This is a genomic window from Roseburia sp. OM04-10BH (assembly GCF_003462605.1).
Lineage (GTDB): Bacteria > Bacillota > Clostridia > Lachnospirales > Lachnospiraceae > Roseburia_C > Roseburia_C amylophila.
On record NZ_QTZI01000013.1, the window covers coordinates 1 to 57,671 of the forward strand.

The following is a 57,671-nucleotide window of genomic DNA, read 5'->3' on the forward strand; positions in this document are numbered from 1 at the left end:
AGAAATCTAGCTTGGCTAAATATCCTAAAGTTTACTGTTTTAGGTCGCATTCTTCTATTGAATAGAGATGCTGTCCTGAATGATTTTGTAATCTTTTGATTACGTTTTCTCAAAATCTTTCAAGGTTATTTCACTGTTCAGTTATCAAGGTTCTTGACCAGTTTTGTGAGCTCTTTTGCTTTGCTCTCACCGGTCAGCTTGTTTATATTATCACAGGACTCTTTCTTTGTCAACAACTTTTTTTACTTTTTTTGACTTATTTTTTACAGTCGTAAAATCCATTGTCGAACGTCCGCATAATCATCTCACAAGCGAGCGGAGAAGGAGGGATTTGAACCCTCGCGCCGCTGTTAACGACCTGCACCCTTTCCAGGGGTGTCCCTTCGGCCAGCTTGGGTACTTCTCCGAATCAGTTTCCAATTATTAAGTTGGAAGCGGAGAGAGTGGGATTCGAACCCACGCGCCCTTGCGGACAAACGGTTTTCAAGACCGCCTCGTTATGACCACTTCGATATCTCTCCATATTGATACGCTTCAAATCAGCGCAAAAATGATTCTATCATCAAATAGATAGCATGTCAACAATTATTTTCATTTTTTCAAAATCATTTTTCAAAATTTCAAAACATATTCATTTGATTTTCCATTGGTGCCGGATGGTTCATTTTCTATGAACATACACCCTTACCAGGATTTCCTGCATTCAGCATAAACTCCGCCATTTCCAAATCTTCCGGTGTTGTAATCTTAAAATTGCGATAGCTCCCATCTATTACATATACCGGAACTTTTCCATACGCCTCCACTACCATTGCATCATCTGTAACATCTTCTCTTCCATCCGCTATCATCTTCTGATAAGAATCATAAATCAGGGAATAGGAAAATGCCTGCGGTGTCTGTACCGTATAAAGGTTTTTTCTTGGTGGGGTATCCTCTACTTTTCCATTTTCATCTACCTTTTTTATGGTATCCTTCACCGGCACAGCTGCAATACATGCATGTTTTTTCTGCACTTCATCCATTGTATGTCGGATGACTTCCTGCCCTATAAACGGGCGTGCCCCATCATGAATCAGTACATAATCCGTATGTTCACACGCACTTAAGCCCTGAAAAACAGAGTGGTAACGTTCCTTACCACCCTTTACTATCTTCGTTACTTTATGCAATTTATATTTTTCTACAATTTCTTTCCGGCAGTATTCCTCTTCTCCTTCACCGGTTACCAGTACGATTTCATCTACCGGGCTTTCTTCAAATGCCTTAAGGGTATAATAAATCACCGGCCTCCCACAAAGAAGCAGATACTGCTTATGGACAGAGCTTCCCATGCGGCTTCCTTTTCCCGCAGAAAGCACGATTGCTGTATACTTTGCCATTAACGTTCTCCTAATTTTAAGTTTGGTACTGCATTCAAATCAAGTCCGGAACGGATTCCCGCCCGGTAATCATAATATGCTGCTGCACCTATCATTGCTGCATTATCGGTACAGAGAATCGGCGACGGATGATAAAATGCCACATTTCTCTTCCGGCACTCTTCTTCCATTGCTCCTCTTAAGGTTCCATTAGAAGCCACTCCTCCCGCAATAGCAAATTTATCAATCTGATATTTTTCAATGGCATGCATGGCATTTCCCACCAGCACATCAATAACCGCTTTCTGGAAAGATGCTGCAATATCCGCCTGCACAATCTCAATACCTTTCATTTTACAGCTGTTCAGATGGTTTAAAACAGCAGACTTTAAACCACTGAAGCTGAAGTCATACTCCCCATCTGCAATCTTCGGTCTTGGGAATTCCACAGCATGAGGATTTCCTTCATGTGCTACTTTTTCAATCTTTGGTCCACCCGGATAGCCTAATCCGATTGCTCTCGCCACTTTATCAAAGGCTTCACCTGCTGCATCATCCCTGGTTCTTCCAAGTATCTCATATTTTCCATAATCCAGTACTTTTACCAGATGTGTATGACCGCCGGATACTACAAGACATAAAAATGGTGGCTCTAACTCTTTATTTTCAATATAATTTGCGCTGATGTGTCCCTCAATATGATGCACACCTACCAGTGGAATATTTCTTGCATAACTGATTGCTTTCGCTTCTGCCACACCAACCAAGAGGGCACCCACTAATCCCGGTCCATAAGTTACACCGATTGCGTCTATATCTGCCCAGTCTGCCTGCGCTTCCTGCATTGCTTCTGTTATTACCTGATTAATTTTCTCAATATGTTTACGGGATGCAATTTCCGGAACCACACCTCCATATAAGGTATGTAATGCAATCTGGGATGAAATGATATTCGATCTCACATCCCTTCCATTTACTACAACTGCCGCCGCAGTCTCATCGCAGGAACTTTCTATTGCAAGAATTGCAATATCTCCTTTATTTTTCTGCATCACCATTGTCTCCTTCCAGTGCCACAAATCCTAATATTTTCCAGTCCCCATTCTCATCCTTACGCAGCACATATTCCTGGTTAGCCCGGTTATATGCCTTGGTAGAGCGCAGGAAATAAGATGCCGTCACATAGGCACAATCACTTCCATCTACTTTCTTATAAGCCACTTCATCTGTATCGCAGACAGATGCTGTTGCTATAATCTTACTTTCTGCTTTATAAGCCGCAATGTCATTCTGCATCTGGGTTGAAAATGTATCCTGCGGATTGTTTTCCAATAACTCTTCATCCATCAGTGCACGCATCTTCTCCAACAGCTTCTGGTACTGCTCATCATCATAAGTTTCATTATAAAGGCAGAGCAGAATCCTATTATAATATTTGATTACAGCACGAGGTGACGCCGGATAATCCTTCTCTAAATTTTTACTTAAAACAGAGGTTATCTCATCTGTTTCTCCTGTTGTTTCCACACTTCTTGGTGAGCGGTTTGTCAGATAATAATAAAATCCGACCACAATTCCAATGCAAATCACACCTATAATAACTGTCTTAATTATGCCTGCTGTACGTTTCTTCATGTTTACGCCTCCTCAAAATCCAGTGTAACACTCTTTCCATCTTTGCCTAAATATGCATTCGGATATATCTTCCTTACAGCATCCATATAGTCTTCGCCCCTTACAAGGGACGGGCTGAAGTGGGTAAGCCACATTTCTTTCACCCCGGCATCCTTGGCAAGATGTGCTGCTTCATAAAAAGTCATATGTTTATATTGTTTCGCTTTTGCAAGTTTCTCTTTTTCTGCATACATACCTTCACAGATAAATAAATCGGAATCTTTGGCATTTTTTGCAATGCTCTCCGTCGGGCGGGTATCAGTACAATATGTCAGCTTGATGCCTTTTCTTGGCGGGCCTAATACCATTTCCGGCAGATAGGTCTTGTCCTCTTCTTCAATAATTTCACCTTTTTGCAGGCGGCTCCAGTATTTCTGCGGTATCTGCCGTTCTAACGCATGCTCCACTGAAAATCTTCCAGCCCTTGGAATCTCCAAGGTATAGCCGTAGCAGGTAACATTATGGTTCACCCGGAAAGCATGGATCGTATATCCCTTTAATTCTATAGTCTCTTCCGGTTCCGTCAGTTCTATAAATTTAATCTCAAAAGGCAGTTCCGGTGCAATCACACGCAGTGCATTTACCACACGTTCCAGTCCCTTTGGTCCAATCATCGTCAGCGGCTCAGTTCGTTCTGCATTTCCCATGGTAAGAAGAATTCCAGGCAGTCCGCTGATATGGTCCGCATGGTAATGTGTAAAGCACATAATATCCACCGGCTTAAAGCTCCAGCCTTTTTCTTTTACTGCAATCTGGGTTCCTTCGCCACAGTCAACCATCAGACTGCTGCCATTATATCTTGTCATCAGTGAAGTCAGCCAGCGATATGGCAATGGCATCATTCCACCGGTTCCTAATAAACAGACATCTAACATTCTATTTCCTCAGCTCTCTATACAATTTCTGTTACTTCTTCCATTAAAGGCGGTATCACAAACTGTTTTGTCCATTCATCAAAGCAGGACTCGCATACACGCAGTTTGCTTTTCACACCATCCTTAGTAGAAAAATAATTCCATTCTTTTTCTATATAAATATAATCCTGTTTTCGTTCTTCGATTTCTTTTCCACAACAATTGCAAACCATTTCGCATCCTCCGTCTCTTATCTTGTGGTTCTCTTTCATTATAGAACCATTCCAATAAATTTGCAGTGGAAATTACTGGACCCTGCTCATGATATATGCATCCTCTGAGGGCTTTTCATAAAAATTCTTTCGAGTTCCAAGTACAGAGAATCCAAGTTTCTGATACAGGCGAATAGCAGGCTCATTGGATACCCTTACCTCTAAAACATACCGGCTAATACCATGTTTTCTACCCTGCTGCATTAGTTCTGTTACTAGTTGTTCCCCATAACCTCTGTTTCTGCAGGCTTCACTTATTGCCACATTGGTAATCTCACCTTCATCTAATGCCATATACATTCCACAATATCCTAAGATGGAACCCGCTTCTTCTGCCACCAGAAAAATCACATGGTTCATGGCAAGAGCATCGCGAAATCCCTGCTCGCTCCATGGCTGTGAAAAGACTTTTGCCTCTATGGCTGCTACATCAAAAACATCTGCCTCTGACATTCTACGAATTTCCATGCTGTTCCATCCTCTCGCGTTCTGCCTGGGAAAGGCGCAGATATTCCGGTTTGTGTTCTTCTGCAGATTCTAATTTACCTGCTTTGTAATATTCTTCTCCTAAAGCTGCAACAGCTGCTGCACGCTGCTTATTCACATGTGCCGGTGCAAAGGAATATGGCACTTTACAGTTTTCTTCTATATAAGTGGTAAATACAGGGACACCATCTCCCAAAAATACAACCGGAGCATTGTTTTCATTTATCTTTGCTACAATCTCATCAATTCCCACAACGCACTGTGGGCACAATACCTGCATTTTTTCGTCTTCAAACTGATATAAACCAGTATAGGTCTGGTTTCTTCTTGCATCCATTAATGGACAGATAATATCTCTATGCCCATAGAGGTTGTATGCCAGTGCATCCACGGTCGGTACGGATATCAACGGCTTATCCAGTGCAAGTCCCAATCCTTTTGCTGTTGCAGAGCCAATCCGAAGTCCGGTAAATGAGCCCGGGCCCGCTGCAATTGCAATGGCATCTAATGTATCCAAATCCAGTTCTATCATTTTCGCAAGTTCATCTAACATTGGCAGCAAGGTCTGTGAATGTGTTTTCTTATAATTTACAGTAAATTCTCCCAACAGCACATCATCTTCTACTACTGCTACGCTGGCTACCAGTCCGGAGCTGTCCAATCCCAATATTTTCATCGTTCCACCTCTTCTATTGTTATCCTGCGATAATCAAATCCTTTTTCCAAATCTTTCTCTATTGTTATCTGCCGGTAATGATCCGGTAAAATTTCTTCAATCAGATTTGCCCATTCTATCATGGTCAGACCATTTCCATAAAAATAGTCCTCATAGCCGATTTCATCCATTTCCTCAATATCCGCAATCCGGTATACATCAAAATGATAAAATGGCATTCTTCCTTCTTCATACTCCTGTACAATAGTAAAAGTCGGACTGCAGATAGGTTCTGTTATCTCCAAACCCTTGGCTATTCCCTGGGTAAAAACGGTTTTTCCTACTCCCAAATCTCCGATTAATGTATACACTTCTCCCGGCTTTGCTTCCCGTCCAATCTGTTCGCCTAACTTTTCTGTTTCTTCTGCCGAAAACGTTTCATATACCATATACTTTTCTTCCTATCTCTTCTTCATACAATTCTGGTGCTTCTTCAAATTCTTATCTGCCAGTTCCTTCAACGCTGCATACTGTCCGCCTACAATTTCCATCGGCAGGATATATGCATTCACGCGGCTGCTGTAAATCAGAACATTATGCTTTGTTGACACCATTTTATAAATCTGTTTCCACTCCAGCAGGGCATTTTCTTCTCCCAGAGATACATGGACACCTTCATCATCCAACATATAATGCAGTGTACTTTTCAGTGCCTCTGACATGGAAATCTGTCTTGCCGCCCGCATTTTCAAGGTTAATGGAAAATAAAAAAGAAAGACAATGCCAAATATGATGTAAAGCACCGTATACATGGTATCTACCTTTCCATAGGTTCCCACTGCGGCTACAAATCCAAGCACCGCTGCCAAGATGGAAAAGATTCCGGTAAAACTGGTATATATATGATACATATTAAACCGGTACATATCGTTCGCTGTTATTTTTACATCAAATTCAATTGGCATTGTCTTTCCTCCTGCTTACTTTTCTGATTGAAGTATAGCATTATTTTCGGGAATAGACAAACTCTTTATCAATTTTGTGTCGGGCAAAAAAGGGACGTCTAATTTTTACGGCTGTTGGTTCCTTTGATGATTGGTGAAATATGTTTATAAATCAAAAATGTAATTCCAACACTAATCATACCTTTTAAGAAGGTGAATGGCATATTAAATACTACCAGACATTCCAATAAATTATCCATATGTCCGCCTACTGCAGAAGCGATTGCATTGTAAGCACCAATAATGGCATCTTCCGGCATAAATGCTGTATAGAACGGATATACCAGGAAATAGTTTGATACCACACTGAATACTGCCATGAAAAGTGCTCCTGCTAAAGAACCGATTAATGCACCTTTGCGGTTCTTCTTAAATTTGTAAATCAGTCCTGCCGGAAGCACGAACGCTACTCCAAGAATGAAATTGGACAGTTCTCCAACACCACTTGTGGTTGTAATAGTCAGATGAATCAGATTTTTAATCAGGCAGATTACAATTCCGCTGACCGGTCCCATGGAAAATGCTCCAATCAATGCCGGAAGTTCTGAAATATCCAGTTTGATGAAGTTTGGCATAAACGGAACTGCAAAATCAAGGAACATCAGGATGAACGCAATGGCTGAAAGCATTGCTGTCATCGTCAGATATCTTGCATTTACACCTGTTTTTACGTTGCTGTTTGTTGTTACACTGTTTGTACTCATTTCTTTTACTCCTTTTTTCTTTACTTTTAGCTCTTGCAAGGGATGTCCGGAGTATTGGTGTACCATAAAAGCCCCGGATAAAACTATCCGGGGCACGCAAAATAATCACCTTAATGGTCACTTATCTTCTCCCATCCAGACTATACTGTCGGTTTTGGATTTTCACCAAATCAACTGCAATACTGCAGTTCACGGACTAATGTGTCATGCACAATCACCGTCGGTCGGGAATCTATGCTTCGCATATCACCCTGCCCCGAAGACTTCCTATTCAATTACTATGGGTTTATTGTAGAACTTCGCTTTTTCCTTGTCAATACCCAATTTTATCTGTTACCTTTTATTTACAGTTTCATGGTAAGCTGGATTCTCTGTTTCTTAAGGTCTACGCTCATTACTTTTACTTCTACAATATCTCCCACGCTGACCACTTCCAGCGGATGTTTGATATAGCGTTCGCTCATCTGGGAAATGTGTACCAGTCCATCCTGATGTACTCCGATGTCCACAAAGGCACCGAAGTCAATGACATTACGGACGGTTCCTTTTAATACCATTCCCGGGGTCAAATCCTTCATTTCCAGTACGTCACTCCGCAGAATCGGCTTTGGCATATCTTCCCTCGGATCTCTTGCCGGCTTCTCCAGTTCCTTTACAATATCCCGTAAAGTAAGTTCTCCTACTTCCAATTCTGCTGCCAGTTTCTTATAATCTGAAATCTTCTTTGAAATCCCGGTTAATCCGCCACCGGTTATCTCTTCTTCTGAATATCCTAATTTTTCCAAAAGCTTTCTGGTTGCTTCATAACTTTCCGGATGCACGCCGGTTGCATCCAACGGATTCTTTCCACCGGTAATACGAAGAAAACCGGCACACTGTTCATATGCCTTCGGTCCTAATTTTGCCACTTTCAAAAGCTGGCTTCTGGATGCAAATTTTCCATTTTCTTCCCGGTATGCCACGATATTTTTCGCAATCACTTTGCTGATACCGGAAATGTATTCCAGCAGGGATACGGATGCGGTGTTTAAATCTACACCAACTTTATTTACGCAGTCTTCTACCACGCCGCCTAAGGCTTCACTTAATTTTTTCTGGTTCATGTCATGCTGATACTGACCGACTCCGATGGATTTCGGATCAATTTTAACCAGCTCTGCCAGCGGATCCTGCAACCGTCTTGCCATGGAAGTGGCACTTCTTTGTCCCACATCAAAGTTTGGGAATTCCTCTGTTGCAAGTTTACTTGCAGAATATACGGAAGCACCTGCTTCATTTACAATAATATACTGTACTTTTACCGGAATCTCTTTTAATAAATCTACAATAATCTGCTCCGACTCACGGGATGCTGTTCCATTTCCAAGAGAAATCAGTGTAATATGATACTTGGAAATCAGTTTCTTTAATACTACTTTTGCTTCCTCTACCTTATTCTGTGGTGCTGTCGGGTAAATAACTGTCGTATCCAATACTTTTCCGGTCGGATCTACCACTGCAAGCTTACATCCGGTACGGAATGCCGGATCCCAGCCAAGCACAACCTGTCCTGCAATTGGCGGTTGCATCAGAAGCTGCTCTAAGTTTTTTCCGAAAACTTTGATTGCTCCGTCTTCTGCCTTTTCCGTAAGGTCACTTCGAATCTCACGCTCGATTGCCGGTGCAATCAGACGCTTATAGCTGTCTTCGATTACTTCTTCCAAAACAGGTCTGGTTATGGCATTATCTTTGGTTATTACCTTTTTCTGTAAATACGGAATAATCTGTTCTTCCGGCACTTCTACTTTTACTGTCAGTATTTTCTCTGCCTCTCCACGGTTCAATGCCAGCGTACGATGTCCTGCCATTTTTGCAATCGGCTCATCAAAATCATAATACATTTCATAAACAGATTCTATTTCCGGATCTTTGGCAGCAGATACAATCCGACCATGTTTTACGGTAAGGTCACGGATGCGGATACGATAATCTGCTTCATCGGAAATATGCTCTGCAATAATATCCCTGGCACCTTCTAAGGCTTCCTCTGCAGTATGAACTTCTTTTTCTTCGTTGATATATTTTGCTGCTTCTTCTAAGATTGGAGTCTTAAGCATCTGAAGACTGATTACATTTGCCAGCGGCTCTAAGCCCTTCTCTTTGGCGATGGTTGCTCTGGTTCTGCGTTTCGGTCGGTATGGACGGTACAAATCATCTACGACTACCAGTGTCTGTGCTTCTTCTATCTGTTTCCACAGTTCGTCCGTCAGCTTGCCCTGTTCTTCAATGCTGGCAATGACCTGTTCTTTCTTCTCTTCCAAGTTTCTAAGATAAGTCAGCCGGTCAAATAAGTTACGTAATATTTCATCATTTAATGCGCCGGTTGCTTCTTTTCGATACCGGGCAATAAAAGGAATGGTATTTCCTTCATCAATTAACTGAATTGCTGCCTGTGCCTGATTTTTTCTGATTCCAAGTTCTTCGGCAATTTTTGCTGTTATGTCCATCTTGTATTTCCTTTCCTGTTGATGCGTTTGCGCTCATTATAGCACATCAGGCATTTCTACAAAAGGGAAGATTTTGGGTTTTATTGTTTTTTCCGGCAGAAAATGGTATACTAGATTTATTCACGATTTGAGGAGGTTTTTTATGGATTTTCAACAGCAGCCAAACGGCTATCAACCAAATCCCAATTATTCATATAATATGAACCAGGCACCACAACGTAATTACATGGACAAACGTTCCACCGGACTTGCCACCGCATCCATTGCTCTTGGCATTGTCTCCATTGTAACTTTCTGCTGCCTGTATGCAGCACTGCCTTGTGGGGCACTTGCCATTATTTTAGGACTTCTTTCCCGTGGCGGCGAGATGACTTTTTCCACCACCGGCAAAATCGGTATCGTCCTTGGAATTATCGGTCTTGTACTTACTATTGCACTTTATACTTTCGTCATTGTCATGATGTTTACCAACGCCGATTTCATCAACCAGATGTCCAATGGAAATACCGCTGATTATAACGAACTGATGCGGCAGTTTAATGAAATGAATCAGATGTACCAGTAAATATATGCAAAAGAAAAATGCCAGGAAACCAATTCTGATTTCCCGGCATTTTTCTTTTCTTATTTTTATACCGAAGCACTCCACGTACTGTACTGAGGATTCTGCTGTTTTGTTCCGTATGGGTCTGTCTGGTTTTCTGTCCGGTCTAATTCTCCTGTAATGTCACGATAGAATGTCACCTGTGTCTGCGTATAGTATGGTCCAATCCACAGGAAGCCGATTCCAAATGAAAGGAGGCCAAGGAAAGACCAGCCAAGGAAGCTTAACATGATATAGAAGTATCTTCCCTTGTTGCCCTGCATCAGTGCTTTACTTTCCCTCATTGCCTGCCGGATTCCTTTGGTATTATCCTCAAGCAATATCAAAAACAGCATGGAATATTTTAAGGAAAGAATAAATGCGATCACTTCTCCTCCAATTCCAAGTACACACATAGCTACTACATAGCCAATAAAAATCCCCTCTGTGATTTTCATGCTGCCGGAAATGGCAGTTACATACATTCCAACAGAGACTGCGATTGCCGGAAGCATCGGAATTAATACCACAACCATAAATAAAAGGTATGCCAGAATGTATTTATCCGGATGATGATTGAATCCATAGAACATATCGGTAAACTTATATGGCTGCTTTCTTCCCATTCGCAGGGCAATCTGGAGAATTCCTATATTTAAAACAACCCCCAGCAATGCCAGTACAAATGCTGCCACATAATAAATTGCCCACTCCATTTTTCCGGAATACGGAGTCAAATTCCAGGAAAAGAACATGGTCGGCAAAGTTACAATTAACTGCGATACTACCATGGCTCCCATTGGCAATCCATAATGTCCGGTAAGATTTTCTCTTGCAATACGTTTTATTTCTGCTGATTTTCTTTTCATCTATCTCATGCTCCTGTTTTATTTTCTTGTGTCGATTCTGGCTCCGGTCAGATCTGCCGCATCCTGGCTCTTCCGCTCCTGCTGATATGGGTTCGCTTCGTTCGGATACTTAATGGTGGTATTGGTCTCTCCGCCTGCCACATATACTCTTCCGCACTCCGGGCATACGCCGGTACGAAGTGTTACGCTTGCAGATACCACCTGACCATTTCCTTCTGCTGCTTTGGTATAAGCATTGGAAACATGTTCTGCCTCATGGGCTGCCACACGGATTCCCGCCGCCTCCGGAGAGATGTGGGAAGCTGATTTAAAAGAAACATTCTCGTTGGAACCATCCTGATATTTCCGGTTCTTACAGGTCTGGCATTCGCCTTTGCTGCCCTCTGCCACCCCGGTACTCTTCGCATCTGTGTCAGTTCCGACCCCATATGTATGATTGTACCCGGTATCATATCCTATATCTTTCGGATTCCATCCATCAATCTGCATAAATCACTCCTCCTTCCAAAGTCTGAAAAAAGTGCCTTTTTTTATTATACACATATCTTGGGTGAAACACAATAACTTTGACTTTCCCTTATGACAATTGTATACTACCAACAGATTCTATATTTTGTTTGAATACTGATTTGCGAGGGTTTATATGGAAAAGAAAAAAACGTCCACTGCTATGGACAACGGATTATATATCACCGGCTGGTGCATCATAGGCACACTTCTTCTGCTGGTGCTTTTTATAAAAGCAACGAATATCCAGCTTTCAAAATATCTTTTCCCCTGTGTGCTTCACAGCCTGACCGGACTTTACTGTCCCGGCTGCGGTGGCACCAGAGCGATAGCTTTTTTACTGCATGGGGATTTCCTGCACTCACTGGTTTATCATCCCTTTGTGCCATATGCCTTTGTGCTCTGCACCTGGTTTATGATTTCCCAGACTATTGAGCGGCTCTCTATGGGAAGGCTTCGTATTGGCATGCATTTCCGGGAAGTATTTCTTTGGATTGCACTGGCTATTATTATTATAAATTTCATTGTGAAAAATGCGGCTCTTCTATTCTTTCAGATTGATTTTATGCCGCTGACGCATATATCATAAGGTATTATATATCAAAACCTATAAGGAGCTGCCACCGGCAGCTTTTTCGAACGCTTAACGAGAAAAAAGAATGTGCCTTGGCACATTCTTACGCCTCTTCCTCTTCTTCTGTATCTTTTGCCCATCCAAAGGCATATTTTACTGCCTTCTTCCAGCCTTTTAATTTTTTCTGTCTCTCTTCCTCTTCCATCTGTGGATGGAATACCCTCTCTATCTGTTGGTTCTTTATCACATCTTCTTTGGTCTTCCAGTAGTCTACTGCAAGTCCTGCCAGATATGCTGCACCCTTTGCTGTTGTCTCTACACATGCCGGACGATTGACCGGTGCCTGTATCATGTCTGACTGGAACTGCATCAGGAAATTATTAGCACTGGCTCCTCCATCTACATTTAAGGAACGGATTTCGATTCCAGCATCCGCTTCCATGGCAGAGATAACTCCTTCCACCTGATAAGCAATAGATTCCAGAGTTGCCCGGATGATATGATTCTTATTGGTTCCTCTGGTAATTCCTACAATTGTTCCTCTTGCATACTGATCCCAATATGGTGCACCCAGTCCGGTAAATGCCGGAACCACATAACAGCCATGAGTTCCTTTTACTTTGGTCGCCATATACTCTGAATCCGATGCGGAGTCAATGAGACGCATACCATCACGCAGCCACTGGATTGCCGCACCTGCCACAAAGATAGAGCCTTCCAGTGCATAATTTACTTTGCCATCCAGCCCCCAGGCAATGGTGGTGACCAGTCCGTTTTCTGAAAATACCGGACGTTCTCCTGTATTCATCAAAAGGAAACAGCCTGTACCATATGTATTCTTCGCTTCTCCTTCGGAAAAGCAGGTCTGTCCGAACAAAGCTGCCTGCTGGTCTCCTGCTGCACCGGCAATCGGTATCGCACTTCCAAAATATGCCGGGTCTGTATAACCATAAACACAGCTTGATGGCATCGGCTTTGGCAGCATGCTCTCCGGAATATCAAGCTCTGCCAGAATATCTTTATCCCAGGTTAATGTGTTTATATTAAAAAGCATGGTTCTTGATGCATTGGAATAATCGGTTACATGTGCTTCCCCTTTCGTCAGTTTCCAGATCAGCCAGGTCTCTACCGTTCCAAAGAGCAGCTTTCCTTCTTCCGCTAATTTCCTTGCACCCTTCACATTATCTAAAATCCACTTAATTTTCGTTGCCGAAAAATAGGCATCAATAATCAATCCTGTTTTCTTACGATAGGAATCTTCCAACCCCTTTTTCTTTAACGCATCTGCAATATCAGCGGTCCGGCGGCACTGCCAGACTATCGCATTATAAATCGGTTCTCCGGTCTCTTTGTTCCATACAATTGCCGTCTCTCTCTGGTTGGTGATTCCAATGGCTGCAATATCTGCTGCCGTAGCACCAATCTTAGACATTGCCTCTACTGCTACCCCAAGCTGCGTCGACCATATCTCATTGGCATCATGTTCTACCCATCCTGGATTCGGAAACATCTGACGGAATTCTTTTTGTGCCATACTGCAGATTTCACCGGCTTCATTAAAGAGAATACACCGGTTGCTGGTGGTTCCGGCGTCTAACGCCATAATAAATTTTGACATAAAAATACCCTCCTGAAATTATATTTATACCCTTAGTACAATTATAATTTCCAGAAGGGTTTTTCGCAACTATTTTACACGAATCATCTGAAGAATATCAGCAAGTTTTGCTGCTTTCTCTTCATATGCTGCTTCTGTCATTTCTTCTGTTACAAATCCAAGTTCGCCGTTTACACCTTCTGCTGCAACAAACTCAACTGCTCCGAATGCATTCTTTACTGCTGTTTCGTCTGCTTTGGTACGGACAAAGAAACGGTTGGTTACCATCTTATAATCTGCAAGCTCTAATTTCTCCGGTCTCCATTCCATTGGAAGGTTGGTGTCTTTGAATTTTGCAATTTCAACCATATCAGCCACAACAGCACTGGCGGTTGGAAGTTTTCCTGCTCCACTTCCGTAGAACATTGCATCTCCTAATACATTACCATGTACAAAAATTGCATTAAATACATCATTCACCGGATACAGTGGATGCTCCTGTGGAAGCATACATGGAGATACCATTGCACAATAGCTTTCTCCTACTTTACGGCTGGTTGCCAGTAATTTAATGGCTTTACTCATTGCTTTTGCATATTTGATATCTGTTGCACTGATTTTGGTAATTCCTTCCGTATGAATGTCATTGAAGTCTACCTGTTGTCCGCATACTAAAGAAGTTAAGATTGCAATCTTACGGCATGCATCAAAGCCTTCTACATCGGCAGTCGGATCTTTCTCTGCATATCCTTTATCCTGTGCATCCTTTAATACATCTGCAAATTCAGAACCCTCTACGCTCATCTTGGTAAGCATATAGTTGGTCGTTCCATTTAAAATACCGGTAATCTCTTCAATTACATCTGCAGTCAGGCAGGAATTTAACGGGCGGATAATCGGGATTCCGCCTCCTACGCTGGCTTCAAACAGGAAATTCACATTTTTCTCTTTGGCAAGTGCAATCAGTTCTGCACCTTTCTCTGCTACTAATGCCTTATTTGAAGTTGTTACATGCTTTCCTGCCTCTAACATGGCACGGACAAAAGTATATGCCGGCTCTACACCGCCCATTGTCTCAACTACCATGCCAATTTCAGGGTCTTCTGCAATTACTTTGTAATCATGCACAATTTTATCCTGAATCGGGTCTCCCGGGAAATCCCGTAAATCCAGAACATATTTTACTTCGATTGCTTCGCCTGCACGTTTTGCAATGCTGTCATGATTAATGTTTAATACTTCTACTACTCCGGAACCAATTGTTCCATATCCCATTACTGCTGCTTTCATTGTTGTTTCACTCCCTGGCTAATATTTTCAGATAATGTATTCCAGCCTGTCCTTCAATCTTATCTACCATCTGTGACAAATCTCCTGTCTCCGGCAGAATATCAATACTCAGTGTCAGGGATGCAATCCCGTTTACCGGTATAGACTGGTGGATAGTTAATATGTTGGCATGAAACTCTGCCACAATATTCAAAACGGTTGATAATAATCCCGGCGTATCATCCAGCTGGATTACCATCGTAATTGTTCTCCCCTTCGCATTGTCGTGAAATGGAAAAATATCATCTTTATACTTATAAAATGAACTCCGGCTGATATCTACCTGCTCGGCTGCTTCCTGTACAGATGTTACGCGTCCGGATTCTAAAAGACGTTTCGCTTCCACTACTTTCAGCAATACCTCCGGTACAGCCTTCTCTTTCAACACAAAATACTTCGTATTCTCTGCCATATTCCCCTCCGACTGTTTGTGGTACAAATACAACTGTTCTCACCAGAAAGATGATAGCACATATACACAGCCATTACAAGTAAATTTCTCTTTTTTATACAAAAGTACCCATATGGAACCTTTTTCGGATTCCATATGGGTAAATTGACGAATTTTTATATTTGCTTTCCTTATCCGAAAGCTCTTAGAATTTACGGCTTCCGCCTCCGGTGCTTCGTCCTCCTGCTCCGGTATGTACTGTTGTTCTGCCTGAACTGCTTCCGCCTCCACCAGAAGATTCCCTCTGGATATGACGATGGGTTACTACCTGATTTACAAAGCGGTCAGTACGGTTTGTAAGATTTACATGGCTGTTCTTGTGGTAATCATATTTGTACTTATCAAAATGCAGGCGGTATTTTCCAATGGTGATTCCACAGAATGCACCACCGATACCTAATGCCACCAGTAAGGTAATCAGAATTTCAAACCAGGTCAGCGTATTTTTCTCGTAGTAATCATACTCCCCGGTTTCTTCATCGTAATTATACTGACCGGTTGGCACGCCCTGTCCATAATAATATTCTGCCTCATCAATCATTGCCTCCATGGCATCTGCATACTCTGCATCTCCCATATAATTGAAGCCTTCATCCAGAATACTTTCTACTCTTTCATCCGTATAATAACGGTTTGCTTCTCCAAAATGAACCACTGCGATTTCACGGTTATCCATGTCAATGACAAAAGCAACGCCATCCATGCCGGTGGCATACTGGTCAAAGGTATTCTCTCCATACTCCTGGGAAGTATACCCCTGCGCATCCTCTGTGGTAAATGCATAGATTTCCCAGCCGGTCTCACTGGAAAAATCGCCGATTTTTTCACTGATGGAATCTGCTTCACTCTGGGTAAAAAGCTCTGCGTCATCATAGACGAAGTCTGCCTTTGGCTCTGATGCCATAACAGGAACAACAAATAACATACTGCATAAAAGCAGTAACGGTACAATTATCTTTTTCTTTACCATATCAGCAGCCCTCCTAACAATCCAAGTACCAGCACTGCTGCTGATATGATTCCACTAACCAGAGTCAGTTTCTTATAATCTACCGGAAGTTCTCCACATACTTTTCCAGTCTGACCATTCATGGAATAGTAATACATCTTGCCATTATTGGCGCGATAGGTGATGGTCCAGATTGGAAGAAGCACATAATTCCAGTTCTCACTGCCATTAGAAAATCCGCAGTTATGCACCTTCACACCATCGTAGCCGGATACACTTTCCCGCAAGAGCCTGGTTGCATAATCCTTTGTCTCTCGTCTAGCTTCCTCTGCTACGCCTTCTTTTTCAATATCACGCTTCTCTGCCTGGAAGCCGGAAAGATACCCCATGGAGAAATCCTTCATCTTGTCAAACTGATATGGCAGTACACCCTCTACCAGCTCTTTGTTGGCTTTCTGTAATGCATTCAATTCCAGATTGGAAAGAGATACATCTCCGCCACGTTCTACTTCATAGAATTTAGTCTCGGTATATTCTTCATCCCCGGAACGCCATACCCGGACACGGGTTGCCTCTGCCGAAAGATTACCATTCATCCTGGTATCATAAATCCAGAATGGGAAGTATACACCAGATAATTTATCAATTTGTTTCTTATTGAAAAATGCCTTTGGAACAAACTTTTTCCTGCCTACATATTCCATAAAACGTTTTTCTGCTTCCTTACGGTCAATTGCAAACGGAATGACCTTATTCGGCATATAATTTCCGGATAATCTTCCGGAAAGCACTACCGGATTGTGGCAATAATAGCAGAAGGTTGCCGCTGTGGTTGCATCTGTTACAATCTGTGCGCCACAGCTTGGGCAGGTATAAATGACTGCTTCTTCCTCTGTCTTCTTCTCTTCCTGTGTTCCGTCTGTATTCTCAGAAGCCTGACTTCCATCCATGCTGCCGGCAGGCTTTTCCTGTTCCTCCGCCGGCTTCATGGCATCCAGTTCTTCCTGTGTAAATTTTGAACCACAATATTCGCATTTATATGCTCCGGAAGCAGGGTCAAAAATCAGTTCGCCATCACAATTCGGGCACTTAAAACTAATTACTGACATGCAGTGCTCCTTCCCCCATTATGGTCTCTGTTTTCCACAATTGCTGCAGAATTTTCCGGTATTTACAGTTCCACATTCGCAGGTCCAGTCTGCTGCCGGAGCCGGTTTTCCGCAGTTAGTACAGAATTTTCCGGTATTTACTGTTCCACACTCACAGGTCCAGTCTGTCTTTACTGCCGGTGCAGGAGCCGGTTTTCCACAGTTACAGCAGAATTTTCCGGTATTTGTTGTTCCGCATTCACAGGTCCACTCATTGCCTGCCGGTGCTGCTGCCTGCTGTGCCGGAGCTGCCTGTTGAGCCGGTGCTGCCTGCTGCACGCCTGCTACTCCGCCTGCCATCTGTGCTCCATTATTCATCTGCTGGTTCTGCTGCATGCCTGCTGTCATCTGATTTAAGCTGTCCATGCTGCTGTTGAATGCATTCATTCCCATTCCAACACCCATAAATCCGGTCATTGCACCTGCTGCATTAGAACCTGCATCACGGATACCTTCCGTAATATTTCCAACAGCAATACCACGCATTACATTCGGGTCACTACCCATCATTGCACCTTTGTTGCGCAGATTGATAAGGTTAGTGGATTCCTCGTCGTAAGAGATGCTTGCAATACCTACTGCCTGAATCTCCATACCACGCATCTGGTTCCATTCCTCATCAAGAGTTTCTGACATGTATTTACTCAGCTCGCGTCCCTTGGATGATACATAGGAAATGCGGACGCCATCTGCAGATAACTGATTGATGGATGTCTGTAATGCTTCTAAGAATTCAGAGATATACTGTTCATTGATATCTGTGATTTCTACCCTGTCTTTGTTTCTTGGAATTGCTTCTGCATAGAAACGAATCGGGTCTACAATCTTAATGGAATAAGTTCCGTGTGCACGCAGGAACAATTCTGCATTGTAGAAATTATCAAAATAGTTAATCGGATTTCTTGTTCCGAATTTGATTCCCTTGATTTCCTGAAGATTTATAAAGAATACCTTCTGTTTATCCGGTGTCTGACCACCAAATTTGATACGTGCGAAGGAATCTTTTAAAGTATCCTTTAACTGTCCGTTAAACAGGGATGGCAAAGAAGAATTATCTACTTTGTAATATCCCGGTTCTGCAGTATAGTCTACGATTTTTCCACCATCTACTAACATCATAAACTGATTATCATATACATGGATGATGGAACCATTAGATACGGTATCATCCGTTCCCTTTGTATTCTGTCCACGGCGAATCAACACACCTCTGGTAAAGACGGTCTGATCTCCCATATCATCCGGCTCGATTACCTCTAACCACTGATCTGCAAAACTTCCTCCAACTGCCTGTGCTACTGCTTTAATTAAACCCATAACAAACCTCCTGTTTTCTTATGTTATATATTTTCATTACACCTTTTGGTATGTAACTTCGTAAAAATGCTGCAGAGACCAAACCTGCATATTGATTGGTATTACTTCACTGCCACAGAACTCACAGTATTTCGCTCCAAGGGATGTAACCGGAGCACCGCAGTGCGGGCAGGTAAGTCCTACCCCTTTATCAGCACTGACTTTGCTCTCATCCTGGATATACATCAGTTCCATGTTGTACTTGGTCTGTTCTAACAAATCTTTTTTACCGGAAATCAGTTTTCCGTCTTTTTCTTTATAGTGAATATGCTCCACTGCACTCTGTAGTGTAATAATGCATTTTCCCTTTTGTTTTTCATATCTGGCAATCTCAGTCTGATGAACACGGATACGTTCATATACCTCATTTACACCTGCTGTCTGATTCTGCTCAATTCTTGCTGCCACTTCTTCTTTAAGTGCTTCCGACAGGCTCTCTGCCCTTCCTATACTATGTGCGGAAATTGCCATCAATGACAATTTCAATGCATCTTCTGCCTTATTTTTAAACTGCACCCAGTTAAATTCCGGGAAATCCCGCTGTATCTGTGGTTCTAATAATCTTGTCATTCCGGATACGGAACATGGTGTGACAGACAGTTCCTCTTCCTGTTTCTTCCAGCCTTCCACTAAAGAATCTGTTCCAAAGAGATCCTGTGAGAATTTTCTTACTTTATTTTTCACATAGAAAACCACGCCTGCTATCACTCCCACAATGACAAGAATAATGACCAGTGGTATGATTACTTTTTCCATCTTACTCTCCCATCTTCTCCGGACAGCCCAGTGACAGCCACTTTAAATATCCATTAATGAAAATATCAATATCTCCATCTAATACTGCATCTGTATTTCCCGTCTCTACGCCGGTTCTGGTATCCTTTACCATAGTATACGGCTGCAATACGTAGGAGCGTATCTGATTTCCCCAGCCAATTTCTGTGACTTCGCCACGGATATCTGCTGCTTTATCTGCATTTTCCTGCTGTTTCAATAAATACAGCTTGGATTTTAACATCTGCATTGCCTTGTCTTTATTCATGTGCTGGGAACGCTCATTCTGGCAGGTTACTACAATTCCCGTCGGAAAATGGGTAATCCGGATTGCTGAAGATGTCTTATTGATATGCTGTCCACCGGCTCCGCTGGAACGGTAGGTATCAATCCTTATATCTTCATCCTTTACTTCAATATCAATGTCTTCTTCTATATCCGGCATCACATCACATGATACAAAGGAGGTCTGACGCTTTCCTGCCGCATTAAACGGTGAAATCCGCACCAGACGGTGTACGCCTTTTTCTGATTTCAGATAACCGTAAGCATTTTCTCCGTTTACCTGAAAGGTAATGGATTTGATTCCTGCTTCATCTCCATCTAAGGAATCCAATACTTCAATGGCAAATCCTTTATCGGATGCCCATCTTGTATACATACGGTATAGCATGGATGCCCAGTCACAGGATTCTGTTCCGCCTGCTCCTGCATGTAAGGATACAATTGCATTGTCTTTATCATATTCTCCGGATAACAGGGTTTTAATCCGAATCTTTTCAAACGCTTCTTCATATTCCTTTATCTCTTCTTCGATTTCCGGAATCAGGGAAACATCATTCTCTTCATCTCCCATCGCAATCAGTGTTTCAATGTCGGAAAGTTTCTCTTCCAGCTGTGCACAGACTGCCACGTCATCCTTATAGCTTTTTAACTCTTTCATCTTCTGCTGGGACACTTCTGCATCATTCCAGAAATCTGGTGCTTCCATTTCCCTTTCCAGTTCTTCGATTTTCTTTGACTTATCTGCTAAGTCAAAGTGAATCCCTCACTTCCTGTAGTGGAGCCTTATAGGTTCCCAATTTGTATCGGTATGCGTCCAATTCAACCACAGTATCACCAACTTTCTTATATTCTTATGATTTTCTGTATAACAAAGAATGTGCCTTGGCACATTCTCGCGCCTGCGCGGTCGCTTGCGACATCTACCTTATACGCCGCAGTGCGCATCCCCGCGGAGCGTTTTTTCTTTGCAGGAAAGCAATTTCCTGTAAAGTAAGAAAAACCACTATAAACATTATAGTGGTTTCCCGGCTTCGAATCAATTATATTTTCCTTAATATTGGTTGAAAAGTCTATTTTTCTGCTTTCCGTTTCATTTTTAAGAGCATTTCCTTATCCTCTTTGGTCACGCGATAGGATTCCCTGATTTTCTGTATCGTCTTATTGTAAGTCCAGTCATCCAGATGATTTGTCCTGAGATAGGAAAGTGTTTTATCCCGGAACTTCACAAAACACACGGACAAATTCCAGGCTACTGCCATTTTCACATAATAGGCATCCTGATGAATCTTATCCATCTCTTCTAAGACAAGGTCAATATAGTCTTCCATAATAAAATGATCTAATAACATCACAACGCCAAACCGGATGAAAAATTCTTCGTCACTGCGAAGATAAGGCAGTAAATATTCTAAAACTGCCTCCGGCTCTTTTCTGGCAATTTTTAAACTTACACAGGTGCTGTCACATACCGACCAGTTCTTAATCTTTGGAAGAAAGGCATCAAGATACGGACGGATTCCTGTGAAATCACTTTTCACATAGCCTAAGGTCATGCCCTGTAACATGGTCTCTTCCATGGAATCATCCAATGCCTGTGAAAGGTAAGTCTGCCAGTCTCCTTTTGCTAATTCTTTTGCATAAGAACGAAGTAATGGCAGCCTTACTCCAAGCACATGTTTTTCCCCCGGAATCAATCCGGCGGAAAAGGTGCCAAAATCCGGTTCTGCCCATTCCATTAACTGCTGGCGAATCTTTTCATTTAATTTACTCATGATTTATCTCTGTTGTAATTTCTGTATTCTGTGCATTGTCATGCTCTTCCGCATCCTGATACATCCCCTTAAGTACGAGGATGGTAACTACCAAAAGAATTACTGCCACCACATAGCGAATGATAAGTTTTTTCTTCTCTTCGTTATTCATCTTCATTATTCTTCTCCGTTCAATACTTCAATGGCTTTTAATATCTGATTATCCTGCATCTCATCATAAGTACCCTCGGTATCTCCGGTGTACTCATATTCAATTTCAACATCCGGTGTAATTCCGGTTCCATGGATGTTATCACCGTTTGGTGTATAATATTTTGCTACCGTAAGCTTAATGGCACTGCCGTCCTTTAACTGCATGATATTCTGCACAATGCCTTTTCCAAAAGTTGTGGTTCCAATCAGTGTTCCATAATCAAAATCCCGGATGGCTCCTGCAAATATCTCGGATGCACTGGCGGAATTGCCATTGACTAATACTGCAATCGGCATATCAAGATAATGCTCTGCATCAGAAGTATAATCCTGACGGTTGCCATATTTATCTTCCGTATAAACAACGGTTCCTTCCGGAAGAATCATATCCAACATCTGCTGACAGGATACTACCATTCCGCCACCATTATCACGTAAATCAATAACCAGCTTCTCCATACCCTGACCCTGTAAATCTGTAATTGCATCCGAAAACTGGGTTGGTGTATTCTCTGCAAATTCAGATACCTGTATATATCCGATATTGTTTTCTAACATTTTATAAGCTACTGTTGGAATATCTACTTTGGCACGAGACACATCAAATTCCAGATTTTCTGATTCCCCTTCTCTTTCAATTACCAGATGAACGGTGGTTCCCTCTTCGCCACGGATGTTGGTTACCAATTCCGACAATTCCATAGAAGTGGCTTCAATATCATCTACCTTGACTATCTTATCGCCTTCTTTTAATCCTGCTTCCTGTGCCGGAGAATTATCATAAATATGGGTAACGGATACTTCCATGGTATTCTTATCCTGGGTAAGTCCTGCTCCGATTCCATAATAATTTGCATGGGTAGATATCATGATATCTTCATATTCTTCCGGGGTATAATACTCACTATATGGGTCTCCGATCCCCTCAAACAAGCCTTTATACATTCCGTTAATCAAGTCTTCCTGATCCACATCTTCATAATAATCTGCATTAATCTGGTCTGCCAGATTATCAAGCTTATTGATGACATCCTTTGAAAGCAGATCACCATCTGATGCTGCTACCGTCTGGCTGCCTCCTGTTACGCCTTTTCCACCAATTACCACAGTACCACTGTAAATACCAATCAATAATACAATCAGCAATACCGCCATGACCGAAGCAGCACCGGTAATCGCACCACGCCAGTAAGTTCTTTTCTTTTCCTTTATTTCCTGCCTGATTGCTTCTGCTGAATTTGTCTCTTCCCTTATTTCGTCCATCTTTCTTCCTCTTTTACTATTTACTCAGATAATTCCATGGGCTTACATAGCTTCCATTTAAGGATACGCCAAAATGTAAATGATTTCCAGTAGATATACCGGTACTTCCTACCTGGGCTATCGTCTGTCCCGCCGTGACTTTATCACCGGTGGATACCAAAAGTGCCGAAGCATGCCCATATACTGTATATAGCCCGCTGCCGTGGCTGATCATTACATAGTTGCCCATTCCATTATTATAGCCTGCATAGGAAACCGTTCCATCTGCCGCCGCCACAATACTCGCACCATAGCTTGCCCCAATATCCAGTCCCTTATGATTAGAGGATGCTCCCTGGGTCGGAGATAATCGCGTTCCGTAATCACTGGTTACCCTGGTACTGCTCGGACACGGCCATACAAAAGCCCCGCCACTGTATACATCTCCAGGAGTCGTATCCGGAGTAGTTCCATTTTCCTCTGCTTCCTGTCTTCGTTTCTCTTCTTCCGCTTTTTTTCTGGCTTCCTCTGCCTGAATCTGCGCAATAATTTCATTCTGTGCATCAATCTCTGCCTGTACTGCATCTGCATCCGACTGTGCCACCGTAATGTCACTCTTTACCTTATCCAGTTCGTCTTCCTTGGCATCCATCAGAGCCTGCACGGTCTGCTGCTGGGATTCTACCTGTGCCTTTAATTCTTCCAGCTCTGTATATTCCTGTTCTAACTGTTCCTCGGCATCTGCCACGGTCTGTACACTGTCATTGTACTGCTGCAGCATATCTCTATCATATTCTGAAATCTGCCGGATATATTCTGCCTGATTCAAAAATTCTGCCATACTGCCGGATTGAAAAAATGCTTCCAGATATGACATTTTTCCACTATTTTCATACATGAACTGAATCCTTTTGCTCATAGCTTCTGCCTGGCTTGCCACATCCGCCTGGGCATCCTCTAATTCGCTCTGGGTGTCTGTAATCTCGGCACTCTTTTCCTCTAACTGTGCCTGTGTATTGGTAATTTCAAGAGAAATGCTTGTAAGCTGCTGATCTAATTCCTTTACCTTCGTCTGAATATCAGCCTTGGAATCTTTCAGCCCATCAATGACACTTTGGGCCTCCTCTAACTGCTTCTCTAAATTTTCTTTTTCCTTCTGTGCATCAGACAGGCTGCTGGCAGATATCTCCATCACCGGAGAAAGTAACATCACAGCTGTCAGTATTGCGGTTGTTACTTTTCTTCGTATCTTCATCTTATTCTCATCACCTTTTATATATTCAAAACAGGGTATCCCCGTGACTGCCCCAGTACACAGGCGATACCCTTTGTCCTTATACTTTCAAATGCTTCTTAATAGTCAGCCGGCTGCCAACAAATCCAATTCCCACTCCCAACAGCAGTGAAATTGGAACCAGACTGTGAAACAGTTCTGCAACCGGAATAAAATTCATAATATTATCTAAAAAGCTGAATTTGTCCGCTACATATACTATAATCTTGCCATACATGAAGTAAAGCAGAATCAGTGGCAATGCAGAACCCAGAAGTCCAATCAGCACACCCTCTACTACAAATGGTGCCCGCACAAAAGAATCCGTAGCTCCAATCAGCTTCATAATCGCAATCTCTTCTCTTCGTACCGAGATGCCAACTGTAACGGTATTACTGATTAAGAAGATAGCAACCGCAAGCAGGATTAAGATAATGCCTCCGGAAACATACGCAATCAGTTTATTAAAATCAGACAATGTATTTGCCACCACTGCAGAATGATGCACTTCCCTTACGCCATCTAAGGACTCTAAATATGTAACCAGTGCATCCTGCATGGAAACATCTTTCATATAAATTTCATAACTGGCAGAATTAGCAAGTGGATTCTCCGCAAATCCCTCTGCAGCTTCTTCTGAGCCACCAAAATATGTCTCTTTACACCTTTCCCACGCTTCATCTGCGGAAATAAATTCATAGCTGGCAACTTCCACACGCTTACTAATTTTATTACCAATCTCATCTATCTGTTCCTGCGAGATTCCCTCATTAAAGAAAACAGATACTGCAACGCCTTCCTCTGCCTCTTTTACCATTGACTGGAAGTTTTCTACAATCGAATAGAAAAGTCCAAACAAAAAGATACAGGCACACATGGTCGCAATAGATGCTACTGAAAACATTTTGTTACGCCAGATATTCTTGATACCCTGTTTTATTGAATAAAAAAACGAACTAATCCTCATCGCTGCAATCACCTTTCTCGTCACTGATAATGACGCCTTTCTTCATTGTGATTACACGTTTCTTCATTGCCTTGACAATCTCAAGATTATGTGTAACAACGACTACTGTCGTTCCCTTCTGGTTAATCTCCTCTAAGAGCTTCATGATTTCCCATGCATTATGGTTATCAAGATTACCGGTCGGCTCATCTGCCAGAAGAATCTTCGGCTGATTTACCAGTGCTCTTGCAATGGCAACCCTCTGCTGTTCTCCACCGGACAACTGTTTTGGATAAGATTTATATTTGGCAGCCAGCCCTACCATAGATAACATGGTCGGTACACTGCTTCTTATGAGCCTTGCCGGAGTACCTATTACCTTCTGGGCAAATGCTACATTCTCATATACATTTCTGTCTTTTAAAAGGCGGAAATCCTGGAACACAACACCTACATTACGACGATATTTCGGTATCTGTTTTCTCCGGATTGCATTTAAATTACGGTTGTTAATCGTAATAACCCCTTTGGTCGGCTCTAATTCTTTTAACAATAATTTAATCAGTGTTGACTTTCCGGAGCCACTGTTTCCAACGATAAAAACAAATTCCCCTTCTTCTATATTAAGACTGATATCATTTAATGCCGGTATTCCTGCCGAATATGACTTGCTTACATGTTCAAGCTTAATCATGTGTTCCTCCTAAAACTACTGCTTAGTAATCCAATGTCTCCATATATTTCATGTATTTTACTACCATTAACGCAATTTTAAATGTAATGGCATCTTCAAATACCCGAAGGTCTAAGCCTGTGCTTTTCTGCAGTTTATCCAGACGGTATACCAGTGTATTTCTGTGTATGTATAACTGTCTGGATGTTTCTGAAACGTTCAGGCTGTTTTCAAAGAATTTATTGATGGTAGTAAGTGTTTCTTCATCAAAATCATCCGGAGATTTTCCATCGAAAATCTCTTTGATAAACATTTTGCAAAGTGGAATCGGGAGCTGATAAATCAGACGTCCAATTCCCAGTGCAGAATACGCAATAATATTCTTCTCTTCAAAGAATATCTTTCCTACATCCAATGCCATTCGGGCTTCTTTATAAGAACGGGATACTTCCTTAATCTCATTTACTACGGTACCATATGCGATATAAGCCTCGCAGTCTTCATCTGCCTTGAACAGATTTAAGATAACTTCTGCCGTTTTCTCCAAATCCTCATAGGTCTCATTTTCTGCAAGTTCTTTTACCACAATGATATTTTTCTCATCTACCGCTGTCACAAAATCCTTGGACTTGCCACCAAAGATACTGCGTACTTTTTCCAGTTCATTTCCGTCCTTTTCCCGGTTGGTTTCTACAACATATACCACACGGCGTACTTCCGTCTCAATATGAAGCTTCTTCGCACGGTTATAAATATCTACTAAAAGAAGATTATCCAATAAAAGATTCTTAATAAAGTTGTCCTTATCAAACCGTTCCTTATATGCTACCAGAAGATTCTGAATCTGGAAACCGGCAATTTTTCCCACCATATACACATCATCACTGTCACCATTTGCCAGTAAAACATATTCTATCTGATGATCATCAAAAACTTTAAAGAACTGGCATCCCTGAATCACCTGACTGTCTGCCGGAGATTCTACAAATGCCAATGCAGGATTGATATAATTATCTGCATCCGGAAATGTGGTTGCCAATACTTTCCCCTCAGTATCGATAATGCACATATCCACTCGTGTAATCCCTTTCAAACCGTCAATTGTGTTTTGAAGTATCTGATTTGAAATCATACTTTTTTCTCCTTCTCTTATCAATATCGCCCCAGTTACTGGACAACTTTCACAAAAAATCCGCATCCTTTTGTGAAAGATAAAACTCTTTGAATCTTATTTTAATGCAAAACGTCAAAAAAATAAAGAGGAAATGTGAATATTTTTATGCTAATATTCCAAAAAACCTTCTCCCAGCACTTCCCGGGCATCCGTCACAATTACAAAAGCATTCGGGTCAAGTTCCATTACTATCTCTTTTAACTCTACAATTTCCTTTTTCGACACTGCACAAAAGAGTATGTCCTTCTCATTTCCGGAATACATTCCCTTTGCATGAATCGCCGTAACACCGCGGTTCATCCGGTGCATCAGTGCATCTGCCACTTCAGTGGCATCTTCCGTAATGATATACGCCGCCTTGGAATATTTGATACCTTCCATAATTGCATCCGATACTTCCGTTGTTATAAAAATTGCCACCACAGCATATAACGCCGGCTTTACTCCAAAGAAAAACATTCCGCTTAACACAATGATACCATCTAACACCAGCATAATCTGTGCAATGGTATATTGTTTAAGAAAACGCTGTAATAAAGTGGCTACCATATCCGTCCCTCCGGTAGAGGACTTCGTCACCAGAACCAGACCGATTCCCGCTCCGGAGATGCATCCGCCATAAATAGCTGCCAGCATATAATCATCCTGTGCTATATTCCAGTGAGGCAGTACCAGAAGCCAGAAAGACAGCATTACCATTCCATATAATGCCCGCCACAAAAATTTCTTTCCTTTTCTTCTCCATGCGCATAAAAAAACCGGAAGATTCAACGCCAGGTTCGTAAACCATAACGGAATTCCTCCGGGAATCCATTTTACTGTCAGTTGTCTGATAAGAATTGCAACTCCGCTAAATCCACCAACAACCATTCCTACCGGGTCATAGATGGACTGAATTGCTATACCCATAAGGCAGGTTCCTGCTGTCATACACAAATAATCCACTATGGCCGGTCTTTTATATCCCAGACCCATAACCATCCGTTTCCTTTAATCTTTATTATATTTGTGTAATTTGCTCTGCAGTTTCTTCTTATGAATCAATCTGCCCGCTATCTGGGATATTCTGCTGATACGGGAACGCGGTGCATAATCACTGCTCAACCCATACCATATTTTAGCATCCAGTTTGCTTTTATTTTCTGTCAAAAACTGTTCCTGTAACGGAGACGGCAGAATGGAAAAAATAACATCTGCACTGGCACTGTTAATCTCATTTACCACACTTTCAAAGTCATTGGACTTTTCCTCTATCGCACAATGACCTGCCACCTCAATCTGTTCGTATTTTCCTACAAGGAAATGCTCCAGCTGTTCTTCCTGAGCAATGGTTTCTGCCAACAAAAATACTCTCTTATGGTTACGGATAATCCGCTTGATGAATTCCCGGAAGAAATCATGATTAATGGTCTCACTGAGCCGCTGGCTGGAATGAACATCTGCCGCAATCAGAATCTCCTTCTCTCCGATTACCGCAAGATCCAGCTGTTCAATGCACGCCCGCACCGTTTCATCCTGTCCTGCCAGTTCTAACATCTTCATATCTATGGTCTCTATGGTATTCATTATCGTGTTATCCAGATAATTTTCCACCTGCATCATTGCTTCACGGACTGTATAATTATCTACTTCTATTCCCAGTATATCGATTTTCTTTAACATCTTACACCTGTCTTATTCTGTGCATTTCCATGCGCTTTTATGCAAGTAGTATAGCAAAAGCTCCAGTTTTTTTCAACCATTGTGCAAATTTTCTGTAATAATTTTCTCAGATTGCCTTTTTACACCTTTGTAAATAAACTGACATTTTCAGACAATTTTATATGATTTTTTCAATATTGCAATGTCAATAGATTTTGTATATTTTTTTGAAAAGTTATCAACTTTATCATTTGTTCACAAAACATTCGTTCTTATTTTTTGCTATGTAAACCTATATTTTTCTCCTTTTTTCTGTGGATAATGTGTATAACTTGGTGTATAACTCCTTTTTTTCGATATTTCCACATTTTTCGATGTGGATAACTTTTGGGACTTTTTTATGATTTCCAGCACTTTTTTTCGACGTTCTTTTCTTTTTTGTGCATATTGTATATTTTCAAAAAAGAAGTGTAAAATTGTCTGATTGCAATTTACACTTCTTTTCCGTCAAATGAATTTCTTTTCCACTTTTCAAAATAGTACCTCTTCCCCATATGTATATTTACATAATATCATATTCGTTCACATAACTATTTTGATTGGGAAATTGTCTGAACAATTCCTTCTATTCTTTTTTCCAAAACTGCATCTGCGTCCAGGCTTCAGGCTCTGCAGACAGCTTCGATTTCTTCTAACTCTTCCGTGGTAAATGCCGGTGCATCTACAATCTTTAAATTATCTAATATCTGCTGCGGACGGGATGCGCCAATCAGAACACTTGCTACCGTCTCATCCTTTAATATCCAGCTTAATGCCATCTGTGCCAGTGTCTGTCCACGGCGCTTTGCAATTTCATTCAGGCTCTTAATCTGCTGCATTCTTGTTTCCGTAAGGTCGGATGCATGAAGGAATCTGCCATCTCTTTTAATCCGGCTGTCCTCCGGAATTCCATCGATATACTTATCTGTCAGCATTCCCTGTGCAAGTGGAGAAAATGCGATCACACCTTTCCCCTTCTCTTTTGCAGCTTCTAGCAAGCCATTATTCTCTACCGTACGGTCAAAGATATTGTAGCGGTTCTGGTTTATCACAAACGGACACTTTAAATCTTCCAAGATTTCAGCTGCCTGTTTCATATGCACGCCATCATAATTGGATATTCCTACATATAATGCTTTTCCGCTTCTTACAATCTGGTCTAATGCCAGCATGGTTTCTTCCAATGGCGTATCCGGATCCATTCTGTGATGATAAAAAATGTCCACGTATTCAAGTCCCATACGTTTTAAGCTCTGGTCTAAGCTCGCAATCAGATACTTCCTGCTGCCATGGTCCCCATAAGGTCCCGGCCACATATCATAACCTGCTTTCGTTGTAATCAATAATTCATCGCGGTAGGCATGCAATTCTTCCCGCATGATTCTGCCAAGATTACTCTCTGCACTGCCATATTCCGGGCCATAATTATTTGCCAGGTCAAACTGTGTGACTCCATGGTCAAATGCCGTAAAACACATTGCTTTCATGTTCTCATAATTATCATTGGTTCCAAAATTATGCCAGAAACCAAGGGACAATATTGGAAACAACAATCCGCTCTTTCCTACTCTTCTGTATTTCATGGTTTCATATCTTTGTTCTGATGCTGTATATTCCATCTGTGGTAACCTGCCTTTCCTTTCATTCTATAATAATGCGCCTCCGCCACTTTATTGGCTGATTTTATTATAATTGCAGTTTTTCCAGATAAAAATAGAATATCTTTTAATAACGTATCAAATTTTTATATCTGCTTTTTTCCAAATGTCTACCTGCAGTGTGCATCCTCGCGGAACGTTTTTTACTTTACAGGGAAGCAATTTCCTGTAAAGCAAAAAAAGGACTGTTGCAACCGCAACAGTCCCTGTTTATCTTTTTCAATATTATTTCATCCTTAATTTTACCATAAACTACAAGAAACACGCTTTGCGAGTTTCTCGAGTTATCGCGGTGCTCGCCAAATCTGCATGCAAGCATGCGATTTTTCTCGCTACTCGCGTAAATCAAATCCGGACATCCTAGAAAATACGTCTTACGGAAAGAACTGGCTTATAGTCAATCGGTGATGTAAATTTGATTCCTGAAGATGGTGTGCTGGCATGTACGATTGTGTTGTTACCAACATAAATTGCAACATGTCCACTGTAGCATACGATATCGCCCGGCTGCATCTGGTCTGTACCAACTTCATATCCGCAGCCTCTCATTGCTCCTGAAGAATGTGGTAATGATACTCCAAACTGTGCATACACACTCATTACAAATCCGGAACAGTCTGCTCCGTTTGTTAAGCTTGTTCCACCTGCTACATATGGATTACCAACGAACTGGCTTGCGAAGTTTGCAACTGCTGCTCCATCAGATCCGGATGGTGCATTGTATGTAGATGTACCACCAGACGTACTGGAGGATGAGCTGCTGCTCTTAGAAGATTTTTCTGCTGCTTTCTTTGCGGCTTCTTCTGCTGCTTTTCTTTCAGCCTCTTCTTTTGCAAGTCTTGCGGCTTCTTCTTCTTTGGATTCTGCCTGAACGAATTCAGTAGATAATGTTACATAATCAGCGGATACATATCCCTCGCCCTCTTCGATGGAAACTTTTACCCATCCATCTACAGACTCATCTGTAACTGTCAAATCATCCAATCCTGCAACCATTCCAAGTTTCTTAGAATCGGTAGAAGGCTCTGTTCTCACAAATAAAGTAACTGCATCTTCATTTACAGTTGCTACACGACGTCCGACGGAACGGGCCAGCTCTTCATTGCCGACTACTACATATTCACTCTTAACATAACCGGTAACGGTACCAGAAGTAATCTGATACCATCCATCTACGGTCTGCTGGACGGTTGCTGCTGAATTATTATAAAGCTTACCAAGCACCTCACTGTCTTCTGATGCTTCGCTTCTGATATTTACATAGTTATCAACCTGTGCAATTGCCACATTTGCGAACGGATCTTCTTCTACCGGCTGTGCCTCTTCTGCTGTATCCTGCTGTGCTGCATCCCCTTCGGTAACAACAGGTGTATCATTATTCTGTGCAGTTGCCACATTCGCCTTTGCTACAAGCTCACTACTTGCCATATAATTGCTGAATGTCAAAGAAAAACCTGCTACTAATGTATCATTGGAAGCCTCCACTTCCATTGCTGAAGTAACACCTGCGACTGGTGCTGCATATGTTGTGGCATTGCTTCCAGTGATTAATATTGCGCTTGCGAGACCGCAGGCTGTTAATCTTAACGCTTTCTTATACATAAAAACCTCCAAACCTAACGATTTGTTACAAATTTATTACATTTATTACAGAGTCATTATAGCGCAGCTAACCTGTCATGTCAACCTAAAATTCCCGCTTTTTTTACAACATTCTTTCCTTTCTTTTACGAAATCATTCCATCGCTTTCCATAGAAGCAATGGCATTGGCGCCATCTGCTACTGCCGTTACGACCTGGCGCAGCTGCTTGGTTCTGACATCCCCCACTGCATATATGCCAGGCACACTGCTCCTTCCATCCTCTCCGGCTTTGATATATCCTGTATCATCCAATGCCAGATGCGGTATTACTTTTACGGTATTCGGCACCATTCCCACAGCAACAAAAATGCCATTTACCGGAAGCATTTTTTCTTCCTGTGTCTTCTTATTTAATATTTTGATTTTCTCTACCATTCCTTCACCGCAGATTTCCTCTACTACGGTATCATATAAAATTTCAATTTTTTCATTTGTCTGCACCTGCTCCGCTAACACTTTTGCGCCACGGAAACTGTCTCTCCGGTGAATGAGGTATACTTTTTCACAACCTCTTGCCAAAAAGAGTGCATCCTCTAACGCGACATCACCACCGCCTGCCACCGCAACAGTCCGATTCCGGAAAAATGCTCCATCGCAGGTAGCACAATATGAAACTCCCATACCGGTAAGTCTTTCCTCCCCCGGTACCCCAAGCTTCCGGTAAGATGCTCCTGATGCAATGATTACTGCTTTTGCTTCGTACTGGTTCTGATTGGTTGTTACTAGCTTCTTTTCCTGCTTATCCTCTACCGATACGACCTGTTCTTTTACAAAAGTCACGCCGCTCTTTTGGGCATGCTCCCGCATCTTCTGTGCCAGTTCAAATCCCCCCACTCCTGGCAGTCCCGGATAGTTGTCCACTTCACTGGTATTGACAATCTGACCTCCGCTCATTGGCTTTTCTTCTATTATAAGTGTATCAAATTTTGCTCTTCCTGCATAAATTGCCGCCGACAGCCCTGCAGGGCCGCTTCCTATTATAATCACATCATACATGTTATGGCTCCTCCATTTCTTCAGTAGGATAAGTATACCACCTTTTCCAAAATATATGAATGTTTCCTTGCTTTTTCTAATCTGCCATGCCATAATGAAAGTACATATCAAAGCAGAAAGGATGTGACTGATATGGATATTGCAGCATTAAACAATACTGCTTTAAGTGCACTCAACAGTGCCTCTACTCCAACCAGCGAAGCGATTGGAGTTGCAATGCTGAGTAACCAGCTGGATGTCAGTCAGAGCATGAGTGACAGCCTGATTCGTGCCATGGAATTGTCTGTAAATCCTGCTGTTGGCGGGAACTTTGATGTTTCCGTTTAAATCCACTGTATGGTTTTACAAGACAATACATTGCAACGTAAAAGACCGGAACCTTTTTCTTCCTTCAGGGAGACTTTAAGATTTCCGGTCTTTTTCTATGTTTCCTTGTCCTATTTCATTGCGATTGCTTCGATTTCAAGCATAACGTCCTTTGGAAGACGTGCTACTTCTACGCAGCTTCTTGCCGGGAAATCGGTGGTAAAGAATGTCTTATAAACCTCATTAATTGCTGCGAAATCATTCATCTCTTTGATGAATACAGTCGTCTTAACCACTTTGTCCATATTTGTACCTGCTGCTTCTAAAAGATTGGAAAGGTTGGTCAGTGCCTGTTTTGCCTGCGCTACAGAGCCTTCCGGAATCTCGCCGGTTGCCGGTACAACGGGAATAATACCAGAAGTATATACCATTCCATTTACTTCAATTGCCTGTGAATATGGTCCGATTGCTGCCGGTGCTTTTTCTGTTGCGATTACTTTCTTCATGTCTCGTTCCTTCTTTCTTTATTTAAATAATAACTATTCGCGGTGCTCGCCAAATCTGCATGCAAACATGCAGTTTTTCTGGCTGCTCGCGTAAATTAACTGTTTTTACGGATTGCATGCTCGCTGAGGGTTATCTTTCTCTCCTTATAGAGTCTGCCTATAGCGCGCTTGAATGCTGCCTTGCTGAGTCCGGTTTCCCTCATGATTACTTCCGGTGATGCCTTTTCTGTAAATGGCAGTACGCCGGCATAGGAATCTATCACTTCCATTACCTTCTGTGCATCGCTGTCCATCTGAAGGTAAGCTTTTTCCCGAAGGGTAATATCCAGCTTGCCATCCGGTTTTACATTGACTACTCTGGCAGCAATTACATCCCCTATCCGAAGATGGCTGCTGTCCTCATGCTTGGAAATCATTGCAGAATATTTATCATCCACCGCTGCAAAGGTTCCAAAATTATCACTGAATTCATAGATTCTTGCTTCTACTTCATCCCCGGCTTTATATGGAGAATCTTTGCTTAAAAGGTCATAAAGATTCTTCATGCTGGCACAAAGTCTGCGGCTCTTATCAATATATAAAGTTACCATGACTTCATCCCCGGCATTTACCTTGCGGGTCATCTCCTTATAAGGAAGGAATAAATCCTTTTCCAGTCCCCAGTCTAAAAATGCTCCTATTTTACCAACTTCCAATACCGGAAGCACTGCAAGCTGTCCCAGTACCAATTTCGGTTCATGGGTGGTTGCAATCAGGCGGTCTTTGGAATCCCGGTATAAAAAGATTTCTACTTTATCTCCAATGCAAAGTCCCTCCGGCACCTGTTTTGCCGGCAAAAGCACTCTGGTCTCATCCTCCGGATTTTCTGCCAGATACATTCCAAATTCAACTTTCTTTACTGCTGTTAGTTCCTGTTTTTCTCCAAGATTCATATTTTCCTGCTTTCTATTGTTCAAATTCTACAATGGCATATGGTTTCTGCTCTTCATCCGCCAGTGATACCAGATACATTTTATCATCTGCATATACAAATGGGAATACCTTGTCTCCTAATACTGCTGCTTTCCGGTATTCTGCCCGCATTTTATGGATATTAAAATTCTCAGGCAGATAATTCTTTGCCATGGCAATATACTGTTCATTATTTACATGATGATTGGTATCAATCTGCTCCGGGCGAATCTGAAAGCTTTCCTTTTCCTGCATTTTCTCCGGAAGTTTTATCTTTCTGTCCGCATAGTCCATTTTGAAAGGCTCTTCCATCTGATATTCTTCTAACATCTTATCAGAAATCCGTACCGGTCTTTCCCTCTTTAAATCCATAAAAATCCACTGGGAATCCGCATAAGCACAGATTTTTCCCTCAGCATCCTCTATGGTAAAATTACGATAACCATAAAAACCTTTAAAGTTATATGGCCAGGTCTTTACTGTTATTTTTTCTCCAAGAACCGGCAGCCGTTCTACCACAATCTGCCAGGATGCCAAAAACCATGCCTGTGCATGCTCCTTCAAATAGTCCACGCCAATTCCAAGATCCTCTGACTGGAATATACAGCAATCCTGCAGATAATTAGTCAATGCCTGAAATGTCATCTTCTGTCCGCTGTCTGCTTCACTATATCTTACTCTGCTTTTCATGGAATACATAGATGTGTCCTCCTTGTAAATGCCTGGCTATTAGAAAGAATGTGCCCTGGCACATTCTCGCGCCTGCGGCGGCCGCTTGCGGCATCTACCTTATACGTCGCAGTGCGCATCCTCGCGGATCGTTTTTACTTTGCGGGAAAGCAATTTCCTGTAAAGTAAAAAAACACCACGCTGCTGTGGTGTTTTCATGAGCAGGGCTACAAGGATTCGAACCTTGAAATGACGGAGTCAGAGTCCGTTGCCTTACCGTTTGGCGATAGCCCTTTGTTGTGTCAACAATGGGTATTCTACATGAAAACATTCCATTCGTCAAGCACTTTTTCGATTTTTTTTCGATTTTTTGCAAAAAGTTTTTACAGGTCATCAAAAAACCTTGATTGTACCGTTCAAATCTGCAAATTCAATGGTCTCTTCCCACATCAGCTTTGCCTTTCCACTGGTGGAATCCGTAAGTTTCTTTTCTAATTCCAGACACTGTTCTAACGGTACTGCTGCATCCAGTTCCACACCTTCTGCATATTCGGTATCCATAATCGTAACGCCCTGTTCTGCCAGAAGATACTGTATCTTGCCAAGTCCTGTATAATCCGTACTTATCTTAAGACGCTTTCCCGGTCTCTTTTCAATGATGGTACAATTCTTTAAACCCTCCTGTACAGCACCCTGATAAGCACGCACCAGTCCACCGGTTCCCAGAAGTGTTCCACCAAAATACCGGGTTACTACTACCACTACATCCCGGATGCCCTCCCGTAAAAGTACGTCTAACATCGGACGGCCTGCTGTGCCGGAAGGTTCTCCGTCATCCGAGCAGCGGGTCAGCTCCTGATTTCTTCCTATTATAAATGCGGAGCAGTTATGTCTTGCATCCCAGTATTTTTTCTTCATAGTATTGATATATGCTACCGCTTCCTCTTCTGTGGTAACTGGTGCAATATTTGCAATAAACCGCGATTTTTTCTCTTCAAGCTCACCACTGCCGCCTTCATATATTACTTTTCCGTTTGAAACTTCTGACATATTGCATTGCTCCTGCCTCTTTTTTCGTTTCCTTATTGTAGCATGATTTCCATTTTTCCTGCAAGGAAACCTTAAGAATTTCTTATCAAAACCTTGCGTTTTTACTTTTTTCTTTATTATATGGTATCTTTTTGCTATAATAAGAAAATAATGTTATTAATCCAAAGGAGGCACATTATGAATTATGGAAAGAAGAGTACCGCCAGGAAGGAAAAAGAGCTCACTTCCAAAGGTACTATGGTCCGTAAGAAGTTTTCCGTAATTTTCTGCAAGACTCTACTGATCTGCTTTTTCTTAGCAGCTGTCGTCGGTATTTGTGCAGGAATCGGAATCTTCAAAGGAATCATTGATTCTGCACCAGATATAGATGATATTGATGCAAGTCCTACCGGACAGCTCTCTACCGTTCTTGACGATGAGGGTAATGAAATTGCCACTCTGGTTACTTCCGGTACAAATCGTGACCCGGTAACCATTGATAAGATGCCGATTAATCTTCAACATGCATTCGTAGCCATCGAAGATGAACGTTTTTACGATCACAACGGAATTGATATCAAAGGAATCATCCGTGCCGGCTTCAAAGGCATTGCATCCGGTTTTCATTTTAATCAGGGAGCCAGCACAATTACACAGCAGCTTCTGAAAAACAACGTTTTCACTGACTGGACAAGCGAAGACAGTATGGCTGACAAGTTTGAGCGTAAAATACAGGAACAGTATCTGGCTGTACAGCTTGAAAAAAGAGAATCCAAGAACTGGATTCTGGAAAATTACTTAAACACCATTAACCTTGGTCAGAATACCCTTGGTGTCCAGGCTGCATCCAAACGATATTTTAACAAAGATGTATCTGACTTAACACTTTCTGAGTGTGCAGTAATTGCAGCAATTACCAAGAGTCCGACAAAGTATAATCCGATTACTAACCCGGACAACAACGCATCCCGTCGTAAAGATGTCTTAGACAATATGTTAGACCAAGGTTATATTTCGCAGGAAGAACACGACGAAGCATTAGCAGATAATGTCTACGACCGTATTCAGATTGTAGATAACAGCACTTCTTCTACTGCAAATGTCAACTCCTACTTTGTGGATACCCTTACCGACCAGGTAATGGATGACTTAATCAATGAATTAGGTTATACCGAGACACAGGCTTTCAATGCACTGTATGGTGGTGGTCTTACCATTTACTCCACCCAGAATGCTAATCTCCAGCAGATTTGTGATGAGGAAGTCAATAACTTAGATAACTACAACGGTCAGGTGGAATATTCTTTCTCCTATCGTCTTTCCATCCAGAAAGCCGATGGTACACTGCAGAATTACAGTGAACAGACCATGCTCACCTACTATCGTGAAAAAACCGGTAATAACAGCTACAACATCAACTTCAGTTCCAAAGAAGATGCCCAGGCTGCCATTGACCAGTATAAAGCAGATATTATGGAAGAGGGAGATACCATCCCGGGCAGCGGCGAATCCGTTACCTTTACGATTCAGCCACAGGCTTCCCTTACGCTGATGGATCAGGCTACCGGTGAAGTGAAAGCATTAGTTGGTGGCCGTGGTGATAAAACCGCAAACAAAACCTTAAACCGTGCTTCTGATACCACCAGACAGCCGGGTTCCACCTTCAAGATTTTAGCTGCTTATGCACCTGCTCTTGACAGTGGCGGAATGACCTTAGCTTCTGTAGAAGATGATGCTCCTTATTCTTATACCAATGGACGTTCTCTTCGTAACTATGATGACCAGTATCGCGGATTTACTACTTTAAGAGAAGCAATCTGCCACTCCATCAATATTGTAACAGTTAAGACCCTCACCGATATCAGTACCGATTTAGGTTACAGTTACTTACAGAGCTTCGGATTTACCACCTTAGATGCTGAACACGATAATAATCAGGCTCTCTGCCTTGGAGGTATCTATAAAGGTGTTACCAACTTAGAATTAACTGCCGCCTATGCGACCGTTGCAAATGGCGGTACTTATACCAAACCAAGATTCTATACCAAGATTTTAGACCATGACGGAAATGTTTTAATTGACAATACTCCGCAGACCCATACTGTATTAAAGGACACCACTGCATGGCTCTTAACCAATGCCATGGAAGATGTTGTTACCTCCGGTACCGGTACAATCGTTAACTTCGGTTCTATGCCGATTGCCGGTAAAACAGGTACTACAACCTCTGACCGCGATGCTCTTTTCGTAGGATACACACCATATTATACCTGTGGTGTATGGGGCGGATATGATGATAACAGCGAACTTTCCAGCACCAGATATCCAAAGTTAATCTGGAAAGCAGTTATGTCCCGTGTTCATGAAAATCTGGAATATAAAGACTTTACTATGCCAAGCGGAATTACTTCTGCTGTCGTATGTAAGAAATCCGGAAAACTTGCCGTAGAAGGTTTATGTGACTGTGATCCGCGTGGCAGCATGGTTGAAACAGAATATTTTGCAACCGGCACAGTTCCAACAGAAGTATGTGACCATCATGTCAGCGCAACAATCTGTACTTCCTCCGGAATGCTTGCAAATGAATATTGTCCGAACGAAACAAGACAGACTGGTATCTATATCGTTGGCGGTTCTGAAGGTACGGATGATTCTCCATATCTTATGACAGATGAATTATCCAACAGCACCTGTAACGTACACACTTCAAGTTCCGTTACACAGCCTTCCACCCCATCTACTAATACAACAGATACCTCTAATCCAACCAGTGGAAGTCTTACCGGTGGTGGGGATAATACTACACCAGATCATGGTAATACCGGAACCGGAACCAGTACAAATACCGGTGGTGATACAGGAACCAATGGTGGTGGAACCGGCGGCAATACAGGCACCGGCAGTGGCACAGGAACCGGCAGTGGCACAGGAACCGGTGGTGGTACAGGAACCGGCGGTGGAAGTTCCGGTACCGGCTCTGATGGAAACACTACGAATTAACCAAATCATTATTCTATAATCAGACACCTATAGAAGCTGCCAAAGGCAGCTTCTATTTTTTCTATCTGATACCGGGCACAGACAACAACAAAAGCCCTGACATACGCCAGGACTTTCGTTGTTGATGTATATACTACTAAGGGGATTAGATAATTACTAACCTAATCACAATTAGATTAGTACATGATTAGTGAAGTTCTCTTGTTACAAAATCCGGGTAAGCTGACTCTAAGCCATGCTCAGTAGAATCCAGACCTTCTAACTCTTCTTCTTTTGATACTCTAAGACCAATTGTCTTTTTTAATACGATAAATACAATGCTCATGGTTACAATTACCCAGCCTGCGATACATACGACACCAAGTGCCTGAATAGCCAGATGATGAACTCCGCCACCATAGAAGAGGCCATCTGTATAATCGAAGAGACCTACCATCAATGTTCCAAAAAGACCACAGGCACCGTGTACGGATACAGCGCCAACCGGGTCATCTACTTTTAATTTGTCTTCTACAAAGTATACTGACATGGTACAAAGGATACCAGCTAAACCACCGATAACGAATGCACCTACTGCATCAACATTTGCACATCCTGCTGTAATTGCTACCAGACCTGCCAGGGAACCATTTAAAGACATGGACACATCCGGTTTACCATTCTTAATCCAGGTATAAATCATTGCTGTAACAGTTGCTGCTGCCGGTGCAATGGTTGTTGTTGCAAAAATCTGTGAAAGCTGTAAGGTATCAGTTGCTGCTGCACCATTAAATCCATACCAGCCAAACCAGAGAATAAATACTCCCAAAGCACCAATCAAAATGTTGTGGCCCATAATAGGTCTTGATTTACCATCTTTGTCATATTTACCAATACGAGGTCCTAATAAAGCGGCTCCGATAAATGCGGTAATTCCACCTACCATATGAATACATGCAGAACCTGCGAAATCTGTAAATCCAAGGTCTGTAAGCCATGGAGTTCCGCCCCATACCCAGTGTGCTTCTACCGGATATACAATCAGGCTGATTACAAAACTGTAAATACAATATGTAATGAATTTGGTACGCTCTGCCATTGCTCCAGATACAATTGTTGCAGCTGTTGCACAGAATACCAGGTTAAATACGAAATTGGACCAGTCTGTTGTTCCAAAATTCTTCAATGGATTTAAACCCCATCCTACAAATTTTCCATCACCACAAAGAATATTATATCCTAATAAATAAAATGCAACGGTACCAATACAGAAGTCCATCAGGTTCTTCATTGTAATATTACCTGTATTTTTTGATCTGGTAAAACCAGCCTCTACCATTGCAAATCCACATTGCATAAAAAATACTAACGCTGCTCCCATCAGGAACCAAACACTCATATCCATAATCATTTCCTCCTTTACCAAAATAAATATTAAAGTAAAAAAAATAGAGATATCAAACAAGGCTCTCTCCTTGTCTGCTTATCTCCTTCGATAATATTTATTTGCGATATTCATTTTTCAATATCCACAAGACAGTTTCCTATCTGTGCCTTACTCCTCTTTGCATCTTTTATAATGCTTTGTCACCATGTTCACCGGTACGGATACGAACGGCATCTTCTACATCATACACAAAGATTTTACCATCACCAAAGTTACCGGTATTAATCTCATCTACTACCTTATCAATTAATCCTGGCGCAACTTCATCCGAAACAACAGTCTCTACTTTGATTTTCGGAAGTAATGTTACATTATAAGATGCTCCACGGTAATTCTTGATAATACCCTTCTGATTACCATATCCCATGCTATTTACAATGTTTAAACCATTGACTTCACTGCTTTCCAAGACTGCTTTCAAGTCTTCAAGCTTTTCCGGTTTAATAATAATTTCCAGCTTTTTCATATCATCTCGTCCTCCTTCTTATTATTGTTCACAATTTATTCACCTGGCATTCAAAGATGATTCACTTTATCAACACGCTTTTTTCAAATTAGGCTGATATAGTATAGTCATAAGCAAAAGAAAAACATAACTTTAAATATTCTTTTTCATAATCTGCCAGGTAACTTAAGTTGCCTGGCATCCTCCCTTTTATGCCTCTTTTTCCGTCTGTTCTAAGGAGAATGCCCTGCAATTAAAGTTCTTTTTTTATACTTCGAAGATTAAATCTCCATAAGATGGCATTGGCCATATATCTTTGTCAACAAGCATCTCTAACTTGTCAACCGGAGCTCTTAATGCATCCATTGTTGTTTTTACAACATCTCTGTAATATACAGCCTGATCTCTTCCCTCTTCCATTGTTCCACCTTTTTCTGTTACTTCTTCCAGTTTTGCCAAAGCAACCTTGGTCTCAGATAAGAGGTCAGATACTTCTGCCAGTAATTCTGTCTGAACACTGATGTCTGCATCACATACAGATTTTACAGCTGCTGCAGAAGTTGCAAGCTCTGTTGTATATTTGATAACTGCCGGGATAATCTGTTTTCCTGCAATATCAATCATAGCTTTTGCTTCGATGTTAATCTCTTTTGCGTAAGTCTCATATTCGATTTCTACACGGGAATCCAGCTCCGCTTTGGTAAATACACCAAAACGCTCGAATAAAGAAACTGCTTTTTCTGTATTCAGTGCCGGGATTGCATCTACCATGGACTTGATGTTTGGAAGTCCACGACGCTCTGCTTCCTCTACCCATTCATCAGAATATCCGTTTCCGTTGAATACGATTCTCTGATGCTCAGTTGCATATTTCTTAATCAGATCATGTACTGCCATATCGAAATCGTCTGCTTTTTCCAGTTCATCACACGCCTCAGAAAATGCTTCTGCTACGATTGTATTCAATACAACGTTAGGCTGTGCGATGGAATCCTGAGAACCAACCATACGGAACTCGAATTTATTTCCGGTAAATGCAAATGGTGAAGTTCTGTTACGGTCTGTTGCATCTTTCATGAAGTCAGGCAATGTCTTAACACCAGTCTCTAATTTAGAACCAGCTAAACTGTGTGTAGCTTCTCCGGTGCAGATAAGCTGTGATAATACATCCTGTAACTGTTCTCCAAGATAGATAGAAACGATTGCTGGCGGTGCCTCGTTTGCTCCTAATCTGTGGTCGTTTCCAACGTCTGCTGCAGATTCACGAAGCAGGTCTGCATGTTTATCTACTGCTTTTAAGATACAGGTAAGCACTAATAAGAACTGTACGTTCTCATGAGGTGTTTTGCCCGGCTCTAATAAGTTAATTCCATCATCTGTTGTGATAGACCAGTTGTTATGTTTTCCAGAACCATTGACACCTGCAAATGGCTTCTCATGAAGCAGACACTGTAAGCCATGACGGCCGGCAACCTTCTTTAAGGTTTCCATTACTAACTGGTTGTGGTCTACTGCTACGTTTGCTTCGGAGTAGATTGGAGCTAACTCATGCTGTGCAGGAGCAACTTCGTTATGCTGTGTCTTTGCAGATACACCAAGTTTCCATAATTCTTTATTTACATCTCTCATGTATGCTGCAATTCTCTCACGGATGATTCCGAAGTAATGGTCATCCATTTCCTGTCCTTTTGGAGGCATTGCTCCAAATAAGGTACGTCCGGTAAAGATTAAATCTTTTCTCTTTAAATATTTTTCTCTGTCTACGATGAAATATTCCTGCTCCGGTCCAACGGAAGGAGTTACTTTCTTAGATGTTGTATTTCCAAATAATCTTAAAAGCCGGAGAGACTGGGTATTAATTGCTTCCATGGAACGAAGTAACGGTGTCTTCTGGTCCAATGCTTCTCCTGTGTAGGAGCAGAAAGCGGTAGGAATACAAAGAGTTGCTCCTGCTGCATCCTGTCTTACGAATGCCGGCGAAGTACAATCCCATGCTGTATATCCTCTTGCCTCAAAGGTTGCTCTTAATCCACCGGATGGAAAAGAAGATGCATCCGGCTCACCTTTGATTAATTCCTTACCGGAAAAGCTCATCAAAACTTTACCGTTTGGCATTGGTGCTGTAATAAAGGAATCATGTTTCTCAGCAGTTACTCCTGTTAATGGCTGGAACCAGTGTGTATAATGGGTAGCTCCTTTTTCGATTGCCCACTCTTTCATCTCATGTGCCACTACGTCTGCTGTCTCAAGGTCTAATTCTTTTCCCTCTTCGATTACTTCTCTTAACTTTTTGTAGGTCTTTTTCGGAAGACGTTCCTGCATTACTGCATCATTGAATACGTTCTCGCCGAAAATATCTGCTACATTGAAATATTCTGTCTCACTCATACTATACATCCTTTCTGCCTCTCACCATAAATCCCCTGAGAAATATGATTTTTATTTTCTGCAATCAATGTATGACTTCTCTCCTCCGGTAATTCCCCAGATATAGAAAAAAGGGCATTCCAATTCCTTTGGAACACCCTTGTTCGTCACGCACATTTCATCTGCTATATCTAAAATACATGAAACTTTCTAAAAAATCAAGTCAAAGTTTATATTTTTTTTATTTTTGATACATTCTACAAATTTGTGCAAAATAATATACATTTTTTGTCGATTTTATCAATCGCCGGTTTCGAAATCAGTTGCTGCCAGGCGGTACTGCATACCCATTCTCATCTGCAACTACTTTTTCCGTGCCCTCTTCTGTACTTTTTAATGTACGCATTCCGTGGTTTCCAGCATTTCAGGCAAGAAAGAATATAAAGAGTCTCTGAACTGAAATTATTCTTATCAAAGGCTAAGGAAGAAAACCTCAATGCACAGTACTTCTTATCATTAGTAAAGAAATATGCTGAATTTACAGAATTAAATGCTGAGATTATACGAGAATTCGATGACAAGATTATTGTATTCAAAGCAGAGAAAATGGATGGTCGCAGACAGCAGGAAATCCAAATTATCTACAACTGCATTAGTGCAGTTAATCTTCCTGCAAGCAAAAGAAAAAAATGGCATAGCCGGATTTCTCCGAAACTATGCCAATTTTTCAAAGGATAAAAATCCCTTACTTGCACCCTCTAATGGGCGGCCCTTATAAAAATCATTCTTATTCTGCTTTTCCAACAGAACCAAATAATTCCATTTTTTCTTTTACAGTAGCTTTGATTGCTTCTGCACCCGGAGCTAATAATTTACGTGGGTCAAATCCTTTGCCCTCTAAGTCCTTACCAGCTTCAATATATTTACGTGTAGCATCTGCGAAAGATAACTGACACTCTGTATTTACATTAATCTTAGATACGCCAAGAGAGATAGCTTTCTTAATCATATCTGCAGGAATTCCTGTACCACCGTGAAGTACTAATGGCATAGTTCCTGTCTTCTGCTGGATAGCGTCCAGAGTCTCGAAGGAAAGTCCTTTCCAGTTTGCCGGATATTTTCCGTGGATATTACCGATACCTGCTGCAAGCATATCTACACCAAGATCAGCGATTGTCTTACACTCGTTAGGATCTGCGCACTCGCCCATTCCAACTACTCCGTCTTCTTCTCCACCGATGGAACCAACCTCACACTCGATAGAAAGTCCAAGCTGATGAGCTACATTTACAAGCTCTGTAGACTTAGCAAGGTTCTCTTCAAATGGATAATGAGAACCATCAAACATGATAGATGTAAATCCAGCTTTAATACATTTATAACATCCTTCATATGTTCCATGATCTAAGTGAAGTGCTACAGGAACTGTGATTCCAAGTTCTTCATCCATAGCTTTTACCATAGCTGCAACGGTCTTAAAACCTGTCATATATTTTCCTGCACCTTCAGATACACCAAGAATTACAGGGGATTTTAATTCTTCTGCAGTTAACAGTATTGATTTTGTCCACTCAAGGTTGTTGATATTGAACTGGCCTACTGCATAATGACCAGCTTTTGCTTTTTTTAACATTTCTGTTGCTGATACTAACATTTTGATTCCTCCATTGTTTTTTTTCATTGTACCATGGCTTTTCCCAAAAATAAAGTTAAAAATATAACAATCATTTTACAGATGTTTCTTTATTCTTGACCATAATCTCCAAAGCCTGGTGCATATTTCTTATTTCCACTTCCTTATGGTCTCCCCCAAACTCACCATCTAAAGTCCATGGAATAATTTCTTCCGGATAAAACTTAATATTGCTGCTCTTAAATGAGTATACCAGGTCGGTATCATCCTTGCGGCTGGTTAATGCTGCAATAATCTCATTTAACTCCAGTGGATTCTTCGGTGCTTTAATCAGTGTCACCTCAAAAACACCGTCATCCAGGAGTACATTTTTACCTGTCAGGTTCTTAAATCCCCCCACAGAAATAGAATTGGTAATCATACCATAGATAAATTCGTCCTCTAATACCTCATCATCATATTCTACCCGCATCTTATAGACCGGAATGTCTAAAAGCTGTTTCATTCCTTCTAAAATATAAGCTGCGTGTCCTAATACATTCTTTAACTGCTGGCTGGTCTGATAAGATACTGCAGTAAACAGTCCAAATGCTGCCACATATACGAATGAATCTCCATTAAAATATCCTATATCTACCGGAAACCGTCTTCCCTTTACCGCTACATTTGCTGCCTTTAGCATGCTTTTAGGTATTCTTAAAGAATTGGCAAAGTCGTTGGTACTTCCTGCCGGAATATAACCAAGCAGTGTCTTTTCTTCACTTTCCATCATTCCGCTAACTGCTTCATCCAAAGTACCGTCTCCACCACTACAGACAATCAAATCATAATTCTTCGCTTCTTCTCTGACATGGTTCTGCGCATCCCCTTTGCTCTGTGTCGGATATATGGTTACTTCATAATCTGCCTTTACCATAATATCTACAATTTCTAACAGTTTATTCTTAATCAGTCCCTTGCCGGAATGTGGATTAAATATAAAAAGTAATTTCTTTTTCATTTTTTACATAACCTCTCTTTTCCTTCTAGCCCTCAGACAGGAACTGTTCCAATGTATCCAAGGCTTCCTTCTCGTCCTCACCCTCAGTAACAACTGTTACCATATCCTCATAATTCATTGCCAGTGACATCATACCCATAATGCTCTTCACATTTACTTTTTTATCTCCGGATTCAATATAAATACTGCTGGAAAAACGATTTGCAGTCTGAACAAGCAATGCAATGGGACTTGCTTCGACACCATTGACAAATTTAATGGTCACCTCTTTCTTCATCATATGTATTCCTCCTCATCCTTTTCATACTCTCATGTTTTCAGCAATTTCACTTATCTTTCTTAACCTGTGATTCACACCGGATTTTCCCACCGGTGGATTTAAGTATGCCCCCAGTTCCTTAAGAGGCGCTTCCGGGTGCTCCAAACGTACCTGTGCCATCTCGTAAAGATTATCCGGCAATTCCTGCAGTCGTCCCTTTTCCTGGATAAACTTAATATCTTCAATCTGCTTTACTGCAGCATTCACTGTCTTATTAATATTGGCAGTTTCACAATTTACCTGCCGGTTTACACTGTTACGCATCTCTTTCAAAATGCGTACATTTTCAAGGTTCATCAGTGCCACATGTGCTTCCATGATATTTAACATATCCACAATCTGTGCACCTTCTTTTAAGTATACCACATGGTGCTTCTTACGTTCCACCACTTTCGCATCCATGCCAAAGTCACTGATTACCGTCCTGAGCTGTTCTGCCTGTTGTGGCGTTGCACATACAATTTCAAAATGATAGGATTTATGCGGGTCACTCATGGAACCCGAAGCCAGAAATGCTCCTCTTACAAACGTCCTTCTACAGCAGGACTTCTGCAGCAACATTCCATTTACTGCCTGTCGGAACGGATGCAGTGAACCGTCCTCTTCCAAAAATTTAAGTGCCATTAATACCCTGCGCATGGCATCCTGTTCTTCTATATATAACACACCCGGATTCTGTTCAGATAACTCTGCACTGATGTCAAATGCCCGCTTCAAAAGCGTATAGCACTTTTTTGCCAATCCGGCATGTTCTGTTGCAATTTCCAATCTGGGATCTGCTCCCGTCAATATCATTCTTCCAGAAAAACTTATAATTGCTGCAAGTTCTGCTAACTGACAGTGTCTGCTTTTACTTATATGCTTCTCCAGTTCCGCCTTTACTTCTCCTGAAAAAGACATCTCATATCTCCATCTAATGCCGCATCGTATCCTTTTCAATGTCACGATGCTCTATCTTAATTCCAAACTGTTTCTGTTTCTCCAACCGTTTAAACAATTCATTGGCAAGGGTTACGGAACGATGCTTGCCTCCGGTACAGCCAATGGCAATTACCAGCTGGCTCTTTCCCTCTGTTATGTAATTCGGTATCAGGAATTTTATCATATCTTCTAATTTATCCAGAAATACGTGGGCTTCCTTATATTGCATCACAAAATCCTGAATCTCTTTATCATTACCATTCTTTGGGCGTAATCCTTCCACATAATACGGATTTGGCAGAAAACGTACATCAAACACCAGATCTGCATCTGCCGGAATTCCATACTTGAATCCAAAGGATAAAATTGTGATAAATAAATTCTTAAACTCCTGATTCTCTACAAATATTTTATTTAATTCTGTTTTTAATTCTCTGGTCAGAAGATGACTGGTATCTATAATGTAATTTGCCTGTTTCTTTAAGAATTCCAATCTTCTTCTTTCTTCTTCGATGCCTTTATCGACACGATCGCTTCCTGCCAGTGGATGACTTCTTCTGGTTTCTTTATAACGTTTTACCAGCACACCATCCTCTGCATCCAAAAACAGTACATCAAATTCTTTTCCTTCACCTCTCAGGTGGTCAAGAATATCCTGCAAATCTTCCAATGCCTGTCCGCTTCGGATATCCACACCCACCGCAACCTTCTGAAGCTCGGTATTTCTTAAATCTGCCAACTCTATAAACTTTTCAATCAGCGGAATCGGCAGATTATCGACACAATAAAATCCGATATCCTCCATCATCTTAAGTGCTGTACTCTTTCCCGCCCCGGACATTCCTGTCAGAATTACCAGTTTCATGAAAATTCTCCTAACCTTCTTACTTCCGGCTCCAGTCTTACCTGAAACTCCTGTTCTACTTTTTCCTGCACCCTGCGCATCAGCTCTTCCACTTCTGCTGCAGTTGCCTGCCCACGGTTTATAACAAAGCCACAATGTTTCTCGGATACCTGGGCATCTCCCACACGATAGCCTCTTAACCCGGCATCCATAATCAGCTTTCCGGCAAAATAGCCTTCCGGCCGCTTAAAGGTACTTCCTGCACTTGGGAATTCCAACGGCTGCTTCTCCTGCCGTTTCTGGCGGAGTTCCTGCATGACAGCTTCAATTTTCTCTTTTTCTCCGGATACTAATTTTAACGTTACACCCAGCACTACTTCCCCGGTCTCCATAACACGGCTGTGTCTGTAACTTAAGGAAATCTCTTCTACCGGAACTTCTACCACTTCACCATCTTTGGTCAAAAGATCCGCAGATACTAAAATATCCTTCATCTCTCCGCCATAAGCACCGGCGTTCATCACAACTGCGCCTCCGATGCTTCCCGGAATTCCTGCTGCAAATTCCATTCCGCCTAAGGATGCTTCCAGTGCCTTGTGCGCAACCTTCGACAGCAATGCTCCCGCTTCGGCATGAATCATATTTTCCTTTACTTCAATGTAAGAAGCATTTGCGCCAAATTCAATGACCACTCCGGGAATTCCCTTATCGCCCACCAGAAGATTGCTTCCGTTTCCAATAATCGTATACGGAATCTTCTTTGCTCTGCACAATGTGATGACATCCACTGCCTCTTTGATGGTCGGCATCAGAAAAATCTCTGCCATGCCCCCAATCCGGAATGTGGTATGACGGCTCATCGGCTCCTGCAAGCGTATTCTGCTTTCATCTACAATTGTCTTAATGGCTTCTATCCAGTCTTCTCTCACAATTTGCTTCTCCCATTTTTTATTTCTCTATGAAGCCAGAAATGCTACATAACCTTTATATGCTTCATATAAATCTGCTTTACTGATAATCTCCCATGGTGCATGCATATTTAAAACTGCCACACCACTGTCAATTACCTGCATTCCATAATTTGCCAGAATATACGCGATGGTTCCGCCGCCACCCTGGTCTACTTTACCTAATTCTGCAGTCTGATAAAATACATTACCATCGTCCATCACTGCACGCAACTTTCCAACATATTCTGCACTGGCATCATTAGAACCTGACTTTCCTCTGGAACCGGTATATTTATTAAATACCATTCCTTTTCCAAAATATGCTGCATTTTTCTTATCCATAACGGACGGATAATTGGGGTCAAATGCCGCACTGACATCAGAGGATAATACATGGGAATTCTGCAATGCACGACGCAGTGCAAGTTCTGTATACTGTCCTGCTGCTGCCATCACTTCTGCTGTCATATTTTCAAAAAATCTCGACTGCATCCCGGTTGCTCCCACGCTGCCGATTTCTTCTTTATCTACCAGGAGACATACACTGGTATATTCCGGTGTTTCATTTTTTGCCAGCATTGCCTCAAAGGATGGATACGCACAGACTCTGTCATCATGCCCATAACCCATAATCATGCTCCGGTCAAATCCATAATCCCTTGCTTCTCCGGCTGGTACTACTTCAATCTCTGCGGACAGGAAATCTTCTTCCTCAATTCCATATTCCTCTTTTAAGATTCCAAGGATATTTTCTTTTACCGTATCCTTGGCATTTTCTTTTTCTTCACCTGCAAGCGGAATACTTCCAATCAGAAGGTCTAAATTTTCTCCTTCAATAACCTTTGCTGCTTTCTTTTCCATCTGCTCACCGGCAAGATGAATCAGTAAATCACTGACACCAAATACCGGATCTCCCGGCTTATCTCCAATATTTACCTCTACTACACTTCCGTCTTTCTTTGCCACTACACCATGCAATGCCAGCGGAAGTGTTACCCACTGGTATTTCTTCACACCACCATAATAATGGGTATCTAACATAGCAAGCCCGGTATCTTCATAGAATGGATTCTGTTTTAAATCCATTCTCGGAGAATCCACATGTGCGCCGAGAATCCGCATGCCCTCTTCCATTGGTTTCTTTCCTACAATGAACATAGCAAGTGCTTTTCCATTATTATCTGCATACACTCTTGCACCGGATTCCAGTTTTATTCCTTCTGCAATCACTTTCTTTATATCAAGATATCCTGCTGCCTCTGCCCGCTCTACAAAAGTGCGTACACATTCTCTTTCTGTCTTACATGCTGATATAAATTTACGATACTCTTCTGCAAATTCAAAAACTTTCTTCTTCTCTTCTTCACTGTAATGATTCCATGCTACTTCTCGTTCCATATGAATGAATCTCCTTTTACTCTTCTTCCTCGTCGTCCTTCTTGTTCAGATTTGCCTGTACACGACGATACAATTCCTGAGCTGCATTGTAACCCATCTTCTTCTGTCTGTGGTTAACGGCTGCAGCCTCGCAGATAACTGCCAGATTTCGGCCTGGACGGATTGGAAGGGAATGACATACTACTTTATTTCCAAGTAACTCTGTATATTCTTCCTCAAGGCCAAGGCGGTCATACTCATTATCTTTCTTCCAGTCTTCCAGTTTAATTACGAGATCGATATTCTGTTTCTCTTTTACACACTCAACACCGAACAAAGTCTTTACATCAATGATTCCGATACCTCTTAACTCAATGAAGTATCTGGTGATATCCGGTGATGTGCCGGTTAAGGTATGCTCATTGATTTTACGGATTTCTACCACATCATCTGTTACCAGACGATGTCCCCGCTTAATCAGTTCCAGTGCTGCTTCACTCTTACCGATTCCGCTTTCACCGGTAATCAGAAGTCCCTCACCGTAAACGTCTACCAGCACACCATGGATGGTAATACACGGAGCAAGCTCTTCACTCAAAAGATAAATCAGCTCCGCCATGAATTCTGATGTGCTTCTGCCTGTTCCGAATACCGGAACATTATTTTCCTTTGCCCTCTGTAAGAACAGGTCATCCGGCTGTAAATCCCTGCAGAAAATAACACATGGTATATCATATTTTAAGAACCGGCTGTAAATGCTGTCCTTTTCTGAATCATTCAAATGCTGCAGGTATGTATATTCTACCATACCGATAATCTGTACACGGGACTGCTCGAAATGTTCAAAATATCCGCTCAGCTGTAACGCCGGACGGTTTACATCCGCAAGTCTGATGCGGTGTCCCTTTAATTCCATATCCTCAATATATTTCTTTAACTGCAGTTTTTTTACAATTTTCTCAATTCCTACACCTTCCATGGCATGACTCCTTCCTTATCTTCACCCCTGTATTTTTATAATTCTTTACTGTTCTAATAATTTGAAACGTTCTACCAGTTCATCTAAAGAAGTTGCCTCTGCAGACAATTCTTCACTGGTTGCTGATGCTTCCTGGGATGCTGCAGAATTGGTCTGAATAACATCATCAATCTGTTTTACACCATCTTCAATTTCTTTTACTGACACTGCCTGGCGGTCAGATGCAATTCTGATATTAGCAACTTCTGTAATAATAGCATCCAGTTCTGTAATAACCTTATTTAATGATTCTGATGTCTGCTGTGTTACTTCGTTTCCATGTTCTACTTCTACCTGGTTTGTCTCCAGTAAATGCTTGGATGTCTCTGCAGATTCTGCACTGCTTTCAGCCAGCATACGAATCTGCTCTGCAACAACTGCAAATCCCTTTCCTGCTTCTCCGGCTCTTGCAGCCTCAATGGATGCATTCAGGGAAAGAAGGTTAGTCTGGCTTGCAATACCATCAATTTCAGTAATAACTCTTTCCAGCTCTTTGGATGTTGTCGAGATACGTTCCATTGCCTCCATAAGTTCCCGCATCTTGTTCTGGCTGACATTTGCTTCCATTCCTACGCTCTTTGCACGGTCATGTACAATATCTGTTGACTTGCTGTTTGCAACAACCTGTTCTGTAACCTTTGAAACATTCTCCACCAGATTATCTACTGCAATAGACTGGTCTGTTGCACCCTTTGCCAGATCCTGGGAGCTGATTGCAAGCTGTTCAGAGCCGGCGGCTACCTGATTAGATGATTCCTTAATCAGACATAATGTACTGCTTACGTTCTGGATGGTGCTTACCAGTTCTTCCATCACAGTTTCAAATTCTCCCACATATGCTTCTTTGCATGAAGAACGTACGGTATAATTACCCTGTGCAAATTCTTTTAAAATATTCTGTAAATCGCCAACAATTTTCTGTAAAGTATCTTCCATATTACGGAACCGGTTTGCCAGTTCTCCGATTTCATCTTCAGACTGATAAGTTACTTTCTCATGCAATTCTCCATGGGAAAGATGCTCTGCTACATCTTCTAATTCCCGGATTGGTTTTACAATATAATAAATTAACCACTTGGATTCCCGGCCGGTTAAAGTAACACTTACTACTACGATTGTCAGCATAATCACAATGCAGATAACCAGAACCGGAATACGGAACGCATCCGGCACCACTGCCAGCAGAATCAATCCCAGACTGGCTAGTGCTACTGTTGCAAAATACAGCCTGAATATCATGTTAAATGCATCATTAACTTTTTTCTTGATACTTTTGTTTTTGAATTTTTCTTCTTTGGTCATAGTGATTCTCCTTTTTCTTTTTATTTTTCCTCTCCCCTGTGGAAAAAGCGGAATACTTCTTCCGCTGCTTTTTCGTTCATCGCTTCTGTCCCAGACAATTCTTCTATGGATGCACTGCGAATTGCGTCTAAGGACTGGAACCTTCGCATCAGCGCCTTTCTTCGTGCCGGCCCGATTCCCGGGATATCATCCAGCACAGAATGCACCTGTTCCTTACTTCGTAAAGAACGATGATATTCTATAGCAAACCGATGTGCTTCATCCTGTATTCTTGTAATCAAATGAAATCCTTCACCGGAAGTGTCTATCGGTATCTCTATATTCTGATAATATAATCCTCTCGTCCTGTGATGATCATCTTTTACCATTCCACAGACCGGTATGGAAAGATGCAGTTCATCCAGCACCTGAAGAGCAATATTTACCTGACCTCTTCCACCATCCATCATAATCAAATCCGGGAACTTTGTAAATCCCCCATATTGGTCATCCAGCCCTTTTTTTTGTAAAATTTTCCTTTCTTCCTGTCCATGGGTAAATCTGCGGGTCAGAACCTCGTGCATGGATGCATAATCATCCGGTCCCGTGATAGTTCTTAACTTAAATTTCCGGTAATCACTACGCTGTGGTTTTCCCTTTTCATAAACCACCATGGAACCTACCGTTTCAAATCCATTGATATTGGAAATATCATAGGCTTCCACGCGTTCTAACTTTTCTAAATCCAGCCAGGATGCAATTTCTTTCATTGCACCGATTGTCCTGCCTTCTTCACGCTTTAGTTTTTCCCTGTCCTGGGACAATACCAGTGCGGCATTTTTCTCTGCCAGCTCCACCAGTTTTTCCTTCATTCCTTTCTGCGGTACCCGGAGTACTACCTTCTGACCACGCTTCTTAGTCAGCCAGTCTTCAATAACTGCTGCATCCTCAACTGCATATTGCAGCATGATTTCCTTCGGGATATATGGTGTTCCGGAATAGAACTGCTTTAAAAATGTCGTCAGTATCTGTTCCTTACTGTCTTCATTGGCAATAGTTACATAAAAGTGTTCTCTTCCTATAAGCCTGCCACTCCGGATAAAGAATACCTGAACTACCGCATCCCGGTCATCGGCTGCAAGAGCTATTATATCTTTATCCTCTCCGTCGGAACTGGTGATTTTCTGCTTCTGTGCCACCTGTTTTACACTGTTTAAAAGTTCCCGGTACTCAATTGCCCGCTCAAAATCCATATTTTCCGATGCCTGCATCATACGCTCTTCTAATTCTTTTAAAACCGGCTGATAATTGCCATTTAAGAAATCTACTGCCTGATTGATTTTCTCCCGGTACTCCTCTTTGGAAATATAACCCTGACAGGGTGCCTGACACTGATGAATATGGTAATTAAGGCACGGACGTTCTTTTCCAATATCTCTTGGCAATACCCGGTTGCAGGTTCTTAAATGATAAATTTTTTTCAACAAATCTATCGTATCTTTCACCGCACCGGCACTGGTATATGGACCAAAATATCTGGATTTGTCTTTTTTCAGCTGACGGCAAAAGAGAACCCTGGGAAATTCTTCCCCCAGAGTCACCTTTATATAGGGATAAGTCTTATCATCCCGGAGCATGGTATTATACTTCGGTCTGTGTTCTTTTATTAAATTGCATTCTAATACCAGTGCTTCTAATTCCGAATCAGTGATAATATATTCAAACCGGGTAATCTTCTTTACCATCTGGTCTTTCTTGATTCCTTCGTCATGACACGCCTGAAAATACTGACGTACCCGGTTTCGAAGGCTTACTGCCTTACCTACATAGATAATGGCATCACTGGCATCATGCATGATATAGACCCCCGGCTGATTCGGAAGCTTCTTTAATTCTTCTTTAATATTAAACGTCATTCCCGTTCTCTTCTTTTTGGTCCTCTTCTTCCTTCTTTTCCTCATCCGGATCCGGCAGCCCTTTTAACTCACGGAATATCTTCATAAATTCTTTACCCGTAATGGTTTCATGTTCATATAAATAATCCGCAATATGGTCTAATACCTCGCGATTCTCTTCTAAGAGCTGATATGCCTCCTGATAGCAGTTATGAATCATGGTACGGACTTCTTCATCAATCTGTGCCGCTGTCTCATCGCCGCAATTCAAATGTGCTGCGCCATCCAGATATGCATTATCTACAGAAGCCAAACTCATCATGCCAAATTTATCTGACATACCAAACTGTGTAATCATTGCCCTTGCAATCTTGGTCGCATTTTCAATATCATTTGCTGCTCCACTGGTTGCAGAATGGAATACCAGTTCTTCTGCTGCACGGCCTGCCATATAAGTCGTTATCTTGGCAATTAATTCATCCTTGGTCTCAAGAAATTTCTCTTCTTCCGGTGTCTGCAAGGTGTATCCCAATGCCCCCATGGTTCTTGGTACGATAGTAATTTTCTGTACCGGTTCTGTATTCTTCTGTAATGCAGTAACCATTGCATGACCTACTTCATGATAAGAAACAATCTTCTTCTCATGATTACTCATGGCACGGTCTTTCTTTTCTTTTCCACCAACTGCCACGATTTCAAAGGCTTCAAACAAATCACTCTGATTTACAAATTTACGGTTATGTTTTACTGCATTAATAGCAGCTTCATTAATCATATTTGCAAGATCGGATCCAACCAGTCCTGCACTTGCCAGAGCAATTGCTTCCAAATCTACGGATTCATCCATATGCACATCTTTGGAGTGTACCTTCAGCGTCTCAAGACGACCCTTCAAATCCGGTTTATCTACAATAATTCTACGGTCAAACCGGCCCGGGCGAAGTAACGCTTTATCCAGTACTTCCGGACGGTTTGTTGCTGCCAGAACTAAAAGCCCCTTTGAAGTATCAAATCCATCCATCTCTGCCAGCAGCTGGTTTAAGGTCTGCTCACGCTCATCATTTCCACCGCCGAATCTGCTGTCACGGCTCTTGCCGATGGCATCAATCTCATCAATAAATATGATACATGGTGCCTGTTTCTGGGCATCCTTAAACAAATCTCTTACCCGGGATGCACCGACACCTACAAACATCTCTACAAAGTCAGAACCGGCCAGTGAGAAGAACGGAACATTTGCTTCTCCGGCAACTGCCTTGGCAAGCAGCGTTTTACCGGTTCCAGGAGGTCCTACAAGCAATGCTCCCTTCGGAAGTTTTGCTCCGATTTCACGGTATTTTTTCGGATTATGCAGGAAATCTACCACTTCCTGTAAAGATTCTTTTGCTTCATCCTGTCCGGCAACATCCTTAAAGGTTACACCGGTTGTCTTTTCTACATATACTTTGGCATTGCTCTTGCCGACTCCCATCATTCCGCCGCCGGCCTTCTTCATGACTGCGCCAAAAATAATCCAGATAATAATCAAAGGCAATACAATACTTAAAATATTAAATACCCATGTCGATGTATTATTCGGAATATATCCGTCAATTTCTACCTTGTGTTTATTTAAGAGATCTAATAAATTTTCATCTTTAATAAATCCGGTATAATAGGTCATCTTTACCAGCGTCTTATCATCTGACTTTGGTGTGATATTATACTGGTTTGCACCTACTTCGACCTTTTCTACCTTGTCATCCTTTACCATCTGGACAAATTCCGTATAGGTAATCCGCTGGGAAGTCATATCTGCACTGCAACGGTTTAAAAGACTCATAAAGAACAGCGTCACAAGAGTAATGATAACAAATGCCAGTATCATCTGGCCATTACCGCCCTTTTTATCGCCGTTCTGATTATTATTCCCATTATTCTGGTTATTATTTCCACCATTCTGATTATTATTTCCATTATTAAACAGGTTATCCATTGTATCCTCCGTATATGATTCTCGAAACTCTCCCAAAATATAGTTCTTATTATATGTAATCTGCCCGGATAAATCAATAATAACTCTGTTAAGTTTTCCTTTCTTTTCTAAATATTTTATAAATTTTTGTGGATTTATTTTTACTGTCGTTGTATAATAGACTAAGTTTGAGAAAAAATGAGACCGACGGCGCATTCACTGTCGGTCTATCTAAGTTTTAACCATATACACACATTTAAGGAGGAACTACCATGCCTGTAAAATACGTCTTTGTCACCGGTGGAGTCGTTTCCGGTCTCGGAAAGGGCATTACTGCTGCATCACTTGGCCGTCTGTTAAAAGCCAGAGGCTACAAGGTTACTATGCAGAAATTTGACCCGTATATCAATATTGACCCGGGTACCATGAACCCAATCCAGCACGGTGAAGTTTTCGTTACCGATGATGGAGCAGAAACCGACCTGGATTTAGGCCATTATGAACGTTTCATTGACGAAAGTCTTACCAAGAATTCTAACGTTACTACCGGAAAGGTTTACTGGTCTGTACTTCAGAAAGAACGCCGTGGAGACTTTGGTGGAGGTACTGTTCA

57 protein-coding genes, 3 tRNA genes and 1 riboswitch (1 of these 61 running past the window's edge) are annotated in these 57,671 nt (G+C 41.7%); of the genes, 6 read left to right on the forward strand and 54 right to left on the reverse strand.

Features of this window, described 5'->3' with window-relative positions; all coding sequences use genetic code 11:
* Positions 1-316: 316 nt before the first annotated feature.
* The 13 genes from DXB43_RS12345 to DXB43_RS12405 form a co-directional block, all read right to left on the reverse strand.
* A tRNA-Ser gene (locus DXB43_RS12345) sits at positions 317-406 on the reverse strand.
* A 29-nt stretch (positions 407-435) separates the two neighbouring features.
* Positions 436-521 (reverse strand) — tRNA-Ser (locus DXB43_RS12350).
* Between the two features lie 147 nt (positions 522-668).
* Positions 669-1,382: a 2-C-methyl-D-erythritol 4-phosphate cytidylyltransferase gene (ispD, locus tag DXB43_RS12355; protein ID WP_117698926.1), complete on the reverse strand. Its 714-nt coding sequence runs from the start codon at positions 1,380-1,382 to the stop codon at positions 669-671.
* Positions 1,382-2,413 (reverse strand): tRNA (adenosine(37)-N6)-threonylcarbamoyltransferase complex transferase subunit TsaD, encoded by a 1,032-nt coding sequence (gene tsaD / locus DXB43_RS12360; protein ID WP_022243534.1) that lies wholly within the window; start codon positions 2,411-2,413, stop codon positions 1,382-1,384. Before tsaD ends, ispD begins: the two co-directional genes overlap by 1 nt.
* On the reverse strand, positions 2,400-2,996 hold the full coding sequence (locus DXB43_RS12365) for a DUF6715 family protein (RefSeq protein WP_117842246.1): 597 nt from the start codon (positions 2,994-2,996) through the stop codon (positions 2,400-2,402). Before DXB43_RS12365 ends, tsaD begins: the two co-directional genes overlap by 14 nt.
* Positions 2,997-2,998: 2 nt before the next feature.
* Positions 2,999-3,910: a ribonuclease Z gene (locus DXB43_RS12370; RefSeq protein WP_022243536.1), complete on the reverse strand. Its 912-nt coding sequence runs from the start codon at positions 3,908-3,910 to the stop codon at positions 2,999-3,001.
* A 17-nt stretch (positions 3,911-3,927) separates the two neighbouring features.
* Positions 3,928-4,122: a hypothetical protein gene (locus DXB43_RS12375; RefSeq protein WP_117698929.1), complete on the reverse strand. Its 195-nt coding sequence runs from the start codon at positions 4,120-4,122 to the stop codon at positions 3,928-3,930.
* A 72-nt stretch (positions 4,123-4,194) separates the two neighbouring features.
* Positions 4,195-4,629, reverse strand: coding sequence for a ribosomal protein S18-alanine N-acetyltransferase (gene rimI / locus DXB43_RS12380; protein WP_117947709.1), 435 nt, complete (start codon positions 4,627-4,629; stop codon positions 4,195-4,197).
* The gene (tsaB, locus tag DXB43_RS12385; RefSeq protein WP_022243539.1) at positions 4,616-5,323 is read right to left on the reverse strand and encodes a tRNA (adenosine(37)-N6)-threonylcarbamoyltransferase complex dimerization subunit type 1 TsaB; all 708 of its coding nucleotides are present in this window, start codon (positions 5,321-5,323) and stop codon (positions 4,616-4,618) included. The genes rimI and tsaB overlap by 14 nt, the downstream gene beginning before the upstream one ends.
* Positions 5,320-5,751: a tRNA (adenosine(37)-N6)-threonylcarbamoyltransferase complex ATPase subunit type 1 TsaE gene (gene tsaE / locus DXB43_RS12390; RefSeq protein WP_022243540.1), complete on the reverse strand. Its 432-nt coding sequence runs from the start codon at positions 5,749-5,751 to the stop codon at positions 5,320-5,322. Before tsaE ends, tsaB begins: the two co-directional genes overlap by 4 nt.
* Before the next feature lie 12 nt (positions 5,752-5,763).
* Positions 5,764-6,267: a YcxB family protein gene (locus tag DXB43_RS12395; protein WP_117947710.1), complete on the reverse strand. Its 504-nt coding sequence runs from the start codon at positions 6,265-6,267 to the stop codon at positions 5,764-5,766.
* Between the two features lie 98 nt (positions 6,268-6,365).
* Positions 6,366-7,010: an ECF transporter S component gene (locus DXB43_RS12400; protein ID WP_022243542.1), complete on the reverse strand. Its 645-nt coding sequence runs from the start codon at positions 7,008-7,010 to the stop codon at positions 6,366-6,368.
* Between the two features lie 119 nt (positions 7,011-7,129).
* Positions 7,130-7,278, reverse strand: a riboswitch (FMN riboswitch).
* Between the two features lie 76 nt (positions 7,279-7,354).
* A complete protein-coding gene (locus DXB43_RS12405; protein ID WP_117947711.1) occupies positions 7,355-9,496 on the reverse strand; it encodes a Tex family protein in 2,142 nt (713 codons plus the stop codon).
* A 142-nt stretch (positions 9,497-9,638) separates the two neighbouring features.
* Between DXB43_RS12405 and DXB43_RS12410 the strand changes: the two genes are divergently transcribed.
* On the forward strand, positions 9,639-10,061 hold the full coding sequence (locus tag DXB43_RS12410) for a DUF4190 domain-containing protein (protein ID WP_022243544.1): 423 nt from the start codon (positions 9,639-9,641) through the stop codon (positions 10,059-10,061).
* A gap of 65 nt (positions 10,062-10,126) precedes the next feature.
* Here the strand turns inward: DXB43_RS12410 and DXB43_RS12415 are convergent, their stop codons facing one another.
* Positions 10,127-10,948: a DUF975 family protein gene (locus tag DXB43_RS12415; RefSeq protein WP_117698933.1), complete on the reverse strand. Its 822-nt coding sequence runs from the start codon at positions 10,946-10,948 to the stop codon at positions 10,127-10,129.
* A gap of 18 nt (positions 10,949-10,966) precedes the next feature.
* Positions 10,967-11,437 (reverse strand): hypothetical protein, encoded by a 471-nt coding sequence (locus DXB43_RS12420; protein ID WP_242995117.1) that lies wholly within the window; start codon positions 11,435-11,437, stop codon positions 10,967-10,969.
* 154 nt (positions 11,438-11,591) lie between these two features.
* Here DXB43_RS12420 and DXB43_RS12425 point away from each other — a divergent pair, with 154 nt between their 5' ends.
* Positions 11,592-12,044 (forward strand): DUF2752 domain-containing protein, encoded by a 453-nt coding sequence (locus tag DXB43_RS12425; protein ID WP_117947712.1) that lies wholly within the window; start codon positions 11,592-11,594, stop codon positions 12,042-12,044.
* A gap of 88 nt (positions 12,045-12,132) precedes the next feature.
* On the opposite strand, the gene glpK is transcribed toward DXB43_RS12425, so the two are convergent.
* From glpK to trxB, 20 genes are all read right to left on the reverse strand, one after another.
* Positions 12,133-13,647, reverse strand: coding sequence for a glycerol kinase GlpK (glpK, locus tag DXB43_RS12430; protein ID WP_117947713.1), 1,515 nt, complete (start codon positions 13,645-13,647; stop codon positions 12,133-12,135).
* Positions 13,648-13,716: 69 nt separating this feature from the next.
* On the reverse strand, positions 13,717-14,916 hold the full coding sequence (locus DXB43_RS12435) for a homoserine dehydrogenase (RefSeq protein WP_117947714.1): 1,200 nt from the start codon (positions 14,914-14,916) through the stop codon (positions 13,717-13,719).
* Between the two features lie 7 nt (positions 14,917-14,923).
* Complete coding sequence (locus DXB43_RS12440) at positions 14,924-15,367, reverse strand: ACT domain-containing protein (RefSeq protein ID WP_117947715.1); 444 nt, start codon at positions 15,365-15,367, stop codon at positions 14,924-14,926.
* A 184-nt stretch (positions 15,368-15,551) separates the two neighbouring features.
* Complete coding sequence (locus DXB43_RS12445) at positions 15,552-16,376, reverse strand: TPM domain-containing protein (protein WP_117696730.1); 825 nt, start codon at positions 16,374-16,376, stop codon at positions 15,552-15,554.
* Entirely contained in the window at positions 16,370-17,464 is a 1,095-nt protein-coding gene (locus tag DXB43_RS12450; RefSeq protein ID WP_117947716.1) for a TFIIB-type zinc ribbon-containing protein, read from the reverse strand. Before DXB43_RS12450 ends, DXB43_RS12445 begins: the two co-directional genes overlap by 7 nt.
* An 18-nt stretch (positions 17,465-17,482) precedes the next feature.
* Positions 17,483-18,820: an SPFH domain-containing protein gene (locus DXB43_RS12455; protein WP_117947717.1), complete on the reverse strand. Its 1,338-nt coding sequence runs from the start codon at positions 18,818-18,820 to the stop codon at positions 17,483-17,485.
* A 36-nt stretch (positions 18,821-18,856) separates the two neighbouring features.
* Entirely contained in the window at positions 18,857-19,615 is a 759-nt protein-coding gene (locus DXB43_RS12460) for a TIM44-like domain-containing protein (protein WP_117696722.1), read from the reverse strand.
* 1 nt (position 19,616) lies between these two features.
* A protein-coding gene (prfB, locus tag DXB43_RS12465) for a peptide chain release factor 2 (protein WP_117696719.1) occupies positions 19,617-20,745 on the reverse strand; the annotation gives its coding sequence in 2 pieces (ribosomal slippage) (positions 19,617-20,669 and positions 20,671-20,745; 1,128 coding nt in all).
* Positions 20,746-20,988: 243 nt separating this feature from the next.
* A complete protein-coding gene (locus DXB43_RS12470; protein ID WP_117947718.1) occupies positions 20,989-21,690 on the reverse strand; it encodes a DNA alkylation repair protein in 702 nt (233 codons plus the stop codon).
* Positions 21,683-21,847, reverse strand: a complete 165-nt coding sequence (locus tag DXB43_RS15165) for a hypothetical protein (protein ID WP_022243557.1) — start codon at positions 21,845-21,847, stop codon at positions 21,683-21,685. Before DXB43_RS15165 ends, DXB43_RS12470 begins: the two co-directional genes overlap by 8 nt.
* The gene (locus tag DXB43_RS12475; RefSeq protein WP_117947719.1) at positions 21,847-23,145 is read right to left on the reverse strand and encodes a S41 family peptidase; all 1,299 of its coding nucleotides are present in this window, start codon (positions 23,143-23,145) and stop codon (positions 21,847-21,849) included. The genes DXB43_RS15165 and DXB43_RS12475 overlap by 1 nt, the downstream gene beginning before the upstream one ends.
* 16 nt (positions 23,146-23,161) lie before the next feature.
* The gene (locus DXB43_RS12480; protein WP_117947720.1) at positions 23,162-24,379 is read right to left on the reverse strand and encodes a murein hydrolase activator EnvC family protein; all 1,218 of its coding nucleotides are present in this window, start codon (positions 24,377-24,379) and stop codon (positions 23,162-23,164) included.
* A 79-nt stretch (positions 24,380-24,458) separates the two neighbouring features.
* Positions 24,459-25,364, reverse strand: coding sequence for a permease-like cell division protein FtsX (gene ftsX, locus DXB43_RS12485; protein ID WP_117842235.1), 906 nt, complete (start codon positions 25,362-25,364; stop codon positions 24,459-24,461).
* Positions 25,354-26,037 carry a cell division ATP-binding protein FtsE gene (gene ftsE, locus DXB43_RS12490; RefSeq protein ID WP_022243561.1) on the reverse strand — a complete coding sequence of 228 codons (684 nt, stop codon included), beginning with the start codon at positions 26,035-26,037 and terminating at the stop codon, positions 25,354-25,356. Before ftsE ends, ftsX begins: the two co-directional genes overlap by 11 nt.
* A gap of 22 nt (positions 26,038-26,059) precedes the next feature.
* Positions 26,060-27,148, reverse strand: coding sequence for a PucR family transcriptional regulator (locus tag DXB43_RS12495; protein ID WP_117696702.1), 1,089 nt, complete (start codon positions 27,146-27,148; stop codon positions 26,060-26,062).
* Positions 27,149-27,298: 150 nt separating this feature from the next.
* The gene (locus DXB43_RS12500; protein WP_330415600.1) at positions 27,299-28,171 is read right to left on the reverse strand and encodes a YitT family protein; all 873 of its coding nucleotides are present in this window, start codon (positions 28,169-28,171) and stop codon (positions 27,299-27,301) included.
* A 9-nt stretch (positions 28,172-28,180) separates the two neighbouring features.
* Positions 28,181-28,852, reverse strand: coding sequence for a WecB/TagA/CpsF family glycosyltransferase (locus tag DXB43_RS12505; protein ID WP_117842233.1), 672 nt, complete (start codon positions 28,850-28,852; stop codon positions 28,181-28,183).
* A gap of 641 nt (positions 28,853-29,493) precedes the next feature.
* Positions 29,494-30,489, reverse strand: a complete 996-nt coding sequence (locus DXB43_RS12510) for an aldo/keto reductase (protein ID WP_117947722.1) — start codon at positions 30,487-30,489, stop codon at positions 29,494-29,496.
* 399 nt (positions 30,490-30,888) lie between these two features.
* A complete protein-coding gene (locus DXB43_RS12515; protein WP_117947723.1) occupies positions 30,889-32,130 on the reverse strand; it encodes a C40 family peptidase in 1,242 nt (413 codons plus the stop codon).
* Positions 32,131-32,255: 125 nt separating this feature from the next.
* Positions 32,256-33,260 (reverse strand): thioredoxin-disulfide reductase, encoded by a 1,005-nt coding sequence (gene trxB / locus DXB43_RS12520; protein ID WP_117947724.1) that lies wholly within the window; start codon positions 33,258-33,260, stop codon positions 32,256-32,258.
* A gap of 39 nt (positions 33,261-33,299) precedes the next feature.
* On the opposite strand from trxB, the gene DXB43_RS12525 reads away from it, so the two are divergent.
* Positions 33,300-33,494, forward strand: coding sequence for a YjfB family protein (locus DXB43_RS12525; RefSeq protein WP_022243568.1), 195 nt, complete (start codon positions 33,300-33,302; stop codon positions 33,492-33,494).
* Between the two features lie 110 nt (positions 33,495-33,604).
* Here DXB43_RS12525 and DXB43_RS12530 read toward each other — a convergent pair whose 3' ends face one another.
* From DXB43_RS12530 to DXB43_RS12550, 5 genes are all read right to left on the reverse strand, one after another.
* Positions 33,605-33,979 carry a RidA family protein gene (locus DXB43_RS12530; protein WP_022243569.1) on the reverse strand — a complete coding sequence of 125 codons (375 nt, stop codon included), beginning with the start codon at positions 33,977-33,979 and terminating at the stop codon, positions 33,605-33,607.
* 95 nt (positions 33,980-34,074) lie between these two features.
* A complete protein-coding gene (locus DXB43_RS12535; RefSeq protein ID WP_117842228.1) occupies positions 34,075-34,911 on the reverse strand; it encodes a CvfB family protein in 837 nt (278 codons plus the stop codon).
* Positions 34,912-34,924: 13 nt separating this feature from the next.
* The gene (locus tag DXB43_RS12540; protein ID WP_117947725.1) at positions 34,925-35,629 is read right to left on the reverse strand and encodes an acyl-[acyl-carrier-protein] thioesterase; all 705 of its coding nucleotides are present in this window, start codon (positions 35,627-35,629) and stop codon (positions 34,925-34,927) included.
* 192 nt (positions 35,630-35,821) lie between these two features.
* A tRNA-Gln gene (locus tag DXB43_RS12545) sits at positions 35,822-35,893 on the reverse strand.
* Positions 35,894-35,992: 99 nt separating this feature from the next.
* Positions 35,993-36,649 carry a YigZ family protein gene (locus tag DXB43_RS12550; RefSeq protein ID WP_117696681.1) on the reverse strand — a complete coding sequence of 219 codons (657 nt, stop codon included), beginning with the start codon at positions 36,647-36,649 and terminating at the stop codon, positions 35,993-35,995.
* 177 nt (positions 36,650-36,826) lie between these two features.
* Here DXB43_RS12550 and DXB43_RS12555 point away from each other — a divergent pair, with 177 nt between their 5' ends.
* The gene (locus DXB43_RS12555; protein WP_117947726.1) at positions 36,827-39,628 is read left to right on the forward strand and encodes a transglycosylase domain-containing protein; all 2,802 of its coding nucleotides are present in this window, start codon (positions 36,827-36,829) and stop codon (positions 39,626-39,628) included.
* Positions 39,629-39,815: 187 nt separating this feature from the next.
* On the opposite strand, the gene DXB43_RS12560 is transcribed toward DXB43_RS12555, so the two are convergent.
* The 3 genes from DXB43_RS12560 to DXB43_RS12570 form a co-directional block, all read right to left on the reverse strand.
* Positions 39,816-41,012: an ammonium transporter gene (locus tag DXB43_RS12560; protein ID WP_117947749.1), complete on the reverse strand. Its 1,197-nt coding sequence runs from the start codon at positions 41,010-41,012 to the stop codon at positions 39,816-39,818.
* Between the two features lie 169 nt (positions 41,013-41,181).
* Entirely contained in the window at positions 41,182-41,520 is a 339-nt protein-coding gene (locus DXB43_RS12565; protein WP_022243575.1) for a P-II family nitrogen regulator, read from the reverse strand.
* Positions 41,521-41,766: 246 nt separating this feature from the next.
* Positions 41,767-43,887, reverse strand: a complete 2,121-nt coding sequence (locus DXB43_RS12570) for a glutamine synthetase III family protein (RefSeq protein WP_117842224.1) — start codon at positions 43,885-43,887, stop codon at positions 41,767-41,769.
* A gap of 435 nt (positions 43,888-44,322) precedes the next feature.
* Here DXB43_RS12570 and DXB43_RS15935 point away from each other — a divergent pair, with 435 nt between their 5' ends.
* A complete protein-coding gene (locus DXB43_RS15935; protein WP_242994275.1) occupies positions 44,323-44,604 on the forward strand; it encodes a DUF4368 domain-containing protein in 282 nt (93 codons plus the stop codon).
* A gap of 49 nt (positions 44,605-44,653) precedes the next feature.
* Here the strand turns inward: DXB43_RS15935 and fba are convergent, their stop codons facing one another.
* The 11 genes from fba to ftsH all read right to left on the reverse strand — a co-directional run bounded on the left by fba (position 44,654) and on the right by ftsH (position 57,079).
* Positions 44,654-45,520 (reverse strand): class II fructose-1,6-bisphosphate aldolase, encoded by an 867-nt coding sequence (gene fba, locus DXB43_RS12580; protein WP_022243577.1) that lies wholly within the window; start codon positions 45,518-45,520, stop codon positions 44,654-44,656.
* 70 nt (positions 45,521-45,590) lie between these two features.
* Positions 45,591-46,499, reverse strand: coding sequence for a diacylglycerol/lipid kinase family protein (locus tag DXB43_RS12585; protein ID WP_117696671.1), 909 nt, complete (start codon positions 46,497-46,499; stop codon positions 45,591-45,593).
* Positions 46,500-46,524: 25 nt separating this feature from the next.
* The gene (locus tag DXB43_RS12590; RefSeq protein ID WP_022243579.1) at positions 46,525-46,779 is read right to left on the reverse strand and encodes an HPr family phosphocarrier protein; all 255 of its coding nucleotides are present in this window, start codon (positions 46,777-46,779) and stop codon (positions 46,525-46,527) included.
* A gap of 21 nt (positions 46,780-46,800) precedes the next feature.
* A complete protein-coding gene (gene whiA, locus DXB43_RS12595; protein WP_022243580.1) occupies positions 46,801-47,718 on the reverse strand; it encodes a DNA-binding protein WhiA in 918 nt (305 codons plus the stop codon).
* Positions 47,719-47,731: 13 nt separating this feature from the next.
* Positions 47,732-48,604: an RNase adapter RapZ gene (gene rapZ, locus DXB43_RS12600; protein ID WP_117696668.1), complete on the reverse strand. Its 873-nt coding sequence runs from the start codon at positions 48,602-48,604 to the stop codon at positions 47,732-47,734.
* Positions 48,601-49,512, reverse strand: coding sequence for a UDP-N-acetylmuramate dehydrogenase (gene murB / locus DXB43_RS12605; protein WP_117696665.1), 912 nt, complete (start codon positions 49,510-49,512; stop codon positions 48,601-48,603). The genes rapZ and murB overlap by 4 nt, the downstream gene beginning before the upstream one ends.
* Positions 49,513-49,539: 27 nt before the next feature.
* Complete coding sequence (locus tag DXB43_RS12610; RefSeq protein WP_117947727.1) at positions 49,540-50,931, reverse strand: aminopeptidase; 1,392 nt, start codon at positions 50,929-50,931, stop codon at positions 49,540-49,542.
* 16 nt (positions 50,932-50,947) lie between these two features.
* Positions 50,948-51,889 (reverse strand): HPr(Ser) kinase/phosphatase, encoded by a 942-nt coding sequence (gene hprK, locus DXB43_RS12615; protein WP_022243584.1) that lies wholly within the window; start codon positions 51,887-51,889, stop codon positions 50,948-50,950.
* Between the two features lie 45 nt (positions 51,890-51,934).
* On the reverse strand, positions 51,935-53,230 hold the full coding sequence (locus DXB43_RS12620; RefSeq protein ID WP_117696659.1) for a methyl-accepting chemotaxis protein: 1,296 nt from the start codon (positions 53,228-53,230) through the stop codon (positions 51,935-51,937).
* 20 nt (positions 53,231-53,250) lie between these two features.
* Positions 53,251-55,125, reverse strand: coding sequence for an excinuclease ABC subunit UvrC (gene uvrC, locus DXB43_RS12625; RefSeq protein WP_243006679.1), 1,875 nt, complete (start codon positions 55,123-55,125; stop codon positions 53,251-53,253).
* Complete coding sequence (ftsH, locus tag DXB43_RS12630; RefSeq protein WP_117947729.1) at positions 55,115-57,079, reverse strand: ATP-dependent zinc metalloprotease FtsH; 1,965 nt, start codon at positions 57,077-57,079, stop codon at positions 55,115-55,117. Before ftsH ends, uvrC begins: the two co-directional genes overlap by 11 nt.
* A gap of 251 nt (positions 57,080-57,330) precedes the next feature.
* On the opposite strand from ftsH, the gene DXB43_RS12635 reads away from it, so the two are divergent.
* Positions 57,331-57,671: the 5' end (the start) of a CTP synthase gene (locus DXB43_RS12635; RefSeq protein ID WP_117947730.1), read on the forward strand. 1,270 nt of this gene lie beyond the right edge of the window; 341 of the gene's 1,611 nt are visible here — the first part of the coding sequence; the start codon lies at positions 57,331-57,333; its stop codon lies off the right edge, out of view.

Excerpts from the sequence above, each read along its gene's own strand:
- ispD (WP_117698926.1), bottom strand. The coding sequence starts at position 1,382 with ATGGCAAAGTATACAGCAATCGTGCTTTCTGCGGGAAAAGGAAGCCGC.
- tsaD (WP_022243534.1), bottom strand. The coding sequence starts at position 2,413 with ATGCAGAAAAATAAAGGAGATATTGCAATTCTTGCAATAGAAAGTTCC.
- DXB43_RS12365 (WP_117842246.1), bottom strand. The coding sequence starts at position 2,996 with ATGAAGAAACGTACAGCAGGCATAATTAAGACAGTTATTATAGGTGTG.
- DXB43_RS12370 (WP_022243536.1), bottom strand. The coding sequence starts at position 3,910 with ATGTTAGATGTCTGTTTATTAGGAACCGGTGGAATGATGCCATTGCCA.
- DXB43_RS12375 (WP_117698929.1), bottom strand. The coding sequence starts at position 4,122 with ATGGTTTGCAATTGTTGTGGAAAAGAAATCGAAGAACGAAAACAGGAT.
- rimI (WP_117947709.1), bottom strand. The coding sequence starts at position 4,629 with ATGGAAATTCGTAGAATGTCAGAGGCAGATGTTTTTGATGTAGCAGCC.
- tsaB (WP_022243539.1), bottom strand. The coding sequence starts at position 5,323 with ATGAAAATATTGGGATTGGACAGCTCCGGACTGGTAGCCAGCGTAGCA.
- tsaE (WP_022243540.1), bottom strand. The coding sequence starts at position 5,751 with ATGGTATATGAAACGTTTTCGGCAGAAGAAACAGAAAAGTTAGGCGAA.
- DXB43_RS12395 (WP_117947710.1), bottom strand. The coding sequence starts at position 6,267 with ATGCCAATTGAATTTGATGTAAAAATAACAGCGAACGATATGTACCGG.
- DXB43_RS12400 (WP_022243542.1), bottom strand. The coding sequence starts at position 7,010 with ATGAGTACAAACAGTGTAACAACAAACAGCAACGTAAAAACAGGTGTA.
- DXB43_RS12405 (WP_117947711.1), bottom strand. The coding sequence starts at position 9,496 with ATGGACATAACAGCAAAAATTGCCGAAGAACTTGGAATCAGAAAAAAT.
- DXB43_RS12410 (WP_022243544.1), top strand. The coding sequence starts at position 9,639 with ATGGATTTTCAACAGCAGCCAAACGGCTATCAACCAAATCCCAATTAT.
- DXB43_RS12415 (WP_117698933.1), bottom strand. The coding sequence starts at position 10,948 with ATGAAAAGAAAATCAGCAGAAATAAAACGTATTGCAAGAGAAAATCTT.
- DXB43_RS12420 (WP_242995117.1), bottom strand. The coding sequence starts at position 11,437 with ATGCAGATTGATGGATGGAATCCGAAAGATATAGGATATGATACCGGG.
- DXB43_RS12425 (WP_117947712.1), top strand. The coding sequence starts at position 11,592 with ATGGAAAAGAAAAAAACGTCCACTGCTATGGACAACGGATTATATATC.
- glpK (WP_117947713.1), bottom strand. The coding sequence starts at position 13,647 with ATGTCAAAATTTATTATGGCGTTAGACGCCGGAACCACCAGCAACCGG.
- DXB43_RS12435 (WP_117947714.1), bottom strand. The coding sequence starts at position 14,916 with ATGAAAGCAGCAGTAATGGGATATGGAACAATTGGTTCCGGAGTAGTA.
- DXB43_RS12440 (WP_117947715.1), bottom strand. The coding sequence starts at position 15,367 with ATGGCAGAGAATACGAAGTATTTTGTGTTGAAAGAGAAGGCTGTACCG.
- DXB43_RS12445 (WP_117696730.1), bottom strand. The coding sequence starts at position 16,376 with ATGGTAAAGAAAAAGATAATTGTACCGTTACTGCTTTTATGCAGTATG.
- DXB43_RS12450 (WP_117947716.1), bottom strand. The coding sequence starts at position 17,464 with ATGTCAGTAATTAGTTTTAAGTGCCCGAATTGTGATGGCGAACTGATT.
- DXB43_RS12455 (WP_117947717.1), bottom strand. The coding sequence starts at position 18,820 with ATGGGTTTAATTAAAGCAGTAGCACAGGCAGTTGGAGGAAGTTTTGCA.
- DXB43_RS12460 (WP_117696722.1), bottom strand. The coding sequence starts at position 19,615 with ATGGAAAAAGTAATCATACCACTGGTCATTATTCTTGTCATTGTGGGA.
- DXB43_RS12470 (WP_117947718.1), bottom strand. The coding sequence starts at position 21,690 with ATGAGTAAATTAAATGAAAAGATTCGCCAGCAGTTAATGGAATGGGCA.
- DXB43_RS15165 (WP_022243557.1), bottom strand. The coding sequence starts at position 21,847 with ATGAAGATGAATAACGAAGAGAAGAAAAAACTTATCATTCGCTATGTG.
- DXB43_RS12475 (WP_117947719.1), bottom strand. The coding sequence starts at position 23,145 with ATGGACGAAATAAGGGAAGAGACAAATTCAGCAGAAGCAATCAGGCAG.
- DXB43_RS12480 (WP_117947720.1), bottom strand. The coding sequence starts at position 24,379 with ATGAAGATACGAAGAAAAGTAACAACCGCAATACTGACAGCTGTGATG.
- ftsX (WP_117842235.1), bottom strand. The coding sequence starts at position 25,364 with ATGAGGATTAGTTCGTTTTTTTATTCAATAAAACAGGGTATCAAGAAT.
- ftsE (WP_022243561.1), bottom strand. The coding sequence starts at position 26,037 with ATGATTAAGCTTGAACATGTAAGCAAGTCATATTCGGCAGGAATACCG.
- DXB43_RS12495 (WP_117696702.1), bottom strand. The coding sequence starts at position 27,148 with ATGATTTCAAATCAGATACTTCAAAACACAATTGACGGTTTGAAAGGG.
- DXB43_RS12500 (WP_330415600.1), bottom strand. The coding sequence starts at position 28,171 with ATGGTTATGGGTCTGGGATATAAAAGACCGGCCATAGTGGATTATTTG.
- DXB43_RS12505 (WP_117842233.1), bottom strand. The coding sequence starts at position 28,852 with ATGTTAAAGAAAATCGATATACTGGGAATAGAAGTAGATAATTATACA.
- DXB43_RS12510 (WP_117947722.1), bottom strand. The coding sequence starts at position 30,489 with ATGGAATATACAGCATCAGAACAAAGATATGAAACCATGAAATACAGA.
- DXB43_RS12515 (WP_117947723.1), bottom strand. The coding sequence starts at position 32,130 with ATGTATAAGAAAGCGTTAAGATTAACAGCCTGCGGTCTCGCAAGCGCA.
- trxB (WP_117947724.1), bottom strand. The coding sequence starts at position 33,260 with ATGGCATGGCAGATTAGAAAAAGCAAGGAAACATTCATATATTTTGGA.
- DXB43_RS12525 (WP_022243568.1), top strand. The coding sequence starts at position 33,300 with ATGGATATTGCAGCATTAAACAATACTGCTTTAAGTGCACTCAACAGT.
- DXB43_RS12530 (WP_022243569.1), bottom strand. The coding sequence starts at position 33,979 with ATGAAGAAAGTAATCGCAACAGAAAAAGCACCGGCAGCAATCGGACCA.
- DXB43_RS12535 (WP_117842228.1), bottom strand. The coding sequence starts at position 34,911 with ATGAATCTTGGAGAAAAACAGGAACTAACAGCAGTAAAGAAAGTTGAA.
- DXB43_RS12540 (WP_117947725.1), bottom strand. The coding sequence starts at position 35,629 with ATGTATTCCATGAAAAGCAGAGTAAGATATAGTGAAGCAGACAGCGGA.
- DXB43_RS12550 (WP_117696681.1), bottom strand. The coding sequence starts at position 36,649 with ATGTCAGAAGTTTCAAACGGAAAAGTAATATATGAAGGCGGCAGTGGT.
- DXB43_RS12555 (WP_117947726.1), top strand. The coding sequence starts at position 36,827 with ATGAATTATGGAAAGAAGAGTACCGCCAGGAAGGAAAAAGAGCTCACT.
- DXB43_RS12560 (WP_117947749.1), bottom strand. The coding sequence starts at position 41,012 with ATGGATATGAGTGTTTGGTTCCTGATGGGAGCAGCGTTAGTATTTTTT.
- DXB43_RS12565 (WP_022243575.1), bottom strand. The coding sequence starts at position 41,520 with ATGAAAAAGCTGGAAATTATTATTAAACCGGAAAAGCTTGAAGACTTG.
- DXB43_RS12570 (WP_117842224.1), bottom strand. The coding sequence starts at position 43,887 with ATGAGTGAGACAGAATATTTCAATGTAGCAGATATTTTCGGCGAGAAC.
- fba (WP_022243577.1), bottom strand. The coding sequence starts at position 45,520 with ATGTTAGTATCAGCAACAGAAATGTTAAAAAAAGCAAAAGCTGGTCAT.
- DXB43_RS12585 (WP_117696671.1), bottom strand. The coding sequence starts at position 46,499 with ATGAAAAAGAAATTACTTTTTATATTTAATCCACATTCCGGCAAGGGA.
- DXB43_RS12590 (WP_022243579.1), bottom strand. The coding sequence starts at position 46,779 with ATGATGAAGAAAGAGGTGACCATTAAATTTGTCAATGGTGTCGAAGCA.
- whiA (WP_022243580.1), bottom strand. The coding sequence starts at position 47,718 with ATGTCTTTTTCAGGAGAAGTAAAGGCGGAACTGGAGAAGCATATAAGT.
- rapZ (WP_117696668.1), bottom strand. The coding sequence starts at position 48,604 with ATGAAACTGGTAATTCTGACAGGAATGTCCGGGGCGGGAAAGAGTACA.
- DXB43_RS12610 (WP_117947727.1), bottom strand. The coding sequence starts at position 50,931 with ATGGAACGAGAAGTAGCATGGAATCATTACAGTGAAGAAGAGAAGAAG.
- hprK (WP_022243584.1), bottom strand. The coding sequence starts at position 51,889 with ATGGAAGGTGTAGGAATTGAGAAAATTGTAAAAAAACTGCAGTTAAAG.
- DXB43_RS12620 (WP_117696659.1), bottom strand. The coding sequence starts at position 53,230 with ATGACCAAAGAAGAAAAATTCAAAAACAAAAGTATCAAGAAAAAAGTT.
- uvrC (WP_243006679.1), bottom strand. The coding sequence starts at position 55,125 with ATGACGTTTAATATTAAAGAAGAATTAAAGAAGCTTCCGAATCAGCCG.
- ftsH (WP_117947729.1), bottom strand. The coding sequence starts at position 57,079 with ATGGATAACCTGTTTAATAATGGAAATAATAATCAGAATGGTGGAAAT.